We start from the raw sequence: 46,837 nt of genomic DNA, 5'->3' as shown, positions 1-46,837 counted from the left end.
CTTTACTTAGGTCAGTCAGCGCCGCTTGGCGGGCCTCCCTTAGCAAGGACGGCGAATTATAGACACTTCACAAACAACGTCAACAGGCAAAACTAAAAAACTGCAAAATAAAGGCAAAAAAGCGACATTAAGCGGAAATCGGGGCAAAATTGGTTATTTAGCGATCAAACCAAGCACTTCCCCTCCTTTTTAAGCAAAGACAAAAGCCTAGTAACACACATGTACGTTTTAGTACTCACTAAAACAAGGGGAGCCTCATCAAGATTATTATTTATAAAGGTAAAAGTGGCAAACGGATACAAAAACGGCCTTCATAATAGAAGGCCGCTTAAACTTACATACTAGATTTGTGTTTACTCTTTCGCCAAGCCCAGAGTAATGGCCCAGAGATCGCATACGCTAAAAAGAGTATCCACAGAAATATGGCAGGACTAATAGATATAACACCTACAGCAAGCACAATGCCTGCGAGGATAAGAAAGGGCACCTTCTCTTTTAGGTTTACATCTTTAAAGCTGTAATAAAGAACATTACTCACCATCAAAACACCTACGATAGCAACGTAGGCAGCGATAAGGTAAACATAAGGGCCACCATCTATATCGTATTCAGTCGCAGCCCAAACAAGCCCCGCTACGGCCGCTGCGGCGGCTGGACTAGGCAACCCGATAAAGTATCGTTTATCCGTAGAACCAATTTGGGTATTAAAACGCGCTAGCCTTAATGCCGCACCAGCCACATACACAAACGCAGCAAACCAACCCAACTTACCTATATCATCCAAGACCCAATTAAATACCACTAAAGATGGCGCAACCCCAAAGGAAACCATATCAGCCAATGAATCATATTCTGCACCAAATGCACTGGAGGTATTGGTCATACGAGCAACTCGCCCATCCAAACCATCAAGTACCATAGCAACAAAGATAGCAACAGCAGCATTTTCAAAATGCCCATTCATACTGGCAACTACGGCATAAAACCCCGAAAAAAGCGCACCCGTTGTAAAGAGATTTGGTAATAGGTAAATGCCTCGGCTACGCGGCTTAACTGATTCCGGCTTATCTTTATTCTGAAAGTCTGTCATTGCTCTTTAAATCACCTAATTAAGCATGCAAAAACACATTCTACTGCGCTAGAGGTTAGGAAGCCATGTTATCAAATAAATCTATTTTTCAGTTGTTACTGATCAACAAAAAAACCTTCTACAAATTACTCTACTCTCAAACCTGCTAGCACGTTCACGCTAACCGCTCACAACCAACCTCTATAAAAACTTTTATTACAGAAATAGAGGTTCTAGATCACAGCTCGGTTTATTACCGACCTTTTCCCAGTTTTCTACAATCCATCGATCTGCAGTTAAACGCCCTTTTTCTTTTAATTCCTGTAAAAATGTCTGCCGAGTATCATATTTACTCGCTTGCTCTAAAGATGAAAAAACCTCTCCTGACTCAATTAGATGAAAGCGTAGATTTCTAAAACGACGCTCCAATTTATTAAGACTAAAATAGCAGCTTTTTGCTTGCTCCATTGTGTAACTGATCGCACGCATCTCTCGTAAAAAAGTGCTCTGAAAGCCAAGCTCTGTCACTCTTTGATTAATTGCTTGCGACGTAGTGGGCAACTCTCCGCCCTGAAGGGGCTGTAACAAAACCAGCAATATGTCATCTTCTTTACAATCAAATATCAATGGATATACCGCAGGGTTACCTGAGAAGCCTCCGTCCCAATAGTAGTTCCCATCAATTTCGATTGCTTTATGTAATGTTGGCAAACACGCCGATGCTAAAGCATGCTCTACCGTCAACTCATTTTCTCGAAACAACTTAATCTTCCCGCTACTGACGTCCGTAGCAGCAATAAATAGCTTAACTGGCGATGCTTCTTTCAATTTTTCAAAATCAACAAGATCCTCTAGTAAGTATCGCAAAGGATTAATATCTAGCGGATTAAGATCGTATGGGGAAATATAACGCAGTAGATCCATCACCCAACCCGTCATAGACGTCACTTGGGTATCGTGTAGTTGAGAACCTAAAAGCTCTCCTGGAGAATTTAACGAAACTTGTGTCCAAAACTGATCTAATAAGGCTTTTGCACCCTCGGCTTTACCTTGCTGCCAACCATGGGCAAGCAATATGGCATTCATAGCCCCTGCACTCGTACCGGTTACAGCCTTGGGTTTAAAATCCTCCTCTAACAAGCGGTCAAGAACCCCCCAAGCAAAGGCACCATGCGCTCCGCCACCCTGTAAGGCCAGATTTAATATCTTTGTCATAACGAGCCTCCGGTTTTATTGTGCACTGCACAATAATAGCATAAATAATAAACACTACCGAAAGCAAATAAGCTTAAAAAGCTAAGATCACTAGTTTCAAATCCCACTAAATAGCATAAACTAATGGCAAACATCTCAATATTTGCAACAAAGTACATATGGATATAAAACAGCTACGACAATTTATTCACTTAGCAGATAGCCTACATTTTGGCCGCGCGAGCGAAGCATCTCATATTAGCCCCTCCGCCTTGAGTAGAAGCATAAAACAACTCGAAGACGAAGTCGGTGTATCCCTTTTTGATCGGGATAATAGAAGTGTAGCCTTAACAGCAGAAGGAAATATATTTCTTAGCTATGCTCGGGAGTCCCTAACCCAGTGGAACACACTAAAAACTCAGTTAATGGAACGCACAGGAGAATTACAGGGCCAAATCAGCATGTACTGCTCCGTTACCGCTAGCTATAGCTTTTTATTTGCCATCCTCAGCGAATTTAGAAGCAACTACCCTAAAATTGAAATAAAGCTACACACCGGCGATCCTGAACATGCCATCAATCAAGTTCTTTCAGGTAATGAAGATTTTGCTATCACAGCCAAACCTGACTCTCTGCCGACCGGTCTAGCATTTAAACCTATTGCGCTATCCCCCTTATTATTTATTGCCCCGAAACAAGGGATTGAAGGCAAACCTAGATCAATTAACAAGCTCGATGAAACAGTACCTATGATACTGTCTGAGGAAGGCATTGCCCGAAAACGCATAGATCGCTGGCTAAAAGAACAAACAATAAAACCACTTATTTATGCCCAAGTTGCGGGTAATGAAGCGATTGTCAGCATGGTAAGCCTCGGCTTTGGTGTTGGGGTTGTTCCGCAAATAGTGCTAGACAATAGCCCTCTAGCTAATACTGTAGATATTCTAGACATCTGCCCAAAGCTGAAAGCTTACGAAGTAGGGATCATCACTTTAGAGAAAAAGCTCAAAAACCCTTTAGTTAGCGCATTCTGGGCACAACTAAAATCTAGCCTCTAAAAGAGGCTCACTAACGGCGAAACGGAAGCGTAATCATTCCTTTAAGTGAGCATACCAAGCTAGGCTCTTTAAGTTCAGATAAACCTATATCCATACCTAAATGACCTTTTTTGGGTTGCACCGTGTAAGTTGAAAACAGGCGATCCCAGCAAGAAAGAGAGAACCCATAATTACTATCCGTTTCTTGTTGAATCTGCGAGTGATGCACTCGATGCATATCCGGCGTTACAAAAAACATCCTTACAAACTTATCCACAGTACGATGAAGTTGAATATTACTATGATTGAACATGGCCGATGCATTCAAAAGGATTTCAAAAACAAGTACCGCAACAGCAGGTGCTCCCAACAAAACAATAGCCGCCATTTTGACTAACATTGACAACAAAATCTCTATTGGATGGAACCTCGCACCGGTAGTGACATCATAGTCAAGATCAGCATGGTGCACTTTATGTAAAGCCCATAACATCGGTATTTTATGAAATAAAACATGCTGCCAGTAGATCAGCATATCTAAAGTCACAACCGCTATAAACGTACTTACAAATAGCGGTAGCCCCAGCAAATTCAGTAACCCGTATCCCTTTTGCTCAACTAAAAGAGCAACCCCAACGGCGGCAACTGGAAACAACAACCTAAGTATCAAACTATTCAGAAAAACCAATGCAAGATTATTGCTCCACCTATACCATCGAGTAAAATTAAGTGGACGACAAGGCCTAGCTTTCTCCCACAGAGCCATAATTAAAAACACCCCAAAAAAGGCGCCTAGACGCAGATACAGCTCATTAGTTAACAACCAGCTTTCCATCACTCAGCCTGCTCGATTAAAGCTTCTATTTCTGGCAATACACAAGGCCTACCACGTTGATTTAACGCAACGCCGATAACAAGGGCCTCAAGCGCGATGGTTCCATCCGAACAAATAACCTGCTGACGAAACCCAAACTTTACTTTACTAATGCGCTCCACATTCACACGCACCTCAAAACAATCACCACTGGTCAGCGAGCGTTTGTAATCCATTTCAGAACGAACAACAACCAAGTGTATTTTTTGGGCCGTTAACGCTGCAAAGTTAATCCCTTTAGCAAGTAAAAATTCATGTCGAGCATGTTCTAAATAATTAAAATAAACACCGTTATTTACAATACCTTGCAGATCACATTCATAATCTCGAACTTTAAACGCTAAGCAAAATGACATGAATTTTCCTTTTATACTTTTTCACAAAAAACAACCAAGATACTAAACAATACGCAGAACCCATACAGCACAAGCCACATTCTTACATTGAACAACCAAGAACTTAGGATTACTACAGAGTTTTAAATAAGGTAATACAACGATAGTTAACGCGCTATTCTTAGACACTATAAGCACCAACAAGTTGCCATTTACTTCCAATACTACAAAAAAAATTGTCGTTGAAATTAAATGATGGCTACCACAAAGAGAGCAACCATTGGTGTTCCCCACAAAAAGTAGATAGTTATCTAAGCTACCTATTCGGTCAGGTTCACTATGAGATAACGCCACCTTACTCAACCTTTCAATATTGCTTTCGCTCCCGTTGACGCAAAGCTACAGGCAGCGATCATGCAAGTAATATCATTATTCCGCCAGAGCAATTTAATGAACTCAATGTAAATCTAACAGCCCATATAGCAATACTAGGTTTTGACTTCATCTATCGGCTGGGAAAAACACTTATCCATGAATTGTCTACGTTACATAAACAAGAGCAAAAAATCAGTTGAAGTAGCAGATCTCTATACCTTAACTTTCCCAAAACAGGCATCAGGCGTTAGGCATTAGTTATTTAGATATCAGTAACATTCAGCGACCTATATAAGTCGTGACTGACCGGTTGGCAGGCCCTAAAAGAAAAAAGGCGGTTCCTTGGAAGACCGCCTATAAAATCCCTAACAGGGTTTATCACATAGCTAATTTACTCATCACCACCTAAAAAGCCTAAAAGGTGTAATAAACTGGTGAACAAATTGTATATCGATAGATATAAAGAAACAGTCGCCATAATGTAGTTTGTCTCACCGCCATGAAGGATATTACTTGTTTCATAGAGAATAAAACCGGACATTAACAACACAAACATGGCCGAAACTGCTAAAGATAAAGCAGGCATCTGGAAAAAGAAGGCCGCTAAGCTCGCGACGACACCCAAAATCATCCCGACCATCAAGAAACCACCCATGAAGCTAAAATTCTTCTTAGTGGTTAATACATATGCAGATAATGCTAAAAAGATAATTCCTGTCATCCCCATAGCATTCATAACTATAGCGCCGCCGCCAGGCATAGAAAGATAGTGCCCAACGATAGGCCCTAAGGTATATCCCATGAAACCAGTCAGCGCAAAAACGGAGGGAAGCCCCCAAATACTATTGCTTAATTTAGCGGTTAAGAAAAACAACCCTAAAAAGCCTACTAAAGAGATGATGATGCCGGGGTGGGGAAGTTGCAGCAATAAAGAACCACCCGCCATAATCGCACTAAATAGCAGCGTAAGGGACAACAATGCATATGTATTGCGCAGTACCTTATTCGTCTCAATCGCAGATGATTGCGAATAAGTCGCGGAAGAACTCATAGATGTTTTCATAACACCCCTCCTAAAAAAAATTAACCAAAAGCCTATAAAGACTTTCCGGCACCAACCTTAACAAACTAAACGGCTTCCAAATTCAACTAAAGTCGATTATTCTTAAACAAATAATCGTTTTTTACGAGCACTTATGATTAATTATAAACATCTCCATTATTTCTGGATGGTAGCTAAAGAGGGAAGTATTGTCGCCGCAGCAGAGCGTTTAAGCGTTACACCCCATACTATTAGCGCTCAACTCAGCTTACTTGACGACTATTTAGGCTGCTCTCTATTTACCAAAGTTGGCCGACAATTAGAGCTCACAGAAACAGGTCATATGGTACTAAGTTATGCCACTGATATATTTTCATTAGGTGGTGAACTGGAAGAGCGCGTACGCAATTTAGATAAAAATCGCCCACTGGTCTTTAAAGTTGGTGTCGTTGATGTCGTTCCGAAGTCCATTGCCTACCTTCTGCTTTCTCCGGCTATAGATGATATAAAAAATATACGCATGATCTGCCACGAAGGCGATGCTAACGAACTGCTCGCCCAACTCGCACTCCACCGACTCGATCTTGTTATTTCTGAGTCTCCGATCCCTACCGACGTTAGTATTAACGGCTTTAGCCACAGTTTGGGACGATGTGGTAGTAGCTTTATGGCACATCCAGACGTAGCAGCTCAACTTAGCGATGACTTTCCAAACAACCTGAATGGAAGTCCTATGCTGCTTCCAGGAGAAACCACTATTGTACGCAGCCAACTACTGCAATGGTTTAGCAAAAATCGCATTCACCCGAGAGTCATCGGCGAGTTTGACGATAGCGCTCTAATTAAAGCATTCGCAAATGCTGGCAAGGGTATTATGGTCGTACCTACACCGATCAAAGACGAGGTCACTGCTCAACTGGGGTTAATCAGCCTAGGGGAGACAGATGAAATTGTGAATAACTTTTATGCCATTTCGATCGAACGAAAAATATCACACACCGCAGTAGAAAAAATCACGGCTTCAGCGAGAGATTGGCTAGATTAAGTAAAAGACAGGTATAAAAAAACCGCTTATAAAGCGGTTTTTTTTATGTTTAAACAATTAAACAATTTTTGGATCCAATAGGCCTGTCTCATACTGAGCCGCCATATCTTCTAGAGAGATCGCAGTCATTTTAGATGCATTACCTGCTGAGCCAAACGCCTCATAACGAGCAATACAAATATCAGTCATCGCATCCATTGTCTTCTTCAAATATTTACGCGGATCAAACTCAGCTGGATTTTCCGCCATAAATTTACGGATTGCGCCAGTAGATGCCAAGCGCAAATCAGTATCTATATTCACTTTACGCACGCCATATTTGATACCTTCAACAATCTGCTCAACTGGCACACCGTAGGTTTCAGGAATCTCTCCGCCGAACTCATTAATGACAGCCAACCATTCTTGAGGAACAGAAGATGAACCATGCATAACAAGATGAGTACCAGGGATACGATCATGAATCGCTTTAATACGGTCAATTGCAAGAATATCATCAGTTGGTGGGCGAGTGAATTTATAAGCGCCATGGGAAGTACCGCAAGCAATGGCCAATGCATCTACGCCTGTTTTATTCACAAAATCAGCGGCTTCATCAGGATCCGTCAACATCTGCTCTTGCGAAAGTGTACCTTCAGCACCAACACCATCTTCTTCACCCGCCTGCCCAGTCTCTAGTGACCCTAGACAACCTAGCTCCCCCTCGACAGAAACACCACACGCATGTGCCATCTCAACCGTACGACGTGTAACATCAACATTGTACTCATAGCTTGATGGTGTTTTACCATCAGACATCAGAGAACCATCCATCATTACGGATGAGAAACCCATAGCAATTGAACGCTGACAGATAGCAGGCGACGTACCGTGATCTTGGTGCATACATACAGGGATATGAGGAAACTCAGCGATAGCTGCTTCAATCATATGACGCAAGAAATTAGAGCCTGCATATTTACGCGCACCGGCTGATGCCTGAACAATCACTGGGGAGTTTGTTTTATTTGCGGCTTCCATAATCGCGCGCATCTGTTCCAGGTTGTTCACGTTAAATGCTGGAATGCCATAGTTGTACTCAGCAGCATGATCCAGCAGCTGACGCATGGAAATTAAAGCCATTTTGTCACCCTTTTATGTCCGTTAATATTGCCGTCAGGCAATAAGATAGGCGCAGTGTAACACCCATCACTTATTAAAATTATGAATTCTTCGCTTCTAAGGCTGCCACAGCAGGCAATGTTTTCCCTTCGACAAACTCAAGGAACGCACCACCACCCGTAGAGATATAAGACACTTTATCAGCGATATCATACTTATCAACAGCCGCAAGCGTGTCACCGCCGCCCGCAATAGAGAATCCTTGATTTTCAGCAATTGCTAACGATAAAGCTTTAGTACCTTCACCAAACTGATCAAACTCAAAAACGCCCACAGGGCCATTCCAAATGATAGTACCTGCAGTTTTTAATAGTTCAGCTAACTGCTTAGCCGATTGAGGACCTATATCTAAGATCATGTCATCTTCGGCCACATCATCAACAAGCTTGACCGTTGCTTCAGCGTTTTCAGAAAATGTCTTAGCAACAACAACATCAACGGGTAATGGAATTGCAACCTTTTCCATGAGCGCTTGTGCGACAGGAATTAAATCATGTTCGCACAAAGATTTACCTACAGGCTTACCCGCAGCGGCAAGGAAAGTATTCGCAATACCCCCACCGACAATCAGCTGATCTACATTAGCCGACAGGGCATTTAAGACTTCTAATTTGGTTGAAACTTTAGATCCACCAACAATTGCTGCAAGCGGAGGCGTCGGTTTGTCTAGCGCTTTACCTAAAGCCTCAAGCTCTCCAGCCAGCAAAGGTCCAGCACACGCAATGCGTGCAAACTGAGCCACGCCATGAGTAGAAGCCTGTGCACGATGAGCCGTACCAAATGCATCCATCACATATACATCGCACAAGGCTGCCATCTTTTTAGCTAGCAATTCATCGTCTTTCTTTTCGCCAACATTAAAACGCACATTTTCAAGAAGGGCTAAACCACCCTCTTTCACGTCAAAACCACCATCTAACCAATCTTTAATTAGTGGAACATCACGCCCCAATAATTTAGCCAAATGGTTAGCAACGGGTTGCAGAGAGAACTCTTCGTTATATTCACCTTCCGTTGGCCGACCTAGGTGAGACATGATCATCACCTTAGCACCTGCTTCTAACGCCAGCTCAATTGTAGGAAGTGCTGCACGAATACGTGCATCTGATGTTACTTCACCATTTTTTACTGGAACATTTAGGTCTTCACGGATCAAAACGCGCTTGCCGTTTAGATCCAGTTCACTCATTTTTAGTACGCTCATGACGTGCCCTAATTATATTTAAAAATTAAGATTGAAAAAATTGTCGCTAATCGAACCTGTAGATCTTATCTATTAGGCTCAATTGAAATTTTGTTTTCTACAATCAAGCCAATTGTAACCAATGTTTAGCTACATCTAACATTCGATTGGCAAAGCCCCATTCATTATCAAACCAACAAACCACTTTGACTAAATGCCCTTCAGAAACTTTAGTTTGAGTACCATCCACAACAGCAGATCGAGCATCACGATTGAAGTCTACCGATGCATGAGGCTCTTCGGTATAGCCCAATAGTCCTTTTAAAGCACCCTGCATCGAAGCTTGACGTAATATCTGATTAACCACCTCAACTGAGGTCTCTTTATCAACATTAATCGACATATCCATCATCGATACATTAATCGTAGGAACACGAATATGCAGGCATTGAAACTTACCTTCTAAATGCGGCAGCAAACGATCAATACCTTTATCTAAACCTGTATCAACCGGCACTATAGAATGCATTGCACTACGGGTTAATCGCAGATCGGTTTGATGATAACTATCGATTACCGGCTGATCATTCATCGCTGAGTGAATCGTTGTCGTCACGCCATTCTGAATACCTAGTTCTCTATCCAGCAGATCCAAAACAGGGATAATACAGTTAGTGGTACAAGATGCAGCAGAGACAATCTGATGCTCCGCTTTTAACAGCTGTTCATTCAAACCATATACAATAGTGGCATCAACATCCGTTGTCGCAGGCTGAGAAAAAAGCAACCTTTTCGCCCCCTGTTCTATATGTTTATCCGCTACAGCTCTCGATTTAAAAGACCCAGAACATTCAAAAATAAGATCTATACCTAGCTCAGACCAAGGCAGGTTTTTAACCTCAGATTCATTAATAACATCAATTTTATCGCCATTGATGATTAATTTCTTACCATCATGCTCCACTGAGGCTGGAAAGCGTCCATGGGTCGTATCATAACGCGTTAAATAAGTTACCGTTTCTATATCGGAAAGCTCGTTGATAACAACGACCTTAAAAATATTTTGTAGGCCATTCTCATAGATTGCTCGCAGTACACATTGACCGATTCGACCATAGCCATTTATTGCAACGCGATAGTTCAATCTATTTACCTATATAGTAGATTAAAATAGAACAGAAAAGGCCCAGTCTAGACTGGGCCTTAAGTTTCAATAGGTGATTAAAGTACTGATTTAACGGTATCTACAACATTTTCTATTGTAAAACCAAAGTACTTAAATAAGTCACCCGCCGGAGCCGACTCACCAAAGGTACGCATACCCACAATCGCTCCATCCAATCCTACATACTTGTACCAGAAATCAGCTTGCGCAGCCTCAACAGCAACACGTGCTGTGATTGCTGAAGGCAGAACCGATTCGCGATATTCCGCACTTTGTTTATCAAACAAGTTAGTTTCAGGCATTGAAACTACACGAACCTTAGTTCCTTCCGCTGCTAAAGCGTCTGCAGCATCCATAGCCAAACCGATTTCTGAACCTGTCGCTATAAGAATAGCATCAGGCTGACCATCAGTATCACGAAGGATGTAACCACCTTTCCTAATATTCTCTATCTGTTCCGCTGTACGCTGTTGATGGGGCAAATTCTGACGTGAGAACACCATCGCTGTAGGGCCATCAACGCGCTCTAATGCAGCTTTCCAAGCAACCGCAGACTCAACTGCATCGCATGGACGCCAGCAGCTCATATTAGGTGTATGACGAAGGTTAGATATCTGTTCAATCGGCTGATGTGTAGGGCCATCTTCGCCCAGACCTATAGAATCATGGGTATACACATGTATTGCACGCAGCTTCATCAATGCCGCCATACGTAAAGCATTACGTGCATATTCCATAAAGACTAAGAACGTCGCGCCGTAAGGAATAAAGCCACCATGAAGAGCAATACCATTCATGATTGCGGACATACCAAATTCACGAACACCGTAGAAAAGGTAATTACCATTAGGATCATCTTTAGTCACACCTTTACAACCAGACCAAAGGGTCAAGTTAGAACCCGCAAGGTCAGCAGAGCCGCCTAGAAGTTCAGGTAGTAAAGGACCATAGGCATTCAGTGCGTTCTGAGACGCTTTACGAGAAGCAATCGTTTCGCCTTTCTCGTTAATTTCGTTGATCCAAGCATCCGCTTTATCAGAGAAATCGGCTGGAAGGTCGCCTGAAATACGACGTAGAAGTTCAGCGGCCTCTTCAGGGTATTCTGCACGATAAGCAGCAAAACGATGATTCCACTCATTCTCTGCATGAACACCCGCTTCTTTTGCATCCCAATCCGCCGCTATATCTTCAGGAATTTCAAAAGCAGGATGTGTCCAACCTAAACGTTCACGAGTCAACGTGATTTCATCGTCGCCTAAAGGAGCGCCGTGGCAATCTTCTTTGCCTTCTTTATTAGGTGAACCAAAACCGATCACTGTTTTACAACAAATCAAAGTCGGCTGTTCTGTATTTTCTTGGGCTTGGGTAATCGCAGCACGGATCTGGTCAGCATCATGTCCATCAACCGCAGGAATTACCTGCCAGCCATATGCTTCAAAACGTTTAACGTTATCATCCGTATACCAACCTTCAACTTCACCATCGATAGAGATGCCGTTGTCATCCCAAAAAGCGATCAACTTACCAAGGCCTAAGGTTCCCGCAAGAGAACAAGCTTCATGGGAGATCCCTTCCATCATGCAACCATCGCCCATAAACACATAGGTATTATGATCAACGATCTGATGACCTTCACGGTTAAACTGCGCCGCTAAGGTTTTTTCAGCAATGGCAAAACCAACAGCATTAGTCACGCCCTGACCTAAAGGGCCGGTCGTTGTTTCAACGCCTGGGCAATAACCATATTCGGGATGACCTGCAGTTTTTGCGTGTAACTGACGGAAGTTTTTAAGATCTTCAATGGATACATCATAGCCCGTTAAATGTAACAGACTGTAGATCAGCATAGAGCCATGTCCGTTAGACAAAATAAAACGGTCACGATCAAACCATTGTGGGTTAGTTGGGTTATGTGTCATGAAATCGTTCCATAACACTTCGGCGATATCAGCCATACCCATAGGGGCACCCGGGTGACCAGATTTTGCTTTCTGTACGGCATCCATGCTCAGCGCGCGGATCGCGTTGGCAAGTTCTCTACGAGAAGACATTAACTAAGCTCCTGGGCCGATAGCCCAATTTGAAGATTCAGGATAATTTGCGCGCAATTTTCTCGCAGATAGCGACTCGCATCAAATAAGATTTCGCATTTATTGGTAAAAATGAGTGTTTTTCATGCAAAAAGTTAAAATTCTCATCATAAGAGCCTCTTAATAATATGCATTTGGCTAATCTCACGAGTAGAATACGTCCTTAATTTTTAGGCAGGCTCATACGGCCAGACTGTATTTCTTCTTGAAACTCTCTTTTGAGTATGAAATTGAGCCGACCTTGACCACTTGTTCACAAAGGTATTTTAACGATGAGCGAATACAGCTTATTTACATCAGAATCTGTTTCCGAAGGCCATCCGGACAAGATTGCCGACCAGATCTCTGATGCCGTACTTGATGCAATCATTGCTGAAGACAAATATGCCCGTGTAGCCTGCGAAACTATGGTAAAAACAGGTGTAGCTGTAGTATCAGGCGAAATAAGCACATCCGCTTGGGTAGATCTTGAAGACCTTGTCCGTAAAGTTATTTGCGATATTGGATACACTTCATCCGATGTTGGTTATGACGGTGAAACCTGCGGCGTTATCAATATTATTGGTAAACAATCTATCGATATTGCCCAAGGTGTTGATCGCTCAAAACCAGAAGACCAAGGCGCAGGCGACCAAGGGCTTATGTTCGGTTACGCATCAAACGAAACGGATGTACTGATGCCTGCACCTATCACTTATGCGCACCGTTTGGTCGAGCGTCAAGCTGAAGCGCGTAAATCTGGTCTATTACCTTGGTTACGCCCCGACGCAAAATCACAATTAACGTTCCGCTACGAAAACGGAAAACCCGTTGCTGTAGATGCCTTAGTTCTTTCTACACAGCACAATCCAGAAGTATCTCAAACGGATCTACGTGAAGCCGTGATGGAGCTCATTGTTAAGCATGTAATCCCTGCAGAATGGATTACGAAAGACACTCAGTTCCACATCAATCCAACGGGCAACTTTGTAATTGGTGGACCTGTCGGCGATTGCGGTTTAACTGGACGTAAAATTATTGTTGATACTTATGGGGGTATGGCCCGTCATGGTGGTGGTGCTTTCTCCGGCAAAGACCCATCAAAAGTTGATCGTTCAGCTGCATATGCAGGCCGATACGTTGCAAAAAACATTGTCGCTGCTGGTTTAGCCGATCGTTGTGAAATACAAATCTCTTATGCGATTGGTGTAGCTAAGCCAACCTCAGTTGCCATCAACACCTTTGGCACAGGCAAAATATCTGATGAAAAAATCATTCAGCTGATCAATGAACATTTTGACCTACGCCCTTATGCTATTACCACTATGCTGGATCTACTACATCCAATGTATCAGGCAACAGCCGCTTACGGTCACTTCGGTCGTAACCCATTTGAGATGGAATATAAAGGCGAGAAATTTACCGCTTTCACATGGGAGCGCACGGATAAGGCTGATGCACTACGTCAGGCTGCAAACCTATAAAAAAGTGCGAATACATAGATTTAATTAATTAAAAGCACCTTTCAGGTGCTTTTTTATTGCCTACATATTTTTATATGTCAATAATGGTAGCTTAATGCTTAATAGACAATTTGCTGTAAGTGATGACGCTAAGTAACTTTACAATAAGACAAAAATTAATAGGCCTCGTACTAATCCTTGCTTTAGGAATAGTCACGACCTCGTGCTTAGCCTTTTACTTTTCATACCAAGACACCCGATCTGGAAAACAAGAACAGATCAAAAGTATCGTTCAATCTGCTACGAGTCAGATCATATTACTTAATCAACGAAAACGAGCTCTTGAAATAAGCGATCAAGAATTTGATACGCGCCTCCATGATCTAATTTACAGTACCGCCTACGGTGAGCATGGCTATCTATACTTGCTAAAAAATGAGACCCAAATATATCTACACCCTAAGCGCAGTGATCTTGAAGGGCAATATATAGAAAAGATAGATAGCCCAGTTGATAGCACATTAATGATTAATGGGTTAAAGCAACTCAAGAAAAACCCTGACAAATCCCATGGCTGGCTTGTTTATTGGCCAAAACCTGGCAGCCAAGTCCCAGTTGCTAAACTCATCTACGCACAACACATACCTGATACCGACTTTATACTCAGCACGGGTGTATATATAGATGACCTCTTACCTCTCTATATCAAACGCGCTTTAAGCTACTTAATCATTACCCTTACTGTCTTATTCGCTTCCATTGCAGCAGCCCTACTGATCTCACGAAATATTGTTCGCCCCATCATTAACTTATCATCTCAAATGGAAAAGCTATCGGAGGGAGATACCGATCAAACCGTCAGATTCACTAACCACCGTGATGAAATTGGGCAGATGGCACGAACTCTTGAACGATTCAGAGAATATTTAATTGAAAACAAACGCCTCAGATATGCCCAAGAGCATGTTCAATTTCTAGAGAACTTCGACCCTGTAACCCGTTTGTATAACCGTCGAGCTATGGGCGAATCATTAGAACGTGAAATCATTCGAAATTCCGAGACACAAGGACAAATCTACTTTCTTTTCATCCGTTTAGATCTACTCAGAAATTTAACAATAGAGTTAGGCGATGAACAAAGAGACCAGATCTTAATTGAAACAGCAAACCGACTTAAAGGGATCCTATCTATAAACCATCGTTTAGCTAGGCTTTCAGAAGGTTGTTTTGGCTTGATGCTCATAAACAAACCAGAAGAAACAAAAGTTGATGATTTAATAGAAACGATACTCCAAGCCATAGAGTGCCCGATTAAACTGCAAAACCTGCATATTCAGATAGTCGCTCGTATAGGGGTCACCTCTTATCCTGAAGATGGTGATCAGCAATTTGAGCTTATTGGCCGCTCTGAAATCGCAGCTAAAACTGCCCGTAAACAAGAACAAAGCTGGTTGTATTTCAGCCAAATAAAGGGGCAACAGGTCGAGACAAAAATGGAACTATGGCAAGATCTATCAACGGCTATAGATGAAAACCAGTTATATCTAGTTTTTCAGCCACTGTTTGATCTGAATAACAATGCTGCCCTCTCTGCAGAAACATTATTACGCTGGAATCATCCCGATTTAGGGCCTATATCTCCAGCTGTATTTGTTCCCCTTGCTGAACAAAGTGGACTTATATCCCGTTTAGATTACTGGGTACTTGATGCCGTTGCCAAGCAATGTAGAAAATGGCTAAATACCGATTTAGTCTTTCCAAAAATTGCTATCAATTTATCCGGCATTAGTTTCTTACGCAGTAATTTTGAGAATAAGCTCCACAATATATTCAAGCAATATAACGTACCTCTTCAACATATAGAGCTAGAGCTTACTGAAGGCGTATTAATTGAAGACCTTGCTCGTATTCAAGACAAACTCCATCGCGTAAGGGAAACTGGCGCCAGCATCTCAATCGATGATTTTGGTACTGGTTATTCATCTCTAAGCCGTATTAAGAATCTACCTATAGATCATATTAAAATTGATAAGTCTTTTATTGATGATCTAGATGTAGATACTCAAGATCTAAAAATAGTTCAGGCAATCATACTGATGGCTCAAGGGCTACAACTTAAAGTAGTTGCAGAAGGCGTAGAAACTGAACTACAACTATCTATTTTACGTGAAGCGAAATGCGATATAGTTCAAGGCTATCTACTCAGCCGCCCCCTTTCGGTTTCTGACTTTGAAGCATTGATCGATGAAGACCTTATTATTGAAGGCGACTGAATAAAAAAGACCGGCCGGACAATACACCTCTATGAGAATACCTAGATTTTACGACCCTCAACCACTCTCAGAGGGCGATGACATTGAATTAAGTGACGACGTAGTTCAACACGTCTCCAGAGCACTGCGCATGAAACCGGGCGAATACATCATTCTATTTAATGGTGACGGCTTCGAATATAAAACTCAGCTAACCCATGTTGAAAAACGTACAGTTCATGCCCATATACAATCATTAATAACCGTCCATACTGAAAGCCCGCTACAAATAAACATTGGACAATGCATATCCCGTGGCGAACGCATGGACTATGCAGTTCAAAAAAGTACAGAGATGGGAGCACAGGCAATTTCACCTCTGTTTTCAGAGCGCTGTGAAGTCAAATTACCAAAAGAGCGGCAAGCTAAACGTATTAGCCATTGGACCCAAATTGCAGTTAGCGCGTGCGAACAGTCTGGTCGCGTATCGCCTCCGGAAATTACAGCACCTACGCAATTAAAAGAATGGTTACTCCTGCAAGATGCAGAACTTAAACTTGTTCTACATCACCATAGTGAACAACCTTTGCAGGAGATGGAAAAACCTAATTCGGTAGCCCTGCTAATAGGCCCTGAAGGCGGATTAACTGAAGAAGAAGTTGAACTAGCCGTCAGTCATGGGTTCAAACCGTTGACATTAGGCCCGAGAGTGATGCGCACAGAAACGGCACCGGTCGCTGCGCTAACCCTACTAAATTATCTATGGGGCGATTTAAGTTAACTTCCTCGCCTCAGCCTTACCTGCTTGAAGCTAGGTAATCAAATAGGACTTATAACAAATGGCAATTAAACTTGGCATAGTGATGGACCCGATTGATGACATCACTTTCAAAAAAGACAGTTCATTAGCAATGCTCTGGGCAGCTCAACAAAAAGGTTGGGAGCTGTGGTATATGGAGCAACACCATCTATTTTCTCTTAATGGCAAAGCCCAAGCCAAAATGGCCCCCCTTTCCGTCGCCATGAATGAAGATGACTGGTTCACCCGCCAAGAGTACCAAACACGGGATCTATCGGATCTAGATGTTATCTTAATGCGCAAAGACCCTCCGTTTGATAATGAATTTATCTACACCACCTATCTACTTGAGCAAGCAGAGAAAGAAGGTACATTAATTGTTAATAAGCCTCAGAGCTTACGTGACTATAATGAAAAGCTATTTGCCACACATTTTCCAGAATGCTGTCCACCCGTATTAGTCAGTAAGCACGACGAGCTATTACGCGCCTTCCATAAAGAGCATGGTGATGTCATATTCAAACCACTCGATGGTATGGGCGGCTCTCAGATCTATCGTATCAAAGAGGATGGATTGAATTTAGGTGTGATCATCGAGACACTTACCGATCATGGTAAGCAAACTATCATGGCTCAAAAGTATATCCCTGAAATTGTAGACGGCGACAAACGTATTCTAATGATAGATGGCGAACCCGTCCCTTATGGTCTTGCTCGCATCCCAACCAATGGTGAAACACGGGGCAACTTAGCTGCGGGAGGCCGTGGAGAAGGAAGAGAGCTGACTGACCGGGAATATTGGATCTGTAAGCAAATTGCTCCAATTTTAAAAGAAAAGGGATTATTATTTGTAGGCTTGGATGTGATCGGCGATTATTTAACAGAGATAAATGTCACCAGCCCCACATGTATTCGAGAGATCGACAACCAATATGGTCTTGATATTGGAATGCTGTTAATGGATGCCATCGAAGCAAAATTAAGTTAAATACTAATCGGACAAAAAAGGCTATATAAAGAGTGAATACCGCTGCGACACAGACCGCTTCAGTTACTGAACGTTTCGGTTTCATTCTTTTCTTTGCCACTGCCATTCACGCTATTGCTATCATTGGCATCACCTTTTCTGCGGACAACTACACTCCTCCCCAAAAAACCATTGAGATAACCTTAGCTCAACACCAGCAAAAAGAAGCCCCCAAAGAGGTTGATTTTATTGCTCAAGCCAATCAAACCGGCAGCGGCCAAAGTCTCAATAAACATCTGCCCACCAGCAATCAACAAGCGGACTTTCAAGATCTAAAAATCAATCCGCAAGCCGCCCAACAAGCGGCAATTGCACCCGCTAAAACTGAAATACAATCAGCACCAATTGAGAAAAAAACTGTATCTAAAGAGCAAAAAAAACCTCTACATACGAGTCAAGTGAAGAAAAAAGTCGTTACCACAACTCAACCGAGTCAGAAGAAAATTGCAAAAAAATCACAAAAACCACAAACACAACAACCGGCACCAGCAACACCGGTGGGCTCAACCTCACTACTCGCTCGGAGCTTAGAGATAGCGAGTTTACAAGCAGAGATAGATAATCATCGTCAACTCATGGCCAAGCAACCTAAAATTAGACGACTTACCTCTGCCTCTACAAAGAAAAGAGAAGACGCCCTATATTTAGAAAATTGGCGCAAGAAGATAGAGAGCATTGGTAATTTACACTACCCAGAAGAGGCACGGCGTAACAAAATGTATGGAAGCTTGCGCCTATTAGTAGCGATAAAGCCTGATGGTGCAGTTAAAAGCATTGAGGTACTCGAATCCTCCGGCCAACCCATTCTTGATGATGCAGCCATTCGCATCGTGCGGCTGGCAGCTCCCTTCCAGCCATTCCCTGTAGAAATGAGAAAAAACACCGATCTTCTTGAGATAATTCGTACTTGGAAATTTGAGAAAAAAGCATACGTATACTAAGCCTTAATACAGTGCATTTAATATGAGCCTCTACCTATGACCTCTTCATGCTACTGTTTACGTAATCATTTTTTAATTTCAATGCCCCATTTAAATGATCTTAACTTCTCACAAACCGTCACTTATATTTGCGACCATAGCGAGTATGGCGCGCTTGGCTTAGTTGTTAATCGTCCTATTGGTTTAACCCTGATTGAACTATGCAAACATCTCAACCTACCTTGCTCCTCAATGCCTAATCAACAAACAGAGATCTATAGCGGCGGCCCTCTCCACAGTGATCGCGGCTATGTATTACATAAAGCAGACTCTCCTTTAGAGTGGACATCAAGCCATTTTATTGTCGACGATCTTTATCTCAGCACATCAACAGAAGCAATAGAAGCGGCGGCAGAAGGCCATTTCAATCATGATTACTTAATCGCTTTGGGCTGCGCGAGTTGGGGGCCGAATCAATTGGAAGAGGAGATGATTGATAATGTATGGTTAAGCTGCCCTGCAAATTCAGATATACTATTCGATATGCCTGCAGATAAACGGCTGCAGGCCGCAGCATCCGTTTTAGGCGTAGATCTTGACCTACTGTCAACACATTCGGGACACGCTTAAGACTGATCGTTATAACGCAACTTAGTTGAGCCACAAGTTTTAAGGTTTTAAGCATACATGAGCAATTCTGTTAAGCAGGCATTGGCCTTTGACTTTGGCACTTTACGTATAGGTATAGCAACGGGCCAATCCATTACAGGCACCGCGACACCACTTGAACCTATAGCAGCTAGAGACGGCATACCCAACTGGGATCAATTAGCCAAAATAATCTCTGATTGGGCTCCTGATGCGCTTATAATAGGCATCCCTCTTAACTATGACGGGACAATCAGTGATATGGCTTACCGTGCCCGTAAGTTTGCAAACCGCCTAAATGAACGCTACAAAATTCCATGTTTTTTGATGGATGAGCGTTTATCAACCGCCGAAGCCAAAGAGATACATTTCGCCGCAGGTGGTAGCGACAACTTCAAAAAAGAATCAGTCGACGGCATTGCTGCTCAACTTATTCTAGAAAGCTGGTTTAATTGTGATATTCGCATTCCCAGCCATACTCGTTTGGAAGAAGTATATGATCTCAAACACACTTAATGCTCTTGAGCTACTCGACAAAATGAAGCTGGAGCTTATTGACTTGCTAGCGCAAGGCAATAGACCCGACCCACTTATGATCGGTATACATACGGGGGGCGCATGGCTCGCTCAAAAGTTACATAAAGATTTAGATATTCAAAGTCCTCTCGGCACTCTTGATATATCCTTTCATCGGGATGATTTTGATCAAGCGGGCTTAAACCCAAAAGTTCAGCCATCCAATCTACCCTGCACAACAGAGGGACGGCACATCCTGTTAGTCGATGATGTCATTATGAGCGGTAGAACAATCCGAGCAGCGCTAAACGAGCTATTCGATTACGGACGCCCAGCCTCCGTTACCCTTATTACACTACTTGATCTGCAACAACGAGAGCTTCCCATACAGGCTGATATTATTGGCAAGAATTTAATAATAGATCCAGATCAAATTGTAAAACTTACCGGTCCAGAGCCTCTTGCCCTGGAAATCCGCAACAGATCAAAAGACTGAGTGAAGATCATGCTTGAACACACGGATCCTAGTCAGGTTCAACTCACTAAAGATGGCGAGTTAAAACACTTTATTACAACGGAATACCTCTCCCGAGAGGTGTTAACTGAAATACTAGATACCGCCGATTCTTTTGTAGATCTGGGTGCCAAACAGGTAAAAAAGGTTCCTCTGCTACGCGGAAAAACCGTCGTAAACCTATTTTTTGAAGCCAGCACCCGCACGCTATCAACTTTTGAACTCGCGGCCAAACGACTCTCTGCCGATGTACTTAATCTCAATATAAGCACCTCGTCCACATCAAAAGGGGAAACATTAAAAGACACCTTAATGACCCTACATGCGATGCACTCAGATATGTTTGTTGTACGCCATTCAAGCAGCGGAGCGGCCCATTTTATCGCAGAGCATGTTACCCCAGATGTTGCCGTAATCAATGCAGGGGATGGTCGCCACGCTCATCCAACCCAAGCGATGTTGGATATGCTTACCATTCGCCAAGCAAAAGGAGCATTTGAACCGCTATCTGTTGCTATTGTCGGTGACATTTTGCACTCACGAGTTGCTCGCTCACAAATTCACGCTCTACGCACATTAGGCGTGGAGGACATTCGCGTCATTGCACCGAATACTTTACTCCCTCGCCATATAGAAAGTCTTGGCGTGAAGGTCTACACCAACATGCAACAAGGCATTAAAGATGTAGATGTAGTAATGATGCTTAGGCTACAAAAAGAACGTATGAATAGCGCGCTGCTACCAAGCGAAAGTGAATTCTACAAACTGTACGGTTTAACTATGGATAAGTTAGCTCTAGCTAAGCCAGATGCGGTTGTAATGCACCCCGGCCCCATTAATCGCGGTGTCGAAATTGCCTCATCAGTGGCCGATTGTGATCGATCGCTGATTCTCGACCAAGTAACCAATGGCATTGCCGTTAGAATGGCTGTGATGTCTATGGCTGTAAGCGGACAAACAAAGAGCCGTTCCAATAATAATGGGACGGAGGTATAAGATTCATGAATATCCTTATTAAAAACGGACGACTCATCGATCCAGCTAATAAGATCGACAGCATTACTGATCTCTATATTTCTAATGGTCATATTGCCAGCATAAACACAGCGCCTGAAGGCTTTGTAGCTGATCAGTTAATCGATGCCAGTGACAAAATTGTCTGCCCCGGTTTAATTGATATATGTGCCCACGCTCGCGAGCCAGGCCCATCTCAGAAAGGTTCGATAAAAACAGAATCAATGGCAGCGGTTGCCGGTGGGATCACTACGATGATCACCCCACCCACAACCAATCCCATTATCGACACACCCGCTGTTGCCAAGCTCATTAAAGATCGCTGCACAGAGGCAGGAAAACTTACTATTCATCCCATGGGGGCTTTAACAAAAGCACTTGAAGGTGAACAACTCGCGCCTATGCATGCACTTGCCTCCTCAGGCTGCATAGCTTTTACAAACAGCCGCAACGCTATTGCTAACTCCCTTGTGCTTACCCGCTGCTTAGAATACGCAGCTACTCACGACTTCCTAGTCGTATTTCAAGCCCAAGATGCAGCGTTAGCACAGGGTGGCTGTATGCATGATGACAGCACTTGTACTCGCCTAGGCCTCAATGGTATCCCTGAGTCTGCAGAAACTGTCGAAGTCGCTCGCTGTTTGCTGCTAACAGAGCAAACAGGTGTAAGAGCACACTTTGGACAGCTTTCCTGTGAACGCTCCGTACGCATGATCGCAGAGGCGCAAGAGAGAGGCCTTCCGGTCACTGCTGATGTGTCTATTCAGAATTTATTGTTAACTGATGAAAACGTTAATGGCTTCAATAATAATTTCCACCTAATACCACCGCTTCGCAGCCAATTGGACAGAGCCGGTTTGATCCAAGGTTTGATAAGCGGCACGATTCAAGCGATCTGTTCCGATCATCAGCCCCACGAGCGGGCCGCTAAAGAAGCACCTTTTGCTGATACAGAGCCAGGTATGATTGGGCTTGAAACTTTACTATCTTTATCTTTATGGCTTGTAGAGCAAGAGATGTTAGACCTGCCACAACTGATTGAGAAACTAACACTAGCGCCAGCGGCTATATTAGGCTTAGACGCAGGTAATTTAGCCATTGGGCGTAAAGCAGATATATGTATTTTCGATCCTAAAGCAGAATGGAGACTGACGCCTGAAACCAGTTATTCCCGAGGCAAAAATACCCCGTTTATGGGCCATCAGCTAAAAGGAAAGGTAACAAATACACTTCATAACGGCCAAGTTGTCTATTCAGCTAACTGAACCTATAAGTTATATAAGTGACACACAAAAAAGCCGGAGTGATTACGCCGGCTTTTTGACAACATACAATCGATTAAAAACTACATCCCACTGACGTTAGCATCACCTTCGTTATGAAGGTAATCTTCCTCTTCCTGAAGGTGGAAAGATTGACCATCATCCTCCATCCCTAAACCTGGATTTGTGTCCGCATTGAGCTTAATCATCAAACGCAGATCATTAGGTGAATCCGCATGGGCTAAAGCCACGTCATAGGTAATCTCACCATCTTTGTAGAGCGCAAAAAGAGCCTGATCAAACGTCTGCATCCCCAAGTTGGTAGATTTTTTCACCACCTCTTTAATCTCGTGAACTTCACCTTTACGAATAAGGTCTTGAATCAAAGGCGTGTTAATCAAAACCTCGATCGCAGCACGACGTCCTTTGCCATCCTTAGTCGGTAGTAACTGCTGGGCGATAATCGCTTTAAGGTTTAATGACAGATCCATCCATAACTGGTCATGGTGTTCTGCTGGAAAGAAACTAATCACACGGTCTAAAGCTTGGTTCGCATTATTCGCATGCAAGGTGGCCAACGTAAGATGACCCGTTTCAGCAAAGACAATACCATGTTGCATCGTTTCCCGCGTACGAATCTCACCCATCAAAATCACATCAGGTGCTTGGCGCAAAGTATTTTTCAACGCCGTATCGAAAGACTCTGTATCTATACCCACTTCGCGTTGAGTAATGATACTTTGCTTATGCTCATGAATATATTCAATAGGATCTTCGATCGTGATGATATGGCCTCGATGATTGGTATTACGATAATCAATCATTGATGCCAATGAGGTCGATTTACCGGTTGAGGTTCCACCTACAAACAAAATCAAACCTCGCTTAGTCATAGCAAGATCACGGAGAATAGGAGGGAGATTCAACTCTTCTAAACTAGGGATATGATTATTAATTTTCCTAAGGACCATACCCGCTGAGTTTCGCTGAAAAAATGCAGAAACACGGAATCGACCTAAGCCCGGCGCACTGATTGCAAAATTACATTCGTGCGAACCTTCGAACTCGGCCAACTGTTTATCATTCATCGTGCTATAAACTAACGCCCGTGCCTGAGAAGGCTTTAACGTATCTTTAGTTAACGGCTTTAACGTACCATCGACCTTAATCGTCGGACGTGCGCCCGCTGTCACGAAGAGATCCGAAGCATCCCTTTCTACCATTACTTTCAGTAATTGCGTAAAATCCACGCTCTTCTCCTAAACTCCAGCTAAGCCACGAAATTAGAACTGCTGCGGATTTGCCGCACGCTCTCTGGCCGTTTCTCGGGATATCATACCTTTTTGAACCAACTCTTGCAGAGATTGATCGAGGGTTTTCATGCCAAACGAAGCGCCCGTCTGAATAGCAGAATACATCTGAGCAACTTTAGCCTCACGAATTAAGTTACGAATGGCAGGTGTACCAATCATAATTTCATGTGCAGCAACACGCCCGCCTTTAGGTTTTTTCAACAAGGTTTGTGAAATAACTCCCATCAGCGACTCCGATAACATAGAGCGCACCATATCTTTTTCGGCAGCAGGGAAAACATCGATCACACGGTCAATTGTTTTAGCCGCCGAGGTGGTATGTAGGGTTCCAAATACAAGATGCCCTGTTTCTGCGGCGGTTAAAGCAAGACGAATAGTTTCTAAATCTCGCATCTCACCAACAAGAATAATATCCGGGTCTTCACGCAAAGCCGAGCGCAACGCATTCGAGAAACTATGGGTATCTCTATGCACTTCTCGCTGGTTCACCAAACATTTCTTACTTTCGTGTACAAACTCAATCGGATCTTCAATCGTAAGAATATGATCTGCACGGGTATCGTTCACATAATCGATCATTGCCGCAAGGGTTGTACTTTTACCCGACCCTGTAGGCCCCGTTACCAGCACAAGTCCTCGGGGCAGATCAGATAGGTCTCTGAAAACCTTCCCCATATCTAAGTCATCTAAGGTTAAAACCTTACTAGGAATAGTACGAAAAACAGCACCCGCACCGCGATTTTGGTTAAACGCATTAACACGAAATCGAGCTAAGCCCGGTACTTCAAACGAAAAATCGGTTTCAAGCGTATCTTCATACTCTTTACGCTGTTTGTCGTTCATAATGTCATAAATCAGCGTATGCACCTGTTTATGATCTAAGGAGGGAAGCTTAATACGACGAACCTCGCCATCGACACGAATAATGGGAGGCATACCAGCAGAAATATGTAGGTCAGACGCGCCTTGCTGTACGGTAAATGATAAAAGTTCGGTAATATCCATAACGTTCCTGTAAACCGGAGCTGCTTTTATTTATGTTAGTTCTAGCAGAAAGCCGCGCGCAATCCAATCGCTTAGGTCACAAATATATGTCAAGAATAGCAGAGAACCTAATTAAGATTCACCAACAACTTGAAATTAACGCCCAAAACGCCCAACGAACAGCGAACGAAATAACCTTGCTTGCTGTCAGCAAAACGCGCCCACCAGAAGATCTAATAGAAGCCTATCAGAACGGGCAACGGGATTTTGGAGAAAATTACCTCCAAGAAAGCCTTGATAAAATTGTAGAATTAAAGGATCTCGATATCTGTTGGCACTTTATTGGCCCAATTCAATCCAATAAAACCAAAGCGATTGCGGAAAATTTTACTTGGGTGCATACAGTAGAGCGCTTAAAAATAGCACAGCGCCTTTCAGCGCAACGTCCAACAACCCTTCCACCACTAAATATCTGTCTACAAGTAAATATTAGCGAGGAAGAGAGTAAATCCGGTTGTTTACCTGAGGAGTTACCCGCTCTAGCCGCTGATATTAACGGCTTACCTAACCTCTGTTTGCGAGGTTTAATGGCTATTCCGAAAGCAACAAATGATATTAATGAGCAAAAAGCAGCCTTTGCTAAGATGAAAGCCCTGCAACTTGAATTACAAGCGATTTACCCTCACCTTGATACATTATCTATGGGTATGTCTGGCGATATGGATACAGCCATTGCAGAAGGTGCAACCATCGTTAGAATAGGCACCGCTATTTTTGGACAACGGCAGAAAAAATAGTACGACAAGTAATAAGCTTGAAATGAACACCCCATTAAATTTATCAGTAAGGAACTAACTGTGAACTCACAACCCATTCTTGCATTTATCGGTGTTGGCAATATGGCTCGCGCTATTATTGGCGGCCTCATTAGTAACGGTTATCCAGCAGATAAGATATGGGCAAGTGAACCAGATATCACAGGCTTAGCAGACCTTGCTGAACAAGGTTTACAAACTACATCAGATAATAACCTAGCTGTAGCCGCCGCCGATTTAGTTGTATTGGCAGTTAAACCTCAAGTATTAAAAACCGTCGCGTTACATATTGCTCCGGCAGTCCAAAAACATAAACCGTTAATCGTTTCCATTGCTGCAGGCATCATGGCACCCAGTATTGATAAATGGTTAGGAGGCGATATAGCCATTGTTCGTTGCATGCCAAACACACCAGCCTTAGTACAAACAGGTGCCAGCGGTTTATATGCTAATAATCAAGTTACTACGGCACAACGCTTACAAGCAGAAACCGTCATGCAAGCAACTGGGATCACGATCTGGGTTGATGAGGAATCTCAACTTGATGCAGTGACAGCCATCTCAGGCTCAGGTCCGGCTTACTATTTCTTAGTTATGGAATCTATGATTGCAGCGGGTAAAAACCTAGGCCTATCCGAGGAAACAGCGACTCAACTTACACTACAAACGGCACTCGGCGCTGCCAAAATGGCCTTAAGCAGTGATGTAGAGCCGGATGAACTACGTCGTCGCGTCACATCACCTAAAGGCACAACGGAACAAGCTATATTGCGCTTTATAGACGGCGGCCTTCCTGAGCTATTTGATACGGCAATGAAAGCCTGTAACGATCGCTCAGTTGAACTAGCCGAGGAATTGGGCAAAGATTAACAGACAAAACCTAATATAAAGTTCAACTCGATGAGACAAGCTTCTATACTCTTATTACTCTGCAAAGCAGGAGAGGCTGTTCTCTTTAACTTAATTTAGTCATACAGGAATTATTATGGCACAGGATCCAATCATTCTGATTATCCGAACACTAGGCGAGATGTACGCGTTTATAGTTGTCCTTCGCTTTTTGTTACAGGTATCCCATGCTGACTATTACAATCCGATTTCACAAGCGATCGCTAAATTGACTAATGTCCCTATTTTAGCCATGGGCCGTATCATTCCGCGTATAGGTAAAATCGACCCCTCGGCCCTGCTTTATGCCGTCGCCGTGAAGATGGCCGTAGTTACTCTGCTTGTTCTTGTATCAGGCTTAGCTATGCCTAATATCCTACAGCTATCAATGTACTCTGTTGTAGGTGTAATCGATGCAATTTTGAATATCTACTTCTGGGCTGTGCTAGCCTCTGTAGTTATCAGCTGGATTGCTCCAGGGAGCTATCATCCGGGCCCTCAGTTGATTCAACAGTTAACAGAACCCGTATTCTCTTTAGCCCGTAAAGTGATCCCGCCTATTGGTGGTTTAGATCTATCGCCCATTCTAATCTTTATCATCATCCAAATTTTACAGTCTCAATTAGGTAGGTTGCTTTATTAATACGCAATGGTATCAATGGCAGTCAGATAACCTTTTACTGAACTGCCATTTACAACCGAAAGCAAGTAAAGATGAGTTTTGCGGATTACATGGTGATAGCCTAAAAATTCGCATTACCGCCCCTCCTGTGGATGGCAAAGCAAACGCTCATCTTATTAAATTCCTTGCTAAACAGTTTGGCGTAGCTAAGAATGCAGTAAGTGTTATCAAGGGTGAGCTTGCACGCCAAAAACGCGTTAAAATAGCTCAACCAAAGAAAATTCCTGAACAACTGAATATCGAGATTCAATAAAGTGGCTGCACTATCCTACATTCCTCTCAATCACCTACTCATCTTTTATGAGATGTGAAGCTCGACTTAAAGAAAACAGCTAAGTCCAAGCGCATAATTTTTACCCTATTTATAGATAGTATTGATAAGAGTCGAACTGAGAAATGCCCACTGTTATTCCTGAAGATTCGGTTGGAATCGTCCAACCACAAAAAATTGATTTTCATGACCCTCTCCAACTCAGTTGCGGGCGAGTACTTGAACGTTATCACCTCATGGTGGAAACCTATGGTGAATTAAACGCAGACTGTTCCAACGCTATTTTGATCTGCCACGCACTTTCTGGAAACCATCATGTTGCTGGATACCACAGTCTCGAAGATAAAAAACCCGGTTGGTGGGATTCTGCTATAGGCCCCGGAAAAGCGATAGATACCAATAAGTTTTTCGTTATTGGCCTTAACAATCTTGGTGGTTGTCATGGTTCAAGTGGCCCCAATCAACCTAATCCTGAAACAGGCCAGCCTTACGGCCCAGATTTTCCAATCATCACCGTTGATGATTGGGTAGAGAGCCAAGCCCGTTTAGCTGATCATTTTGGGATAGAACAATTTGCTGCAGTTATCGGCGGAAGTTTAGGCGGCATGCAAGCTCTACAATGGTCGATCAATTACCCAGAACGCCTTCGTCACTGTATGGTCATTGCCGCGGCGCCCAAACTATCGGCACAAAATATTGCCTTTAATGAAGTTGCGCGACAGGCGATCAGTAAAGATCCCCAGTTCCATGATGGCCATTACTATGCACAAAATGAAGTCCCGAAAGTCGGCTTAATGCTTGCCCGTATGCTGGGACATATTACCTACCTTTCTGATGATGGTATGCGTAGTAAATTTGGTCGAGAACTTCGATCAGGTCAGATTAGTTATGATTTCACCCCTCAATTTGAGGTGGAGTCCTACCTTCGCTATCAAGGAGAGCGCTTCTCGACTGAGTTTGATGCCAATACTTATCTGCTTATGACTAAAGCATTGGATTACTTTGATCCAACCGCCACAGAGGGTAAGCCCTTATCTGAGGTACTGGCAAAAGCAAAAGCTAAATTTATGGTGATATCTTTTACCACTGATTGGCGCTTCTCTCCTGAACGCTCACGGGAGATTGTGGACGCCTTAGTGGATGCAGATAAACAGGTTAGTTATGCGGAAATCGAAGCGGCTCAAGGCCATGATGCTTTCTTAATCCCGATTCCTCGCTACCTCGATGTCTTTAACGCCTATATGCAACGGGTAGAAGCTGATACAAACAGCCTAAGCAGCAAGGAGCCCTCATAATGCGCGCAGATCTAGATTTAATTAAAGATTGGGTCGAACCCGGCAAGCGAGTTCTCGACCTCTGCTGTGGTGATGGTGAGCTTCTGCACTATTTACATAGTGAAAAACAAGCATCCGGTTACGGCTTAGAAATAGGCCCAGAGAACATTACCGAATGTATAGGCAAAGGCGTTAACGTTATTGAAAAAGACATTGAGGAAGGTCTCGCCTCAATCAAAGATAACACTTTTGACACCGTCATCATGACCCAAGCGATTCAAATCATGATGCGTCCCGACGAAATCATTGATGAAATGCTGCGCATAGGCAAAGAATGTATAGTCACGTTTCCAAATTTTGGTCATTGGCGAGCACGAGGCTACCTTGCATTCCGTGGGAAAATGCCTGTTTCTAAGTTCCTACCCTATACTTGGTATAACACACCAAATACCCATTTCTGTACATTTAAGGACTTTGAGCGCCTATGTGTAGAACGCAATATATATATTATGGAACGGACCGTTGTGGATAATGAACATCAGCACCGTTGGTGGATTCATCTATGGCCAAATATGCTGGGTGAAATTGCTATTTACAGAATCACAAAATAAGTGGGGGAAATTATGAATCAACTAGCTAAATGGACAGTGACAACACTCCTAGCAGTGGTCGCTTTAATCAGCCAGCCGCTATTTGCAGATCAATATGTGTCCCATGGAGATTATGAGATACATTACAACGCCTTCAATAGCACCTTTATACAGCCCGATGTTGCTAAAAACATTGGTATTTCACGCAGCAAACGCAGAGCACTAATCAACGTTTCAGTTCTTAAAGTTGACGGCAATCAAAAAACGCCCGTGCAAGCAGTTGTCACTGGAACAGCTACTAATCTGGCGGAGCAACCGCAGAAACTAGCGTTTAAAAAAATAGATGAGGGTAGTGCAATCTATTATTTAGCGCATTTTGGATTCACCAACAGCCAAGTCTTTCGTTTGGCTCTAGATGTACAGCCAGATCCAAATCACCCCGCCTTTACGGTTGAGTTTGAACAACGTTTTTACGAAGACTAAACTCACTGAAGGTCATAAAAAAGTGTGCATATCATGCACACTTTTTTTGTATACCCCCACTTAATTAAAAGCGCTACATAAGAAAAAGGCAGTAAACATGGTCCAGAAAATTGTTTTAGCTAGTGGAAACAAAGGTAAACTGAATGAGTTCAACCACGCACTCAGTGAACTCAATGTAGAAGTCATTCCACAAGCCCAATTTGATGTCCCCGATGCCGACGAAACAGGTCTAAGCTTTGTTGAAAATGCTATTTTAAAAGCCCGCCATGCAGCGAAAATTACCGGCTTACCCGCATTAGCAGATGACTCAGGTCTTGAAGTCGACGCCCTCAATGGAGCACCGGGTATCTACTCTGCTCGCTTCTCGGGTGCGGATGCCAGCGACGCAAAAAACAATGCATTGTTATTAGAAAAGCTAAGTGGTTTAGGGGCAGAGCAACGCAGCGCGCGTTTCCGCTGTGTACTTGCCTTTATGCGCCATGAAAATGATCCCACTCCTTTAATTTGCCAAGGGACATGGGATGGCATCATTCTTGAAAAAGCCTGTGGAGAGCAAGGCTTTGGTTATGACCCGCTATTTTGGGTGCCTGAATTAAATAGCGCATCAGCTCAACTAAGCCCAACACAGAAAAACAAAGTCAGTCATCGTGGGCAAGCTGTAGCACTGCTCAAAAAGACGATAGCTCCTTATTTAGCATCTATTAAAACGTCGAACTGAGCGATTAATAACACCCATGAGCCTTCTACTCCCACCACTCTCACTTTATATACACGTACCATGGTGTGTGCAGAAGTGCCCCTATTGTGACTTTAATTCCCATGCTCAGCGTGAGACTTTACCCGAAGCCGATTATATTAAAACACTGCTTGATGACTTAAATAACGAACGCCAATTTGCCCAAGGCCGTGAGATACAGAGCATCTTTATTGGCGGAGGAACCCCCAGCTTATTCAGTGCTGATAGTTATAAACACTTACTACAAAAAATCCATACTATCATTCCTATCCGCACCGATGCAGAAATCACACTGGAGGCAAACCCTGGTACTTTTGAGAGAAATAAGTTTATTGGCTATAGAGAAGCAGGCATCAATCGCCTATCTATCGGCATCCAAAGTTTTAATGATCAACAGCTAAAAGCTCTAGGACGTATCCATTGTGCAGACGAAGCGATAAAAGCAGCAACTTTAGCGCGTGAGCTTTTCCCTAAGCTAAATTTAGACCTTATGCATGGTTTACCCAACCAGACAGAGGACGGTGCCTTAGCCGATCTTCAGCAAGCTATTGGGCTTCAACCCGATCATCTTTCATGGTATCAACTGACCATCGAGCCCAATACAGAATTCTATGCTAAACCACCTCAACTTCCGGTGGATGAAACACTATGGTCCATTCAAGAAAAAGGCCTCCAGCACATCCAACAAGCGGGATTCGAACAATATGAGATATCCGCTTACACTCAAGGGAACACCCCATCACAACATAACTTAAACTACTGGACCTTCGGTGATTATATAGGCATAGGGGCTGGCGCCCACGGTAAAATTACTTTATTAGAAGAACAACAGATTATTCGTCGCTGGAAACAGAAACAACCTAAAGCTTATATGCAACCTAGTAGCCGACTTGTAGGTCATGAACTGATAGAACAAGATGACCGCGCTTTTGAGTTTATGTTGAACGCCCTGCGCTTACATAAAGGAGTACCTAAACAGTTATTTTCTGAACGTACAGGTATCCCACTAACCACACTATCACCACTGCTCGATAGCGCCATAAAGAGAGGACTACTAAGCGCATCCAATAATCGCTTAGTACCGACCCAACAAGGCCGTTTATTCTTGAATGATCTGCTAGAGATATTTCTTTAAGCTAGATAGCCAAAGACAGTAATCACCTTAGCTTGTCGATTGAAAACCAAGTAACCCGGGCCAGATAAAAATAAGAATCTCATAACAGCTTACGTAGATTTACACTTGCAGTAACATAATGGTTACACATAAAAAAAGCGTGGAATACCACGCTTTTATGTCTTTATGTTAGTCGCTGCTAAACCTTATCCGCTCGCCTTTTGCTAATCACTTGCCATAAAAATTCCACAGCGGCGATAACCAATAAAGCATAACCTATTAACTCAGTCCCCTCTTCCGCTATATTTTTGACCACTCGCATATAGCCATCACCCATCACCGCTTCCCAAAAGGATCCTCTACCAAACAGGCGAGAGAAAACCAGAACAACTAAAATACCACTTAGAAATATTCCAGCACTAGATGAACGGGAGTACTCAATTAGAGACTCTTTGATTGGACGAGGTTGCTTAAATAAATAAAAGGCGGACGCCGCTATAGAGCTATAAACCAATACCTGCCAAGCCCCGTCAAAAAAGTTATCGTCCAGAAATGCGTCAAATTCTCGGATCAGCATTAAACCAACTAATGTCGCTACAATAACAACAGCGGGCCTCAGCGACTGACTTAGTTTGGCTGCGATAAAAAACACCACACAACTTATAAATGCAAAAGCATTGTGCATTTGTTCCGTGGTCGAATGCTCACCATAATCACTTTTAGTCAGTTCAGAATAACCTTCCATTGAAAAAAGGTGTGCCACGCCCACAATAAACAACACATAAAACAGGGAGCGCACCATCAGCATTGCAAATGACTGCATTATAATAATCCATTTAATTCAAATAGTTGGAAGAAATACACCATATCCCGAGTCTGAAGTTAGCAACGTATCGCTGCCTTTGGTGCACTAAAGTGGGGCTCATTTTATAGGAAACTGCCCTTAAGACAAAAGAATTAATAAATTGTTCACAATAAAGTAAAAAAATTGACATTAGAAAGGGATATGTCAAACAGATTGAATTTATAATTCATTTGGAATGGATACTTACAAAACCACCTTATTAACAGCCTCCTCTCTAATTTCTTCAACTTTTTCCACTATTTCACTCAAGCAATTTACTTCTTTACTGGCATTTGGGATATGAGCGTCTTGCTTCAGGTTAACCCAGATTGTCCACAAACCTGCGGCTTCCGCTCCCTCAATATCATGCTGAGGGTTATCACCTATATGTATCACTTGTTCAGGACGCAGATTTGTATGCGCTAACATCTGCTCAAACATGAGCGGATGAGGTTTCATCGCCCCAACATCATCGGCTTTAAACTGGAAATCCATCACATCTGCTAATCCAACCTTGTGGATATCTGCATTGCCGTTACTTAACGCGCCTAAAATATAGCCCTGCTTTTTTAACGCCAGCAGCGTTTCACGGGCATGCTCAAAATAACTTACTTGTTGGCGCGCATGTAAAAAAACATCAAAGGCTTGCTCTGTTAATAACTTAACATCTTGCGCCGAATAGCCAGCCTTCTCTAAACCAAAGCGTAATTGGGCCATTCTAATTTGAGTCACACTATGGGCAATATCAGGCTGTTCCGACAAAACAGCCGTTCTTAATATGGCTAAATCCTTTAACTGATAGCAGCGAGTAAACGCAGGCGCATATTGAGCCAACCAATCAAACATAGTCTGATTGGCCTGCTTTATAACGGGATCAACAGCCCATAAAGTGTCATCCAGATCAAAGGTAATACATTTAATCATTTCTTTGCCTTTTTATGTGCCCTAGGGTGCGCACCTTCATAAACCTGCATCAAATGCTGAAAATCTAAGTGAGTATAGATCTGGGTCGTGGAGATATCTTCATGCCCTAAAAGCTCTTGCACAGCACGTAGATCTCCACTGGATTCCAACATGTGGCTAGCAAAACTATGTCTTAGACGGTGAGGATGAACTTTGCCTTGTACCCCTAATCGCTTGCCCCAATAATCCATACGTTGCTGTACTGCTCTTACTGATATACGACTACCACGTTTGCTCACAAATAGAGCACTCTCACTATAATCAGCTAACTGATGCCGATAATCTAGCCACTGATCAATGGCCGTAATTGCCTTACTTCCTATTGGCAACATACGCATTTTACTGCCTTTACCAGTAACTCTTAAGCTATGGTCCGCTAAATCGATACTATGCATATCCAAGCTAACAAGTTCGGATATACGTAAACCCGATGAATAGATCAACTCCATGATTGCAGCATCTCTAGCAGACACTGCATCAATAATAGGAATATCTAATAACTGGACCATCTGATCCGCATCCAGTGTACTAGGAAGTTTACGTGATGATTTTGGCGCCTGAACCGCAAGCGCAGGATTTTGCTCGACTAGGCGCTCTCGAGCAAGAAAACGATAAAAACTACGCGTAGCAGACAGCGCCCGTTGAATACTAGCGCCAGATAGCCCCTGCCGATGAATTTTAACCACAAACTGGCGAACGTGTTTGGCTTCTACATCAGCCCACTGAGATAGGTCCTGCTCATCAATGAAGTCACTAAACTTTGCAAGATCACGTGCATAGTTATCCAGCGTATGATGAGACAGTTGCTTTTCAGTGGAAAGATAGTGCAAAAATTGCTCAAGCTGAGCTTCCTTCAAACTATCTTCTCCATCTTGTTGTGTAAAAATTTAATATTCCTGTTGGCGCATAATCCGATAAGCAACACGACTTAACACTTCACCAACGTAACTAAGCAAAACAGTTCCTTGGCTACTTGTGAAGTAATTAGGATCAAAACTACCGACAGCTAATAACCCCAATGCTTCTCCCTGAACTAAAGGCACTACCGCCGCAGATTGCACTTTGATCGCGTCAGCCGCAAAAATAAACTCGTTTTCAGCCTTACTTAATTGTCCACAGCTCGGAAGATTGGTACTCATCAACCCACTGATAACACTGGCGCTATCTTGATCCATCAGACGCAAATTATTGACATCCAAAGGTTTATGGGTAAATAAAATCAATGAGGTTGTATCACTCGCAAAATCCTGACAAAGGCTTTCATCGATAGCGACCGCTATATCATCCAATGTTTCAGATTCAAGCAAAGCAAGTACCATACGTTTAGTTTTTTCAAACTGAACATCATTATGGCGAGCAATATCGATCAGATCTGAAAGATGTGACGTAAGATTTTGATTTTTCTCACGTAGCACAGTTGTCTGGCGCTCGACTAACGAAACAGCTCGACCTGTTTCATGAGGTACATATAACTTCTCTAACAACTTAGCATTACGAGTAAAAAAGTCCGGATGCTGCTGTAAAAAATCAGCAACCTTCGCCTCTGTCAGCTGTTCTAATTGATCACTCATATAAAAACCTGTCCTTCAAAAACCGTTGTTGCTGGCCCAGTCATAATAACGGGCTGTTCCTCACCATGCCATTCAATCTGCAAATCACCACCAGGCAGATGAACGGTAACCGGCATATCAAGCTTACCACGCAACGCCCCTGCAACAACGGCTGCACAAGCACCGGTGCCACAGGCTCGGGTTTCCCCTACGCCGCGCTCAAAAACACGTAGATTAACTTCATTACGATTAAGTACCTGCATAAAGCCAATATTAGCTTTGGCTGGGAACCGTGGGTGAGCCTCCAAAAGTGGCCCCAAAGTTTCTACTTGCGCTTCATCTGTACTATTAACCAACAAGACAGCATGAGGATTACCCATAGAAACAGCACTCAGCTCAACAGTCTGTGTCTCACCTTTCACATCCAGATCAACGGAATAGGTAATTGCCTGCTGATTAGCTACAAATGGAATAGCCTCCGGTTGAAGAATAGGCGCCCCCATATCCACTTCAACCTTTTTATCGGGATGAACCTTCAGTTGTGCACGTCCATTGGCCGTCTGCACAGTAATGGTCGTTTTACCTGTAAGCCGTTTATCACGCACAAACTTAGCAAAACAGCGAGCTCCATTACCGCAGTTTTCAACCTCCGAGCCATCTTGGTTAAAAATCCGATAACGAAAATCAACATCAGGCTCTGTCGGCGGCTCAACAATGAGTAGCTGATCAAAACCAACACCTAAGTGCCGGTCACTGAGCTTTTTTACAAGTTTAGGTGTCACTTTAATACGCTGAGTAACAAGATCCAGCACCATAAAGTCATTACCTAACCCATGCATTTTAGTGAAACGAACTAACATAGATAAAGCTCCTAACGATCTTTAGGTAAAAGTTGCTCACCTCTAACAAGATCCGTCAAAGTTTCACGTTTCCGAATAAGATAGTGCTGACTATCATCAACCATCACTTCAGCTGGGCGACCACGGCTGTTGTAATTAGATGCCATCACAAAACCATAAGCACCGGCAGAGCAAACCGCCAACAGGTCACCTGGCTCTAAATTTAGAGCGCGATCTTTACCTAAAAAGTCACCCGTTTCACAAACCGGGCCCACTAGATCCCAAGATTTAGTTTCTCCACCCTCCCGCAAAAGGGCTGGAATAATATCTTGATAAGCACTGTATAGCGCAGGGCGTATAAGGTCATTCATTGCGCCATCAATTATGGCGAAGTTTTTCTCATCCGTGCACTTCAAAAACTCAACTCGCGTTAGCATCACACCAGCATTTGCAGCAATCGAACGACCCGGCTCAAAAATCAGCCCTAACTCACGGTCGCCTAATTTATCTAAGACAGCAGCGATATACTCTTGCGGAGTAGGCGGTTCTTCATCGGTATAACAAACACCAAGCCCCCCACCTAAATCTAAATGTTTAATCTTGATGCCTTCTTCAGCCAACTTATCAACTAAAACCAAAACACGATCAAGAGCATCCAAGAATGGCGCAACTTCAGTCAACTGACTACCGATATGGCAATCCATACCGACAATATCAACATTATTCATCTCTGCTGCGCGCTTATAAATGCGTACAGCTTCATTAATATCAATACCGAATTTATTATCTTTTAACCCTGTAGATATATAAGGGTGTGTACCCGCATCAACATCAGGATTCACTCGGAACGATATAGCGGCAATTTTATCTTCAGCAGCAGCCACATCATTAACACGAACTAATTCAGCTTCTGACTCAATATTAAAACAGCGGATCCCCGCATTAAGCGCTTGAATAATCTCGTAAGGCTGTTTGCCTACCCCTGAAAAAACGACTTTAGAAGCATCACCACCCGCTCTTAAAACCCGTTCAAGCTCACCCGCAGAAACAATATCAAAACCAGCGCCTAAACGAGCTAATACATTCAATACTGCAATATTAGAATTCGCTTTTACTGCATAGCATACGAGAGCATCTCGCCCTTCCAGAGCTTCTGCATAAGCAAGATAAGCGCGCTCTAGTGCATCTCTTGAATAAACATAGGTTGGGGTGCCAAACTCTTCAGCAATTTGCGTCAAAGCCACTTCTTCACAGCAAAGCTGTTCGTTTCTATACTCAAATGTATCCATTAAAAATCTCTTAACATTCTATTTCTGCTGTGAATTTTTATCTGCTTCTTCACTAGGCAGATACAAAGGGCCTTTTTGACCACAACCACCCAAGATAAGTAAGCTTAACAACATGACCAACCCAATACATTTCGTCTGTGCTTTCACAGCAGCTTTCCCCAAATAAACGGCATAATCCATCGATTATACCTATAACCAGAAATATTCATAAAACCGTTTTCAAATTTAGTTAAAAAAACCTTATTTAAAGACAAATAAAATAACCTTTTTTAGCTAAATACAGGCAGAAACACGACGGTATAATGAGAATCATTCTTCGGCTTTTCAGTTTAGCTTGATATACTCCTATGCCATAGCCCATGTTTGAAGGCTTTAACTAGCCGGAGTGAGAAATGACTGAGAGTGAATTTAACGATCGTGTTGACGCAACCTTAGAACAAATTGAAGAGATTCTAGATGAAGCTGAAACAGATATAGATGTACTACAAGGTGGTGGCATACTGACCATTATCTGCGAGAATAAAACTCAGCTTATTTTCACCCGACAAGCTCCTGTTAAACAGCTCTGGCTTGCTACTAAAAGCGGCGGCTACCATTTTGACTATGATGCGGAACAAGCCAGCTGGGTATTAGACAGTAATGGAGAGCAACTCAGTCCCTTCCTGACCCGCGCATTTAGTGAACAAGCGGGCGAGACCCTTGAATTTGATTTGGCAGGGGCGTAAACATGTCATTTGATAATGCATTGCAGCGCCACTTCGATACTTTTAACAAACTGCAAACGATCAAAGTAGAAACAGAGCAATTGGTAGAACAGATCGATCTTTGTCTTCAAAAAGGCGGCAAACTTATTTTTATGGGCAATGGCGGTAGCGCAGCTGACAGCCAACATTTAGCCGCCGAATTTGTTGTTCGTTACAAAGCTGAAAGAAAGCCTTTATCAGCCATCGCCCTGACGGTAGACACATCAATACTGACCGCCCATAGTAATGATTACAGCTTTGATACGGTCTTTACCCGCCAAATTCAAGCATTAGCTAAACCAGAAGATCTCATCATTGGTATATCTACATCAGGTAATAGCGCAAATATTATTGATGCCATCAAAGCAGCATCTGAAATAGGTTGCAAAACATGGGCTTGGACGGGTTCTCATGGCGGCCAACTCAATGAGATTGCTGATCATCTCATCCGTATACCATCCGATGAAACCGCACGCATCCAAGAAGCTCATATTTTTATCGGCCACTGGTTATGTGAAGAGATGGATCGTCGAACTTCAGAAAACACTTAATCCTTTAAGCAGTATTCATCCGTCAGGGCGTATAGTTTCTCTAATGCGCCCTGATTTTGCATAACAAATTGATACCCTCCCTGCCCCTGGCTGCTCAACCGCTCCGTATCGTCTAACAGACGCCTTAACTCGCCAGCAAGTCCATCGGCATCACTCACAACCGTTAAGCCACCAGCTTGCTGAAGGGAGTCGCAGATCAACTGAAAGTTAAAATAGTGTGGTCCCATAATAACGGGCTTTTTTAACACCGCAGGTTCCAGTGGGTTATGTCCGCCACGCTCAACCAAACTGCCGCCAACAAAAGCGATATCTGCAGCAGCCAATAGTTTCATTAACTCTCCCATAGTATCGCCCAGATACACTTGTGTGCGACTCTCCGGCTGCTGCCCTAAACTACGCCTCGCTAATTTCAGACCAGCTTGCTTAATTAGCTCTGCTACCCGATCAAAACGTTCAGGATGACGCGGCACAACCACTAATAAAAGATCGGGGTAATCGGATAGTAGTTGCTGATAAACCGCAATCAATTCTGATTCCTCTCCCTCATGGGTGCTCGCACCAATGAGGACTTTCCGTGATTCCCCCCACATCTGGCGCAATGCATAAGCCAAACGTTCACTTCCTTCTGGCGCTTTAACATCAAATTTGATTGACCCAGTGACCGACATAGAGCGAGAAGGCAGACCTAAATCTAAAAACCGTTGGCCATCAATCTCATTTTGTACGGCTATCATATTGATCTGTTCTAACATCTGCCGCGCCAATGTACTAAATCGCGTATAACCTCTAGCGGAACGTTCAGACAACCGTGCATTCGCAACCAGTAAAGGAATACCACTATGTGCGCAACTATTAACAAGATTCGGCCATAGCTCAGTTTCTACAATTACGCAGGCCCGAGGATTTAGCTTTTTAATAAAACGTTTGAGAGCACAAGGCAGGTCATATGGACAGTAGTAGTGGGTCACAGTATCAGCAAAACTTGCCTTTACCCGTTCAGCCCCTGTCGGCGTCATAGTTGTCATCACAATAGGTATATCTGGATAACGCGCCTGAATCAGCTTAACTAGGGGCACTATAGCTAGAGTTTCACCTACAGAAACAGCATGAATCCAGAGCGGCTGCGTGCTCATCTTGTTTTTAGGTTTAAAAAAACCCAACCGTTCTAGCCAGCGCTCTCTATAAGCGGGTGCTTTCAAACCTCGCCACCATAACCGGCCTAAAATAAAAGGCAACGCGAGGTAAAATAAAACGGTATAGAGCAGACGATTCATTACAGTTTTTCAGCCACAAACAAAGAGCAACAATTATATCATGCTTACATGGTTTCTATACCTAAAGTCATTTTTCTCATCCATCCTGATAACCTAGCCAGCGCCCCCTGCACTTGCCTATAATGGCCCCCTAAACTTTTGTAACGAAGCCTTTTATGAACACCCTAAAGCTTGACCTAATTATTATAGGTGGCGGTATCGCGGGCCTATGGACATTAAATCGCGCAGTTAGCGCAGGTTTTAATGCTATTTTGCTGGAAAAAAGCACCTTAGGTGGAGGGCAATCAATACGCTCTCAAGGTATTATTCATGGCGGCACTAAATACGCACTGAGCGGTGTTCTAACACAAGCCTCAAATACAATTAAAGAGATGCCTCAACGCTGGCGTGACTGCTTAGATGGCCAAGGTGAGATCAACTTAAACGGCGTAAATATCCTTTCAGATGCCCACTATATGTGGTCAAAAGGCTCTCTTGGCTCTCGCATGACAACTTTCTTTGCGACCAAAGCCTTTAGAGGGCGGGTTGAAGAAGTTTCCGCTAATGAGCGCCCACAAGTATTCAAAAACAAACAATTCAAAGGCTCTCTATATCGCCTAAATGAACTAGTTTTGGATATTCCTAGTGTTATCAACACGCTACGCCAACCAGTAGAAAATAGAATCTATCAAGCCGATATCACTAACGCTCAGATTGATAGCGATGGTAAAACCATCAAAGGCATTACCTTCCCAACCCAAAACCTACGCTTAGAAGCTAAGAATTTAGTACTCACTTCAGGTGAAGGTTTTGAAGCACTAGCTAAAACACTCGATATCCGCCAACCCGAAATGCAGCGTCGCCCTTTGCATATGGTAATGGTCAAACACCAATACGACCTACCAACCTATGCCCACTGTATTGGCACTGGCAGTAAACCAGTCGCAACCATCACAACACACCCCTGTAAAGATGGTAAACATATATGGTATTTAGGGGGTAACGTCGCAGAAACAGGCATGGACCGTACAGAGCAAGAACAGATAGCCTTCGCGAAAGAGGAGCTTGCCACACTGCTGCCTTGGGTTGATCTATCTAAAGCAGAATGGGCCGCTTTCCATATTAACCGCGCAGAACCTAAACAATCAGCACTGGTAAGGCCCGATTCCGCTTATGCAGAAAAAGTAGGTAACTGTATTGTGGCTTGGCCCACTAAACTAGCGCTCTCTCCCGACCTTGCCGATCAAGTATTATCTTTATGTGATCAACCTAGCCAAGCAGTAGAAAGTAATAGCTTACAGCCCCTACAAATACTGCCCAAACCTGAAACCGCAGAGCCTGTTTGGGAGACTCTATTTTGCTAAAACGTCAGTTGGCTAATACGGGTTTAAATATCTCCCCCCTTGGTATGGGAACCGTCAAGCTCGGCAGAAATCAGGGCGTCAAATATCCTACACATTTTGTATTGCCTAGTGATAAGGAAGCCAGCGATCTTATTGCTCTTGCTAAAGAGTTAGGGATTAATTTAATCGATACAGCGCCTGCTTATGGCAATAGTGAAGAGCGTTTAGGTAAGTTACTCAAAGGACAGCGGCAAGACTGGATTATCTGTTCAAAAGCAGGCGAAGAGTTTGATAATTCAACAGGTCAATCCAGCTATATTTTCACCCCTGAACATCTGCAATTTAGTGTAGAACGTAGCTTAAAACGCCTTGATACCGATTATATTGATATGTTGCTAATCCATTCCGACGGTAATGATGTAGAAATCATAGAACGCTACGGCACACTTCAGGCGCTAAATGAATTAAAAACTCAGGGAAAGATACGCGCAAGCGGGATGTCGACCAAAACTATCGAGGGCGGACTCTTAGCGCTGCAACAATCGGATTGTGCAATGGTCACTTATAACTTAGATCACACAGAGGAGGAACCTGTGCTTGATTATGCTGCGCAAAATAACAAAGGTATTTTACTGAAAAAGGCACTCGCATCAGGGCATATTTGTGCGGCTTCAAACGGAGACTCTGTACAAGCCAGTTTTGACTATATCTTTGCTCATCCAGGCGTAACATCCGCGATTATTGGCACCATCAACCCTGAACACTTACGCAGTAATGTTAAAGCAGCAGAGAAAGCTATCAATCGGAAATAGCTTTCTCTTATCTTAGCACTTAAAGATCTGTATCTTTCTGAATCTTTTCTACAATAGCCGTTGTAGAGCAATCATCAAGAAATGATAATACTTTAACTTCACCACCATAGCTGCGTACAAACTCCCCACCGACAACACCTTCGATACCGTAATCACCGCCTTTGACGAGTACATCAGGACGTACCCGCTCCAATAAGCGCTCTGGCGTATCTTCATCAAAATAAAGTACCCAATCCACCGCTTCTAAACCGGATAAAACCGCCATTCGCCGCTCAACAGGATTAATAGGACGGCCAGGGCCTTTAAGGCGACTGACTGACTCATCACTATTGATCGCTAAGACAAGACGATCACCTTGGGCGCGTGCTTGCGCTAAGTAACCTACATGGCCAGCATGAAGAATATCGAAGCAACCATTAGTAAAAACGATGGACTCCCCTGCCGCTCGAGCATCAGCTAAGGCTATAAGTAGCTGCTCTTCAGTCATGACCCCTTTCTCTGCACCTTGCTCCTTGCTAACCTCTCGACGAAGTTCTGGTGCACTAATCGCCGCCGTACCCAGCTTACCAACCACAATACTGGCAGCAATATTAGATAGCGCAACGGCATTAGGGAGATCTTCACCTGAAGCCAATGCAGCCGCTAACGTTGAGATGACTGTATCCCCCGCACCTGTCACATCAAACACTTCTCGGGCACGTGCAGGAAAATGTAACTCTTCTTTATTAGCACGAATGAGTGTCATGCCCTGCTCACTGCGAGTAATCAGTAACGCTTCAAGCTCCAACTCTTTAACGAGTGCCTGACCTCGTGTTACCAACTCATCTTCAGTTTTACAAACACCAACAATAGTCTCAAATTCGGACAGATTTGGCGTTAGTAGCGTGGCGCCTTTATAGCGACTAAAATCACATCCCTTAGGGTCCACCAATATAGTTACATTGTTATTTTTAGCGTCACGAATCAGGCTCTGACAATCTGATAACGTCCCTTTTCCATAGTCAGATAGCACCAAAACACCAACATTCTCTAAAAGTGGCGAAGTAGCATTTTCTATCTGCTCACTATAGTCATGGGAGAAGGGCTCTTCAAAATCCAACCTAATCAACTGCTGATGGCGACTAATCACGCGCAACTTAGTAATTGTCGGCTCATTCTCAGCCTTAGAAAAAGCACAGTGTACGCGGGCCGATTGCAACTGTTTCTCAAGCGCTACCCCCGCCTCATCATCACCTACCAACCCTACCAGTGAAACACCAGCCCCTAACGCTGTGACATTAAGGGCAACGTTTGCAGCGCCACCGGGACGATCCTCATGCTGCTCAACTTTAACAATAGGAACCGGCGCCTCAGGAGAGATACGTGAAGTCGGCCCCTGCCAATAGCGATCTAGCATCAGGTCACCAACAACAAGCACCTGAGCTTTATCAAAACGCGGCATATGGATTTTCATTCAATATCTCCAGTACTTTATTTTTCAGTCGTATCTAGGTTCGAGTGAGCAGCACCCACACCTTCACTAAACTGCTTTTTGTATAGTCCAGCGTAGGTACGTCCCATGGCTAATAGCTCATGATGTGTGCCTTGCTCAATAATTTGCCCCTGCTCCATCACAACAATCTGATCTGCAGATTCAATAGTCGACAAACGGTGGGCAATGACCAAGGTGGTTCGACCCTGCATTACATTTTCCAGTGCTGCTTGAATATGCCTTTCCGATTCAGTATCTAAAGCAGAGGTAGCCTCATCGAGAATAAGTACAGGGGCATTTTTAAGAATGGCACGCGCTATAGCAATACGCTGACGTTGCCCACCAGATAATTTCGTTCCTTTTTCCCCTACTTCGGTATTTAAACCATCACTCATCCGCGAGACAAATTCCATAACATGCGCGGCTTCAGCGGCGGCGAGAATATCCTCTTCACTCACATCCTTCATCGCACCGTAAGCAATATTTTCTCTAATGGTTCCGTCAAAAAGAACAACATTTTGTGTTACTAATGCGATCTGATTGCGTAACGATGCTAATTCGTACTCCGCCAGAGGTTGACCATCAAGCAAAATCTCACCCGATGTTGGCTCATAAAAGCGAGGCAACAGATTTGCTAAGGTTGACTTACCACTACCCGATTTACCGACAAAAGCCACTGTTTGGCCGGGAGCGATCGACAGATTAAGGTTGGTCAAGACCGGCTTATTGGGTAGATAGGAGAAACATAGATTATGGAGTTGTAATCGACCTTCTCCGCGCTCACTGATGACTGCACCAGTATTGCTTTCTATCTCTTCATCAATCAACTCAAAGATACTCTGCGCTGCGGCGATCCCTCGCTGAATTGCACCATTCACTTCAGTTAAAGAACGAAGCGGTTTAGCGATCAAGCCTGCGGCAGTAATAAAAGCAATAAATTGCCCCGCACTCATACCAGTACTCATCAGAGGATGTAAGGCTAGAAAGATCAACAATGCTAATGCACTCGATACTATAAGCTGCACTATAGGGGTACTCAACGCCTCAGTGGTTGCCATTTTTAAGCTCTGGCGTAAATTTTGTCCACTCGCCTCACCAAAGCGTTGACGCTCCTTATCACTACCACCAAATATTCTAACAACCTGTACACCTTGCACGTTTTCAGAAGCCACATGAGTCACCTCACCCATAGAGTCTTGAATACGATGACCTAAACGACGAAAGCGTTTAGAAGCTACAGCAACGACCAGCGCAATAAACGGCGACACCGCAGCAAACACTAGGGTTAATTGCCAATTAAGAAACAACAGATAGCCGAGCAAGCCAAGAACAGTCATCCCCTCTCTTACGCTAATTTTGAGCGATTCCGTGGCAGCGTTAGTGACCTGCTCAACATTATAAGAGATTTTAGAAAGGATATGACCCGAGGCATTATTGTGAAAATAATCCAAAGGAATAACTAACAACTTATCAAACATCACCACCCGTAATTGATGAACAATATTACGCGCCACATAAGCAGTAAAGTAGTTCCCCATAAAGGTGCCGAGCCCTCGAGCAAAAGCAATACCCATCAAAGCCAAAGGACCATAGATATACGCATTCTCTTTCTGCTCCCCTATAGCATCAACAAGATACTCCATAAGGGCAGCAAACCCTGTTTGCGTCGCGGCATAAATAATAAAACCGATAATACCTAGGGAAAAAGGCAGCCAATATGGCCGTACATATGCAAGAAGACGAAGGTATATCTTCATCCCTGTTCCTGATGCTGGAACCTGATCAGTCATATAGATCTATCTTATATTACAAATAATTAGTCACTATTGTACCTTGCTAGCCTCAGTTGCCCAACCTTCCATCTAGCTGAGTATTGCTGACATAGGTATAATCCCCTACTGATTCTAGAGATATACATAAACAGTGAATACATCAACCTCTTTCTTTGCACCCAAATACTGGCCAACATGGCTAGGCATTCTAGTATTAAGGCTACTGGCTTTTCTACCTTATAAGTTAGGCTTAAGCTTCGGACGTTTAATTGGAATAATACTTTATCATTTACTTCCTAAACGCCGTCATGTCACTGAGGTAAACTGCTCCTTATGCTTCCCTGAACTAACAGCGGCCGAGCGTGAGCAGTTTGTAAAAGATGTATTCAAAAACAATGGAATAGGCATTATTGAAACTGCATGGGCCTATTGGGGCAATAAAAAACGGCTCATCGCGCGCACCGAATACATAGGCTTTGAACTACTCGATGAAGCCCTTAGTCTTGGTCGCGGTGTGATTTTACTCGGCGGCCATTACTCTCAGCTCGACTTGGGCGGTCTATTGTTTTCAGTTTATAAAACTCCAATAGCTACAACCTATAGGGAACATAACAATCCTCTTATGGATGCAATGATCACTAAAGGACGTTCTTCTTTTAGTATCCCTGTAGAACGAAAAAAAATACGCGAGATAATCAGAAAGCTAAAACAGAACCTCATTATCTGGTACGCCCCTGATCAAGACCTTGGACGAAAAAATTCTGTATTTGTGCCCTTTTTTGGCCAAACAGCCGCAACAATCACAGCCACCACTAATATGGTTAGGTTTAACAATTCACCGATTGTTTGTTTGCATCTACGCAGAAAAGAGGATGATTCAGGCTATATTATGGAGATTGTTTCTGTCCCAGACTTTCCAAGTGGCGATGAAGTTGAAGATGCGCGCTTAATGAATTTAGCGGTAGAAGCGGGTGTAAGAAAAGCGCCTACCCAATACATGTGGGTACATAAGCGCTTTAAAACTCAACCCGATGGCGATCAAAAACTATATAACACAAAAGCACGCTAATCTTAGGAGACTCTTGTGAAAGTCAGTGGCTTTACTTTTCTAAAAAACGGTTCAACACTGGGTTATCCTTTTGTTGAGAGTATCCGCTCGGCATTACCTTTGTGTGATGAATTCATTATCGCATTAGGGAACTGCGATGATGATACAGAAGCGCTCCTAAATGAGATTAACGATCCCAAAATCCGCATTATCCATACAACATGGAACGACAAAATGCAGGACCG

Annotated in this window: 49 protein-coding genes (1 of these 49 running past the window's edge); 27 read left to right on the top strand and 22 right to left on the bottom strand. The window is 43.3% G+C overall.

The features are described 5' to 3' along the window. Positions 1-334: 334 nt before the first annotated feature. Together pssA and Q4486_RS12880 are read right to left on the bottom strand one after the other, a co-directional pair. Positions 335-1,090, bottom strand: coding sequence for a CDP-diacylglycerol--serine O-phosphatidyltransferase (gene pssA / locus Q4486_RS12885; protein ID WP_303417563.1), 756 nt, complete (start codon positions 1,088-1,090; stop codon positions 335-337). A gap of 195 nt (positions 1,091-1,285) precedes the next feature. Beyond that, the gene (locus Q4486_RS12880) at positions 1,286-2,284 is read right to left on the bottom strand and encodes a patatin-like phospholipase family protein (protein WP_303417565.1); all 999 of its coding nucleotides are present in this window, start codon (positions 2,282-2,284) and stop codon (positions 1,286-1,288) included. 158 nt (positions 2,285-2,442) lie between these two features. Between Q4486_RS12880 and ilvY the strand changes: the two genes are divergently transcribed. After that, a complete protein-coding gene (gene ilvY, locus Q4486_RS12875; RefSeq protein WP_303417567.1) occupies positions 2,443-3,321 on the top strand; it encodes an HTH-type transcriptional activator IlvY in 879 nt (292 codons plus the stop codon). A 10-nt stretch (positions 3,322-3,331) separates the two neighbouring features. On the opposite strand, the gene Q4486_RS12870 is transcribed toward ilvY, so the two are convergent. The 4 genes from Q4486_RS12870 to Q4486_RS12855 form a co-directional block, all read right to left on the bottom strand. After that, the gene (locus Q4486_RS12870) at positions 3,332-4,135 is read right to left on the bottom strand and encodes a sterol desaturase family protein (RefSeq protein ID WP_303519687.1); all 804 of its coding nucleotides are present in this window, start codon (positions 4,133-4,135) and stop codon (positions 3,332-3,334) included. Next, positions 4,135-4,530, bottom strand: coding sequence for a thioesterase family protein (locus Q4486_RS12865; protein WP_303417571.1), 396 nt, complete (start codon positions 4,528-4,530; stop codon positions 4,135-4,137). Before Q4486_RS12865 ends, Q4486_RS12870 begins: the two co-directional genes overlap by 1 nt. Before the next feature lie 42 nt (positions 4,531-4,572). Beyond that, positions 4,573-4,863: a hypothetical protein gene (locus Q4486_RS12860; RefSeq protein WP_303519686.1), complete on the bottom strand. Its 291-nt coding sequence runs from the start codon at positions 4,861-4,863 to the stop codon at positions 4,573-4,575. A gap of 412 nt (positions 4,864-5,275) precedes the next feature. Then, on the bottom strand, positions 5,276-5,947 hold the full coding sequence (locus Q4486_RS12855; protein WP_067866632.1) for a Bax inhibitor-1/YccA family protein: 672 nt from the start codon (positions 5,945-5,947) through the stop codon (positions 5,276-5,278). Positions 5,948-6,080: 133 nt separating this feature from the next. Here Q4486_RS12855 and nhaR point away from each other — a divergent pair, with 133 nt between their 5' ends. Further along, complete coding sequence (gene nhaR, locus Q4486_RS12850) at positions 6,081-6,971, top strand: transcriptional activator NhaR (RefSeq protein ID WP_303417575.1); 891 nt, start codon at positions 6,081-6,083, stop codon at positions 6,969-6,971. A gap of 57 nt (positions 6,972-7,028) precedes the next feature. Here nhaR and fba read toward each other — a convergent pair whose 3' ends face one another. The 4 genes from fba to tkt form a co-directional block, all read right to left on the bottom strand. Continuing rightward, positions 7,029-8,093, bottom strand: a complete 1,065-nt coding sequence (gene fba / locus Q4486_RS12845) for a class II fructose-bisphosphate aldolase (RefSeq protein ID WP_303519684.1) — start codon at positions 8,091-8,093, stop codon at positions 7,029-7,031. Positions 8,094-8,172: 79 nt separating this feature from the next. Further along, positions 8,173-9,336 (bottom strand): phosphoglycerate kinase, encoded by a 1,164-nt coding sequence (locus Q4486_RS12840; protein ID WP_303519683.1) that lies wholly within the window; start codon positions 9,334-9,336, stop codon positions 8,173-8,175. A gap of 103 nt (positions 9,337-9,439) precedes the next feature. Beyond that, complete coding sequence (locus tag Q4486_RS12835) at positions 9,440-10,459, bottom strand: type I glyceraldehyde-3-phosphate dehydrogenase (protein WP_303519682.1); 1,020 nt, start codon at positions 10,457-10,459, stop codon at positions 9,440-9,442. A 77-nt stretch (positions 10,460-10,536) separates the two neighbouring features. Next, positions 10,537-12,531 (bottom strand): transketolase, encoded by a 1,995-nt coding sequence (tkt, locus tag Q4486_RS12830; RefSeq protein WP_303519681.1) that lies wholly within the window; start codon positions 12,529-12,531, stop codon positions 10,537-10,539. Positions 12,532-12,842: 311 nt separating this feature from the next. Here tkt and metK point away from each other — a divergent pair, with 311 nt between their 5' ends. From metK to Q4486_RS12780, 10 genes are all read left to right on the top strand, one after another. Further along, the gene (gene metK, locus Q4486_RS12825) at positions 12,843-14,033 is read left to right on the top strand and encodes a methionine adenosyltransferase (protein WP_303417585.1); all 1,191 of its coding nucleotides are present in this window, start codon (positions 12,843-12,845) and stop codon (positions 14,031-14,033) included. Between the two features lie 122 nt (positions 14,034-14,155). Then, on the top strand, positions 14,156-16,285 hold the full coding sequence (locus tag Q4486_RS12820; RefSeq protein ID WP_303519680.1) for an EAL domain-containing protein: 2,130 nt from the start codon (positions 14,156-14,158) through the stop codon (positions 16,283-16,285). Positions 16,286-16,316: 31 nt separating this feature from the next. After that, positions 16,317-17,045: a 16S rRNA (uracil(1498)-N(3))-methyltransferase gene (locus Q4486_RS12815; RefSeq protein WP_303519679.1), complete on the top strand. Its 729-nt coding sequence runs from the start codon at positions 16,317-16,319 to the stop codon at positions 17,043-17,045. 58 nt (positions 17,046-17,103) lie between these two features. After that, a complete protein-coding gene (gshB, locus tag Q4486_RS12810) occupies positions 17,104-18,051 on the top strand; it encodes a glutathione synthase (RefSeq protein WP_303519678.1) in 948 nt (315 codons plus the stop codon). Positions 18,052-18,083: 32 nt separating this feature from the next. Next, positions 18,084-19,031 (top strand): energy transducer TonB, encoded by a 948-nt coding sequence (locus tag Q4486_RS12805; RefSeq protein WP_303417593.1) that lies wholly within the window; start codon positions 18,084-18,086, stop codon positions 19,029-19,031. Positions 19,032-19,067: 36 nt separating this feature from the next. Further along, on the top strand, positions 19,068-19,640 hold the full coding sequence (locus Q4486_RS12800; protein WP_303417595.1) for a YqgE/AlgH family protein: 573 nt from the start codon (positions 19,068-19,070) through the stop codon (positions 19,638-19,640). Positions 19,641-19,697: 57 nt separating this feature from the next. Continuing rightward, entirely contained in the window at positions 19,698-20,174 is a 477-nt protein-coding gene (ruvX, locus tag Q4486_RS12795) for a Holliday junction resolvase RuvX (protein ID WP_303417597.1), read from the top strand. Further along, complete coding sequence (gene pyrR, locus Q4486_RS12790) at positions 20,155-20,670, top strand: bifunctional pyr operon transcriptional regulator/uracil phosphoribosyltransferase PyrR (protein ID WP_303417599.1); 516 nt, start codon at positions 20,155-20,157, stop codon at positions 20,668-20,670. Before ruvX ends, pyrR begins: the two co-directional genes overlap by 20 nt. Before the next feature lie 9 nt (positions 20,671-20,679). Continuing rightward, positions 20,680-21,684 carry an aspartate carbamoyltransferase catalytic subunit gene (locus Q4486_RS12785; protein ID WP_303417601.1) on the top strand — a complete coding sequence of 335 codons (1,005 nt, stop codon included), beginning with the start codon at positions 20,680-20,682 and terminating at the stop codon, positions 21,682-21,684. A 5-nt stretch (positions 21,685-21,689) separates the two neighbouring features. Next, on the top strand, positions 21,690-22,967 hold the full coding sequence (locus tag Q4486_RS12780; RefSeq protein ID WP_303417602.1) for a dihydroorotase: 1,278 nt from the start codon (positions 21,690-21,692) through the stop codon (positions 22,965-22,967). 80 nt (positions 22,968-23,047) lie between these two features. On the opposite strand, the gene Q4486_RS12775 is transcribed toward Q4486_RS12780, so the two are convergent. Together Q4486_RS12775 and Q4486_RS12770 are read right to left on the bottom strand one after the other, a co-directional pair. Next, positions 23,048-24,214 carry a PilT/PilU family type 4a pilus ATPase gene (locus Q4486_RS12775; RefSeq protein WP_303417604.1) on the bottom strand — a complete coding sequence of 389 codons (1,167 nt, stop codon included), beginning with the start codon at positions 24,212-24,214 and terminating at the stop codon, positions 23,048-23,050. Between the two features lie 33 nt (positions 24,215-24,247). Next, positions 24,248-25,282, bottom strand: coding sequence for a type IV pilus twitching motility protein PilT (locus Q4486_RS12770; RefSeq protein ID WP_303417606.1), 1,035 nt, complete (start codon positions 25,280-25,282; stop codon positions 24,248-24,250). An 86-nt stretch (positions 25,283-25,368) separates the two neighbouring features. Here Q4486_RS12770 and Q4486_RS12765 point away from each other — a divergent pair, with 86 nt between their 5' ends. The 9 genes from Q4486_RS12765 to hemW all read left to right on the top strand — a co-directional run bounded on the left by Q4486_RS12765 (position 25,369) and on the right by hemW (position 32,135). Further along, complete coding sequence (locus Q4486_RS12765; RefSeq protein ID WP_303519677.1) at positions 25,369-26,058, top strand: YggS family pyridoxal phosphate-dependent enzyme; 690 nt, start codon at positions 25,369-25,371, stop codon at positions 26,056-26,058. Between the two features lie 60 nt (positions 26,059-26,118). Further along, positions 26,119-26,946 carry a pyrroline-5-carboxylate reductase gene (gene proC, locus Q4486_RS12760; protein ID WP_303417610.1) on the top strand — a complete coding sequence of 276 codons (828 nt, stop codon included), beginning with the start codon at positions 26,119-26,121 and terminating at the stop codon, positions 26,944-26,946. A 115-nt stretch (positions 26,947-27,061) separates the two neighbouring features. Continuing rightward, positions 27,062-27,607 (top strand): YggT family protein, encoded by a 546-nt coding sequence (locus tag Q4486_RS12755; protein WP_303417612.1) that lies wholly within the window; start codon positions 27,062-27,064, stop codon positions 27,605-27,607. Then, positions 27,603-27,899, top strand: coding sequence for a DUF167 domain-containing protein (locus Q4486_RS12750; RefSeq protein WP_303417824.1), 297 nt, complete (start codon positions 27,603-27,605; stop codon positions 27,897-27,899). The genes Q4486_RS12755 and Q4486_RS12750 overlap by 5 nt, the downstream gene beginning before the upstream one ends. 143 nt (positions 27,900-28,042) lie before the next feature. Next, positions 28,043-29,212 (top strand): homoserine O-acetyltransferase, encoded by a 1,170-nt coding sequence (locus tag Q4486_RS12745; protein WP_303417614.1) that lies wholly within the window; start codon positions 28,043-28,045, stop codon positions 29,210-29,212. Next, positions 29,212-29,802, top strand: a complete 591-nt coding sequence (gene metW, locus Q4486_RS12740) for a methionine biosynthesis protein MetW (protein WP_067866681.1) — start codon at positions 29,212-29,214, stop codon at positions 29,800-29,802. Before Q4486_RS12745 ends, metW begins: the two co-directional genes overlap by 1 nt. 12 nt (positions 29,803-29,814) lie before the next feature. Beyond that, a complete protein-coding gene (locus tag Q4486_RS12735; protein WP_303417616.1) occupies positions 29,815-30,264 on the top strand; it encodes a DUF4426 domain-containing protein in 450 nt (149 codons plus the stop codon). A 97-nt stretch (positions 30,265-30,361) separates the two neighbouring features. After that, on the top strand, positions 30,362-30,982 hold the full coding sequence (locus Q4486_RS12730; protein WP_303417618.1) for an XTP/dITP diphosphatase: 621 nt from the start codon (positions 30,362-30,364) through the stop codon (positions 30,980-30,982). Positions 30,983-30,998: 16 nt separating this feature from the next. After that, complete coding sequence (hemW, locus tag Q4486_RS12725) at positions 30,999-32,135, top strand: radical SAM family heme chaperone HemW (RefSeq protein WP_303519676.1); 1,137 nt, start codon at positions 30,999-31,001, stop codon at positions 32,133-32,135. Between the two features lie 178 nt (positions 32,136-32,313). Here hemW and Q4486_RS12720 read toward each other — a convergent pair whose 3' ends face one another. From Q4486_RS12720 to Q4486_RS12690, 7 genes are all read right to left on the bottom strand, one after another. Continuing rightward, positions 32,314-32,937, bottom strand: a complete 624-nt coding sequence (locus Q4486_RS12720; RefSeq protein WP_303519675.1) for a hypothetical protein — start codon at positions 32,935-32,937, stop codon at positions 32,314-32,316. A gap of 225 nt (positions 32,938-33,162) precedes the next feature. Then, a complete protein-coding gene (locus tag Q4486_RS12715; RefSeq protein WP_303519674.1) occupies positions 33,163-33,882 on the bottom strand; it encodes an HAD family hydrolase in 720 nt (239 codons plus the stop codon). After that, positions 33,879-34,778, bottom strand: coding sequence for a tyrosine recombinase XerC (gene xerC, locus Q4486_RS12710; RefSeq protein WP_303519673.1), 900 nt, complete (start codon positions 34,776-34,778; stop codon positions 33,879-33,881). Before xerC ends, Q4486_RS12715 begins: the two co-directional genes overlap by 4 nt. Positions 34,779-34,808: 30 nt before the next feature. Next, positions 34,809-35,492 (bottom strand): DUF484 family protein, encoded by a 684-nt coding sequence (locus Q4486_RS12705; RefSeq protein ID WP_303417627.1) that lies wholly within the window; start codon positions 35,490-35,492, stop codon positions 34,809-34,811. Beyond that, positions 35,489-36,331, bottom strand: a complete 843-nt coding sequence (dapF, locus tag Q4486_RS12700; RefSeq protein WP_303519672.1) for a diaminopimelate epimerase — start codon at positions 36,329-36,331, stop codon at positions 35,489-35,491. Before dapF ends, Q4486_RS12705 begins: the two co-directional genes overlap by 4 nt. An 11-nt stretch (positions 36,332-36,342) precedes the next feature. Beyond that, the gene (lysA, locus tag Q4486_RS12695) at positions 36,343-37,599 is read right to left on the bottom strand and encodes a diaminopimelate decarboxylase (protein WP_303417631.1); all 1,257 of its coding nucleotides are present in this window, start codon (positions 37,597-37,599) and stop codon (positions 36,343-36,345) included. Between the two features lie 18 nt (positions 37,600-37,617). Continuing rightward, a complete protein-coding gene (locus Q4486_RS12690) occupies positions 37,618-37,779 on the bottom strand; it encodes a lipoprotein (protein ID WP_303417633.1) in 162 nt (53 codons plus the stop codon). A gap of 212 nt (positions 37,780-37,991) precedes the next feature. Between Q4486_RS12690 and cyaY the strand changes: the two genes are divergently transcribed. Continuing rightward, positions 37,992-38,324 carry an iron donor protein CyaY gene (gene cyaY / locus Q4486_RS12685; RefSeq protein WP_067866692.1) on the top strand — a complete coding sequence of 111 codons (333 nt, stop codon included), beginning with the start codon at positions 37,992-37,994 and terminating at the stop codon, positions 38,322-38,324. A 2-nt stretch (positions 38,325-38,326) separates the two neighbouring features. Continuing rightward, on the top strand, positions 38,327-38,893 hold the full coding sequence (locus Q4486_RS12680; protein ID WP_303519671.1) for an SIS domain-containing protein: 567 nt from the start codon (positions 38,327-38,329) through the stop codon (positions 38,891-38,893). On the opposite strand, the gene waaA is transcribed toward Q4486_RS12680, so the two are convergent. Continuing rightward, positions 38,890-40,167, bottom strand: coding sequence for a lipid IV(A) 3-deoxy-D-manno-octulosonic acid transferase (waaA, locus tag Q4486_RS12675; protein ID WP_303519670.1), 1,278 nt, complete (start codon positions 40,165-40,167; stop codon positions 38,890-38,892). The genes Q4486_RS12680 and waaA overlap by 4 nt on opposite strands. Before the next feature lie 155 nt (positions 40,168-40,322). Between waaA and Q4486_RS12670 the strand changes: the two genes are divergently transcribed. Beyond that, positions 40,323-41,510: an FAD-dependent oxidoreductase gene (locus Q4486_RS12670; RefSeq protein WP_303519669.1), complete on the top strand. Its 1,188-nt coding sequence runs from the start codon at positions 40,323-40,325 to the stop codon at positions 41,508-41,510. After that, positions 41,504-42,301 (top strand): aldo/keto reductase, encoded by a 798-nt coding sequence (locus tag Q4486_RS12665; RefSeq protein ID WP_303519668.1) that lies wholly within the window; start codon positions 41,504-41,506, stop codon positions 42,299-42,301. Before Q4486_RS12670 ends, Q4486_RS12665 begins: the two co-directional genes overlap by 7 nt. Positions 42,302-42,320: 19 nt before the next feature. Here Q4486_RS12665 and hldE read toward each other — a convergent pair whose 3' ends face one another. After that, the gene (hldE, locus tag Q4486_RS12660; protein ID WP_303519667.1) at positions 42,321-43,754 is read right to left on the bottom strand and encodes a bifunctional D-glycero-beta-D-manno-heptose-7-phosphate kinase/D-glycero-beta-D-manno-heptose 1-phosphate adenylyltransferase HldE; all 1,434 of its coding nucleotides are present in this window, start codon (positions 43,752-43,754) and stop codon (positions 42,321-42,323) included. Positions 43,755-43,771: 17 nt separating this feature from the next. Further along, the gene (gene msbA, locus Q4486_RS12655) at positions 43,772-45,562 is read right to left on the bottom strand and encodes a lipid A export permease/ATP-binding protein MsbA (protein WP_303519666.1); all 1,791 of its coding nucleotides are present in this window, start codon (positions 45,560-45,562) and stop codon (positions 43,772-43,774) included. 133 nt (positions 45,563-45,695) lie between these two features. Between msbA and Q4486_RS12650 the strand changes: the two genes are divergently transcribed. Together Q4486_RS12650 and Q4486_RS12645 are read left to right on the top strand one after the other, a co-directional pair. Then, the gene (locus Q4486_RS12650) at positions 45,696-46,613 is read left to right on the top strand and encodes a lysophospholipid acyltransferase family protein (protein ID WP_303417646.1); all 918 of its coding nucleotides are present in this window, start codon (positions 45,696-45,698) and stop codon (positions 46,611-46,613) included. A 15-nt stretch (positions 46,614-46,628) separates the two neighbouring features. After that, on the top strand, positions 46,629-46,837 hold the 5' end (the start) of the coding sequence (locus Q4486_RS12645; RefSeq protein ID WP_303519665.1) for a glycosyltransferase. 655 nt of this gene lie beyond the right edge of the window; 209 of the gene's 864 nt are visible here — the first part of the coding sequence; the start codon lies at positions 46,629-46,631; its stop codon lies beyond the right edge, outside the window.

The sequence above is a fragment of the Neptuniibacter sp. 2_MG-2023 genome (genome assembly GCF_030547495.1).
GTDB lineage: Bacteria > Pseudomonadota > Gammaproteobacteria > Pseudomonadales > Balneatricaceae > Neptuniibacter.
This window is presented reverse-complemented; position numbering and strand designations above follow the sequence as displayed.

Coding starts and splice junctions, on each gene's coding strand:
- pssA (WP_303417563.1), bottom strand. CDS start 1,090: ATGACAGACTTTCAGAATAAAGATAAGCCGGAATCAGTTAAGCCGCGT.
- Q4486_RS12880 (WP_303417565.1), bottom strand. CDS start 2,284: ATGACAAAGATATTAAATCTGGCCTTACAGGGTGGCGGAGCGCATGGT.
- ilvY (WP_303417567.1), top strand. CDS start 2,443: ATGGATATAAAACAGCTACGACAATTTATTCACTTAGCAGATAGCCTA.
- Q4486_RS12870 (WP_303519687.1), bottom strand. CDS start 4,135: ATGGAAAGCTGGTTGTTAACTAATGAGCTGTATCTGCGTCTAGGCGCC.
- Q4486_RS12865 (WP_303417571.1), bottom strand. CDS start 4,530: ATGTCATTTTGCTTAGCGTTTAAAGTTCGAGATTATGAATGTGATCTG.
- Q4486_RS12855 (WP_067866632.1), bottom strand. CDS start 5,947: ATGAAAACATCTATGAGTTCTTCCGCGACTTATTCGCAATCATCTGCG.
- nhaR (WP_303417575.1), top strand. CDS start 6,081: ATGATTAATTATAAACATCTCCATTATTTCTGGATGGTAGCTAAAGAG.
- fba (WP_303519684.1), bottom strand. CDS start 8,093: ATGGCTTTAATTTCCATGCGTCAGCTGCTGGATCATGCTGCTGAGTAC.
- Q4486_RS12840 (WP_303519683.1), bottom strand. CDS start 9,336: ATGAGCGTACTAAAAATGAGTGAACTGGATCTAAACGGCAAGCGCGTT.
- tkt (WP_303519681.1), bottom strand. CDS start 12,531: ATGTCTTCTCGTAGAGAACTTGCCAACGCGATCCGCGCGCTGAGCATG.
- metK (WP_303417585.1), top strand. CDS start 12,843: ATGAGCGAATACAGCTTATTTACATCAGAATCTGTTTCCGAAGGCCAT.
- Q4486_RS12820 (WP_303519680.1), top strand. CDS start 14,156: ATGACGCTAAGTAACTTTACAATAAGACAAAAATTAATAGGCCTCGTA.
- Q4486_RS12815 (WP_303519679.1), top strand. CDS start 16,317: ATGAGAATACCTAGATTTTACGACCCTCAACCACTCTCAGAGGGCGAT.
- gshB (WP_303519678.1), top strand. CDS start 17,104: ATGGCAATTAAACTTGGCATAGTGATGGACCCGATTGATGACATCACT.
- Q4486_RS12800 (WP_303417595.1), top strand. CDS start 19,068: ATGACCTCTTCATGCTACTGTTTACGTAATCATTTTTTAATTTCAATG.
- ruvX (WP_303417597.1), top strand. CDS start 19,698: ATGAGCAATTCTGTTAAGCAGGCATTGGCCTTTGACTTTGGCACTTTA.
- pyrR (WP_303417599.1), top strand. CDS start 20,155: ATGATCTCAAACACACTTAATGCTCTTGAGCTACTCGACAAAATGAAG.
- Q4486_RS12785 (WP_303417601.1), top strand. CDS start 20,680: ATGCTTGAACACACGGATCCTAGTCAGGTTCAACTCACTAAAGATGGC.
- Q4486_RS12780 (WP_303417602.1), top strand. CDS start 21,690: ATGAATATCCTTATTAAAAACGGACGACTCATCGATCCAGCTAATAAG.
- Q4486_RS12770 (WP_303417606.1), bottom strand. CDS start 25,282: ATGGATATTACCGAACTTTTATCATTTACCGTACAGCAAGGCGCGTCT.
- Q4486_RS12765 (WP_303519677.1), top strand. CDS start 25,369: ATGTCAAGAATAGCAGAGAACCTAATTAAGATTCACCAACAACTTGAA.
- Q4486_RS12755 (WP_303417612.1), top strand. CDS start 27,062: ATGGCACAGGATCCAATCATTCTGATTATCCGAACACTAGGCGAGATG.
- Q4486_RS12745 (WP_303417614.1), top strand. CDS start 28,043: ATGCCCACTGTTATTCCTGAAGATTCGGTTGGAATCGTCCAACCACAA.
- metW (WP_067866681.1), top strand. CDS start 29,212: ATGCGCGCAGATCTAGATTTAATTAAAGATTGGGTCGAACCCGGCAAG.
- Q4486_RS12735 (WP_303417616.1), top strand. CDS start 29,815: ATGAATCAACTAGCTAAATGGACAGTGACAACACTCCTAGCAGTGGTC.
- Q4486_RS12730 (WP_303417618.1), top strand. CDS start 30,362: ATGGTCCAGAAAATTGTTTTAGCTAGTGGAAACAAAGGTAAACTGAAT.
- hemW (WP_303519676.1), top strand. CDS start 30,999: ATGAGCCTTCTACTCCCACCACTCTCACTTTATATACACGTACCATGG.
- Q4486_RS12720 (WP_303519675.1), bottom strand. CDS start 32,937: ATGCAGTCATTTGCAATGCTGATGGTGCGCTCCCTGTTTTATGTGTTG.
- Q4486_RS12715 (WP_303519674.1), bottom strand. CDS start 33,882: ATGATTAAATGTATTACCTTTGATCTGGATGACACTTTATGGGCTGTT.
- Q4486_RS12705 (WP_303417627.1), bottom strand. CDS start 35,492: ATGAGTGATCAATTAGAACAGCTGACAGAGGCGAAGGTTGCTGATTTT.
- dapF (WP_303519672.1), bottom strand. CDS start 36,331: ATGTTAGTTCGTTTCACTAAAATGCATGGGTTAGGTAATGACTTTATG.
- lysA (WP_303417631.1), bottom strand. CDS start 37,599: ATGGATACATTTGAGTATAGAAACGAACAGCTTTGCTGTGAAGAAGTG.
- Q4486_RS12690 (WP_303417633.1), bottom strand. CDS start 37,779: ATGGATTATGCCGTTTATTTGGGGAAAGCTGCTGTGAAAGCACAGACG.
- cyaY (WP_067866692.1), top strand. CDS start 37,992: ATGACTGAGAGTGAATTTAACGATCGTGTTGACGCAACCTTAGAACAA.
- Q4486_RS12680 (WP_303519671.1), top strand. CDS start 38,327: ATGTCATTTGATAATGCATTGCAGCGCCACTTCGATACTTTTAACAAA.
- waaA (WP_303519670.1), bottom strand. CDS start 40,167: ATGAATCGTCTGCTCTATACCGTTTTATTTTACCTCGCGTTGCCTTTT.
- Q4486_RS12670 (WP_303519669.1), top strand. CDS start 40,323: ATGAACACCCTAAAGCTTGACCTAATTATTATAGGTGGCGGTATCGCG.
- hldE (WP_303519667.1), bottom strand. CDS start 43,754: ATGAAAATCCATATGCCGCGTTTTGATAAAGCTCAGGTGCTTGTTGTT.
- msbA (WP_303519666.1), bottom strand. CDS start 45,562: ATGACTGATCAGGTTCCAGCATCAGGAACAGGGATGAAGATATACCTT.